Below are 56,532 nucleotides of genomic sequence, written 5' to 3' on the forward strand. Positions count from 1 at the left end.
TCCTGCTCCTGGCGGGGGCGCTGTACCTGCTGATCACCAGCGTGTCGAACTACGTACTGCGAGTACTCGAGCGGCGTTACAACCAAGGCGTACGGGGGATGGCGCGATGATCGAGTTGATTGCCGAATACTGGAAACCCTTTCTGTTCAGCGACGGTTACAGCCTCACCGGATTGGCGATGACCTTGTGGCTGCTGGTGGCGAGCATTGTGATGGGGTTCTTCCTGTCGCTGCCATTGGCGATCATGCGCACTTCGCGCTGGGGCCTGCTGCGTTGGCCGGTTCAGCTGTTTACCTATGTGTTTCGCGGCACGCCGCTGTATATCCAGTTGCTGATTTGCTACAGCGGGATCTACGGCATCGCCGTGGTCCGCTCGCAACCGCTGCTCGAAGCGTTCTTTCGCGATGCGATGAACTGCACCTTGCTGGCGTTCACGCTCAACACCTGCGCCTACACCGTGGAAATCTTCGCCGGGGCGATCCGCAGCATTCCCTACGGTGAGATCGAGGCGGCCCATGCCTATGGCTTGAGCGGCTGGCGCCTGTACCTGCGGCTGATCCTGCCTTCGGCATTGCGCCGGGCGCTGCCGTATTACAGCAACGAAGTGATCCTGATGTTGCATGCCACGTCGGTAGCGTTCACCGCGACCATTCCCGACATTCTCAAAGTCGCCCGGGACGCCAATGCCGCGACCTTCATGACCTTTCAGGCCTTCGGCATCGCCGGCCTGTTGTACCTCGCGCTGTCGTTCGGTTTGGTCGGCGGGTTTCGTCTGGCGGAGAAGCGCTGGTTGAGCTTCCTCGGGCCGGCGCACTAATTCCTCTTTTCATCCAGAGCAGCGCCGAAGCAGGCGCTGCTGGAGACTTACGCATGTACAAACTCACGGTTGAAAATCTGTACAAACGTTTTGGTGACAATGAAGTGCTTAAAGGCGTCTCGTTGAACGCACGGGCCGGCGATGTGGTGAGCATGATCGGTGCCAGCGGTTCGGGTAAAAGCACCATGTTGCGCTGCATCAACTTTTTGGAGCGGGCGGACGAGGGTGCCATTGTGCTGGACGGTGAGCGAGTCATCACTCGCCCGGGCGCGGGTGGCATGCGAGTCGCCAACCCGGCACAGTTGCAGCGTTTGCGCACACGCCTGGCGATGGTGTTCCAGCATTTCAATTTGTGGAGCCATCTGACCGTACTGGAAAACATCATACTGGCGCCGTGTCGGGTGCTGGGTGTCAGCCGCAAGGCCGCCGAAGAGAGCGCACGGGCGTATCTGGACAAGGTCGGTTTGCCGCAGCGGGTGGCCGATCAATACCCGGCGTTTCTGTCCGGCGGGCAACAACAGCGCGTCGCGATTGCCCGGGCGTTGGCCGTGGAACCTGAGATTCTGTTGTTCGACGAGCCGACCTCGGCCCTCGATCCGGAATTGGTGGGCGAGGTGTTGAAGGTGATCCAGGCGCTGGCTGAAGAAGGCCGGACCATGTTAATGGTGACCCACGAAATGGGCTTTGCCCGGCAAGTGTCCAGCCAGGTGTTGTTCTTGCATCAGGGGCGGGTCGAGGAGCAAGGTGATGCAACCATCCTCGACCAGCCAAAGAGTGAACGTTTGCAGCAATTCCTATCGGGTCGTTTGAAGTGAGGCAAGACGTACATGGCGGATATCCGCGATCTGTCGATTGTGCTTGATCGTATCGATCAGGCCATTATCGAAGTGCTGCGCCACGAAGGGCGCATCACTTATCAAAAGCTTTCCGAGCGTGTGCACCTGACGCCCAGGCCGTGCCTGGAGCGGGTGCGCAAGCTCGAACAGCTCGGGGTTATCCGTGGCTACGGGGCCATTCTCGATGAAAAAAAACTGACGCCGGGCCTGTCGCTGCTGGTGTTGGTCGCGCTGTCGAACCAAAGCGGGCGGGCGGCGCAAAAGGCCTTTGAGGCCAAGGTTCGTGGTTGTCCGCAGGTGCTGGAATGCCGCTTGATCAGCGGCGCATTCGACTACAGTTTGCGCATGCGTTGCCGGGACATGGAGCATTATCGGGTGTTGACTGAAGTCTGGTTCGACGACCCGGAATTGCACATCGACAAACTGGTCAGCCATCCGGAACTGGCGATGGTCAAGACCACGATGGAATAGGCGGCACCCGCAAGATCAAGGTAAAGGTCAAAGGATCGCAGCCTTCGGCAGCTCCTACGTGGACCGTGTTCACCGCAATTTCGGGTATGAACACCGATCCCGTAGGAGCCGCCGAAGGCTGCGATCTTTTGCTTTTCACCCCTCGCCGAATCGGCTGAACGATCCCGGATTTTCAGCCATTTCCATCACCCGCCAAGCCCTTATCAACCGGGTTTTTTCATCGCCGAAACAGACAATGAGCACCTCTCAACCCTCATTGAATCTGTGCCCATGCAAACCACCAATACCGTTTTGATGATTCGCCCGACACGTTTCTCGTTCAATCAGGACACGGCGGCGAATAACCGTTTCCAGCGCCCGGCCGATGTGTCCGAGGACGTGCAGCTCAAGGCCTTGCAAGAGTTCGATGGCTACGTCGCCGCGCTGCGCAGCCATGGCGTCGAGGTCCTGGTGCATAACGACCTCGAAGCCCCGCATACCCCGGATTCGATCTTCCCCAACAACTGGTGGAGCAGCCACCCTGACGGCACGTTGGTGCTGTACCCGATGCAGGGCCATAACCGCCGTCTGGAGCGCGATAAAGGTGTGCTCGACTGGCTGCGGGATGAATACCGCGTCGAGCAGTTGCTGGACCTGTCCAGCCTCGAACAGCAGGAAGTGTTCCTCGAGGGCACCGGCAGCATGGTGCTGGATCGACAGCAGCGGATTTGTTACGCCGGCTATTCCACCCGCACCCACGCTCGGGCGCTGGATCAACTGGTCGACCATTTGGGTTACGAGCTGTGTGCCTTCAATGCGGTGGACCGTCAGGGCGTGGCGATTTATCACACCAACGTGATGATGAGTGTCGGCACGCGGCTGGCGATTGCGTGCCTGGCCTCCGTCACTCACCCAGCCGAACGCCTGGCCCTGCGCACGCGCCTTGAAGACAGCGGCAAGAAGGTCATTGCCCTGGACTGGGCGCAGCTGGAATCGTTCGCCGGCAACATGCTGGAAGTCCACAACGCTGCGGGCGAACCCGTGCTGGTGATGTCGCGCACCGCCTGGCAATCGCTGGATGCCGATCAGCGCCGTTTGATCGAAGCCCACACCACGCCGCTGCCGGTGAACATCGACACCATCGAACGCATCGGCGGCGGCAGCGCCCGCTGCATGTTGGCCGAAGTCTATCTATCCAAACATCAGTCCAAACCTGCCCAGGAGCAAGTGCGATGATCGTCCGTCCTGCAACACCGGCAGATTTGCCGGCACTGTTAGCCCTGGCCCATAGCGCCGGAACCGGTTTGACCACCTTGCCGGCCGATGCGGCGCGTTTGACCCAGCGTCTGGAATGGGCGGCGAAAACCTTTGCAGGCGAGGCCGAGCGCGGCGATGCCGACTACCTGTTTGTGCTGGAGAACGACCAGCAAGAAGCAGTCGGTATTTGCGCGTTGGCAGGCGCCGTCGGTTTGCGTGAGCCTTGGTACAACTATCGACTGGGCCTGTTTGTCGCCGCGTCGAAAAACCTCGGGATCAATCAGCAACTGCCGACGTTGTTCCTGGGCAATGACATGACCGGCCACTCGGAGCTGTGTTCGCTGTTTTTGCATGCCGATCACCGCAGCGGTCTGAATGGCCGCTTGTTGTCGAAGGCACGCTTCCTGTTTCTGGCGGAGTTTCGTCAGCACTTCGGTGACAAGGTGATCGCGGAGATGCGCGGTTATTCGGATGAAGAGGGTGTATCACCGTTCTGGGAAGGTCTGGGGCGGCACTTCTTCAAGATGAATTTCGCTGACGCCGACTACCTCACGGGCCTTGGCAACAAAACCTTCATCGCCGAACTGATGCCCAAGTTTCCGCTGCCGACCTGCCTGTTGCCCGAGGCAGCGCGAGCGGTTATCGGTCGCGTGCACCCCAACACCGAGCCGGCACTGGGCATGCTCAAGGCGGAAGGGTTCGAGCATCGGGATTACATCGATATCTTTGATGGCGGGCCACTGATCGAATGCGCCACTGGTGACATCCGTGCGGTGCGCGACAGTCAGGTGTTGCAACTGAGCATCGGCACACCAGGAGAGCACGCGGCGACGTACCTGATTCACAACCGCCAGTTTGCCGAATGCCGGATTACCGCTGCTCCCGCACGCGTTGCCGCTGGTACGTTGATTGTCGATGCGCAGACGGCGAAAACCTTGGGCTTGAGTGCCGGGTCGTCGGTGCGCGCGGTTAGCCTGGCGGTGCCGGCACGGCAGCAGTCCGCGGCCTGAGCTGTTGTTGAGTCTGCGATGAATCTGTGGCGAGGGAGCTTGCTCCCGTTCGACTGCGCAGCAGTCGCAGGCTCTGTAGAGGGGCCGCTTCGCAGCCCAGCGGGAGCAAGCTCCCTCGCCACAAAAGCCGTTGCTGCCCTTGATGAACTCAGGTTCTGCCGCTCAGCACTTCACCGATGCTACGGCGCCTGGCATGCAACTCGCTGGCATGGATCAACTGCTCGAGGTCTTCGGGGGTGACATCGTAGAACGCCTCCATCTCGGCGAGGGCCAGTTTCAGATCCGCGGCAGTGATCGCCTGGCTGTCGGTCGCGGGCATGAGTGGTGCCTGTTCAGCGGGACGTTTTGGGTAACGAATGCGCGTCAGATTGTTGTACGCCAGTGCGCTGAGCAGCATCGTCGAAGCACTGAGCATCACCGGGCCGAGGGCTTTCCACTCCAGGGCGATGGTCGCCGGGTCTGCCACCACCATAAGCAACGCCAAGGCACCCGCCGGTGGGTGCAAGCAACGCAACCAACACATCAGAATCAGCGCCATGCCCGCCGCGAGGCAGGCGCTGCCGAGGGTGCGTCCGAGTACATGAGCGACCAGCAGCGAGACCACTCCCGCACAGAGGTAACCGCCAAGAATTGACCACGGCTGGGCAAGCGCGCCCGAGGACACGGCGAACAACAGCACCGCCGAGGCGCCCAGCGGCCCGATCAGATGCAGCGCCACGTCCATGCCGAACACTTGGCCGCAAAGCCAGACGCTCAACATCGTCCCCAGGGCCATGCCGATGGCAGCGCGGCTCCATTCTGAAGGACGGGTATTGATGGCGGCAGGTAACCAGCGAGCAAACATGAGGCAAACGGTCCGTATAAAAATCCAGGCAAAAAAAAGGCTTAGCTGGGATACCCAGAAAGCCCTTGAAGTAGTTCCAACTATTGGGGGAGGAACGCCGCACAGTGTGCCGATCAAACCTGATGCTGACAAATTCATATTAATGCAGTTTCAGTGCATTATTTTTGCAGTATTACCACCCGTCGACCGCTCATGAAGCAGAGAAAACCGCCCATCGCCGTCAATGCGCTCAGAGCGTAGAACATGGTGGGCGCGGGCGTGTGCAGCAGCAGATAGCCACAGATCACCGGGCTCAGTGCACCGCCGAGGGCCGCGAGGTTCTGCGCGCCGTAATAGCTGCCACGCAGTTCTTCCGGGGCCAAGGTGTCGACGAAGAGGAATTCGGCCGGGTAAATGATCATTTCGCCAAGTGTGAAGATGAACATCGCCACGCACCAGCTCACCAGGCTGTCAGCCAGGCTGAAACCGATCAGCCCGAGGATGAACAGGCTGGTGCCACCAGCAATCCAGTAACGCAGTTGTTCGCGTTTGAGGAACCGCCCGATCTGGTATTGCAGCAGGATCACGCTGATGGCGTTGCAGGCGAGCAGGGCAGCCATGGTTTCCAGGGCACGTTTGGTGTCTTGGGTGACTAGCAGGTATTGCGACAGATACAGGGTGAAACGACCGTGCACCACGGTGCTGAGCAGGCAGCCGCAAGTGAACATGATCAGCGTGCGGTCGTTCTTCAGGGTGATCAGGGTTTTGAGGAAGCTCTGGGGCTGGCCAATGGCGGGTGTCTGGGCCGGGTCTTTGGGAATCCCGCTCATCAGGAAAATACTGAAGAATGCGATGCCGCCAGCGATCAGGAATGGAGCTGTTGGCTGCACCCCGGCGATTACCACGCCGAGCATCGGGCCGGTGGCGTAGCCGATGTTGGTCAGTGTGTAGCGCAGCGAAAAGGCCTTGGCGCGCTGGCCCACAGCCAGGTTTTCGCTGAGGATCGCCTTGGACCCGATCAGGAACAGCGCCGAGGCGGTTTCGGTGATCACCAGGGTGGCGGTGGTCAGGTAGAGGTTTTCGGCGAAGGTCAGCAGCACGAAACCGATGGCGCTGGAGAGCATGGCGAGGATCAGCAACCGGCGTTTTTCGAGGCGGTCGATGATGTAGCCGCCATAAAGCGCGAGCAGGGTGGCGATAAACACCGCGATGCCGAGCAACAGGCCGACGTCCTGTTGGTTGAGGCCGAGTTTGTTGCTCAGAAACAGCGTGAGCAACGGGCTGGTAATGGCGCGGCTGACGACGATGGTCAGCGAAACGATCATCAAGCGGCGGATAACGAGGGAGTAAGTGGCCACGGTGGGGCAAATGTCCTTATTCAGATTCTGTGGAGTTCGACGCGATACCGAGTTGCGGCCAATCGCGGGCAAGCCTCGCTCCCACAGGATTCAGGTGATCCCTGTGGGAGCGGGCTTGCCCGCGATGAGGTCCGCACAGACAACGTCATACTCAAGCCAGCCACCGGTCAAGCGCCCGAACCGATTCCAGCTCATCCAGTCGCCACAACTGCTCAAGCAAGCCTTTCGCCTGCTCCTGCGGCATCACCCGCCCCGCCAGACTGAAGAACTTCTCCTCCAGCGCCTCATCACTCAGCGGATTCCCCGGCGCCCCCAACGGCACCTCAACGCACAAACTCGCGTGCCGACCGTCCACGGTCTGCAGGCTGACCACAGGCTCGCCATCCTCCGACAGTAGCGGGTCGACTTCAAGGCGAATACGCGACATCCAGTGAGCAATCCGAGGGTGGTGGCGCTGTTCGTCGTCGTAGGCTTCCAACCGGCAATGACCATGGCCCAGCCGGGCCGCGAGGGCATAGCGCAGGCTCATCTGCGCCGCCGGCAGGGTGTTGATGTCCTGACCGCCACACATGTCCTGAAGAAATCCGCACAGCGAAACCTGAACGCTCTCGACCTGATCCGCGCTGACCTGCAATTGATCCAGCAACAGGCCCAATGCATCGATCGCCGAATGCGTGCCTCGGCATGCCGCGTAGGGTTTGATCGAGCAGCGGGCAAGTTTCCACACGCGGCCCAGTTCGGCATCCAGCGCCTCGGGCACGGCGGTGTCCGCCGCGAGGGTCTTGAGAAAACCGCCCCAGACATCATCGAACAATTTTGTCGGCCCGGTGATGCCTTGTTGCGCAAATCGCGCCGCCAGCAATCCACCTTCGGCGGCCCGACCGCTGTGGAGCTTTTTGCTTTGCGAGCCGTCATGAATGAACGCCCAAAGACCGCCGCTGAAGCTGCCGGCAATGCCCAGCGCCGCCAGGGTTTGCTGTGCATCCAGACCCAGAATCCGTGCACTGGCCGCCGCCGCACCAAAGACCCCGCACGTCGCGGTGGAGTGCCAACCGGCGCCGTTGTGGGCCGAATAACTGCCGCAGGCTTCAAGCACTCGGCGGCCGATTTCGTAGCCGATCACCACAGCGGTGATCAATTCGCGGCCGTTTACTGACGCTTCAGAAACCGATAGCTCCGACATCGAGAGCGCAGCCATCACCGCCGGCAGCACCACCGCGCCGGAGTGATCGCAGCCGCCGGTGTCGTCCAGCTCCAGGGCATGCGCGGCGATGCCATTGAGCATGGCGGCCTGCGCTGCGCCGACGCGCTGACCGGTGCCCCAGACCAACGTGCTGCCGGTTTCACCCTCGAAAACCTGACGCGCCTGTTTCGCCACATCGCTGCCAGCCCCGGCCAGGGTCACGCCGAAGGTGTCGAGGATATGTCGCCTGGCTTGCGCGACCAACGCGGGAGGTAAATCTTCGAAGCGAGTATCGACGCAGAACTGCGCCAACCGCTTCATTCGCATCACCCCATCGTAGGCGCTGCCGAAAGCTGCGATCTCTTGATCTTTCATACGCCGTAATCCCGATAATGACGTTCGTACACCGCCGCCGGATGATCCTCGGCCACGGGCGCTGTCGATTCAGCCCACCATTGAGTGACCTCGGCACCAGTGGCGATCCATACGTCGTCGTGTTGTTGAATGCTCTGTAGCAATTCGCGCAACACGCCGATCCGCCCGGGCGTGGCGATGATTTCCGGGTGCAGCCGCAGCACGTAACACAGCCCGAACCGGTGAAACCCGGCGAAGTCCATTTGCAAGTTGCCCAGGGTATGGCTGTAGGAAGCGATCCGCGATTGTGCGGGCGGCACCGCCGGGCTGAGGTTGAAGGCGAAGTAGGGTTCGTCTTCCAGTTCGTAGTGCAACGGCAGTTCGATCACTTCGGGTGCCGTCGGGTGAGCGAAGGGCAAGTCATCGCCACGCCATGACGAGTCCCAGCGGATGCCATGCTCCCTTAACGCCTCGATGAAACCCGGCGCACCGTTGCCGGCCGGGATACGGAAGCCTGTCGGACGCTGACCGGTCAGAGCGCTCAAGGCCGCGCAACCCTTGGCGATCTCGGCGCTTTGCTCGGCCAGCGTCAGCTTGTCGTAGTTCTGATGGCGATACCCGGCGCAGGCAATCTCATGCCCGCCAGCCTGGATCGCTCGGATGTGCTGCGGGTTTTCCTCGGCGACGATGCCGGGAATGAACCAACTGCTGGAAACGCCCAGTTCTTCGAAAAGCTTGAGCAAACGCTCGACACCGCGTTGGGTGCCGTAGCGCCATACCGACAAGGTTTTGTCGCGCCCGGCGACTTCCGGCGCCTGGGTGAGGATGCCGTGGATGTCGTTGTAATCGACGGTCAGCACCACGGCGCAGCGGTAGCCGTTGGGCCAGACGATGGAATCAGCCATGGTGATGCTCCTTCAGCCACCAGTGGGCGACGTCGCGGCAGGTGGCGAACCAGACGTCGTCGCGTTGGCGCATGTGTTCGAAGAGTTTTTCCAGAAGCAGGATGCGCCCCGGTTTGCCGGTGATCTTGGGGTGGAACAGGGTGGTCAGGCACAAGCCCTCATCCATGGCACCGTCGAATTCGCGGCACCAGTTATCGAGGGTCAGCGCGTAGCTGGCGGTGCGGTCCAGTCCCGAAGGAAAGTCCGGCGCGCGGGTGTAGGCGAGGGAGGCGTAGTCGTCCATTTCCCAGCGGCCGGGGATTTCCACCAGCGGCGTATCGAAGCCCGGCACGTTGACTAGATATGGCCGATCATCGCCGCGCATGCTGCTGGAATAAGTCACGCCGGCTTCCACTAGCATGGCCGGCGTTTCGGCCCGCCAGTCGCCGGATGGTGTGCGGAAACCTTCGGCGCGGATGTTCAGATGCTTCCAGAACACCTCGCGGGATTTGTGCATCACGTCCTTTTGCTGGTCCAGCGTCAGGGCGTAAAAGGATTCGTGTTTGTAGCCGTGGTACGCCACCTCATGCCCGCGCTCGACGATGGCCTGGCACTGTTTCGGCCAGTTCTCCACGACCCAGGCCGGGACGAAGAATGTCGTCGGGATCTGGAACTCATCCAGCAAATCGAGAATCCGCGACAGCGCCCGATAGGGGCCATAACCACCGAAACCGAAATACTCGGGCTTGCGCCAGATCGAACCGTTGAGCATGGCATCGCCGGTCGGGCCATCGAGGTCGAAGGCCAGGGCGAGGCAGGCTGTGTGCTGGTCCGGCCAGGTGGGTTGGGGTGAGGAGGACATGTGGTGCTCCAACTATTAAAAGTAAACGCCGAACCCTGTGGGAGTCGATCACAAATCTGTGGTCAGTCTGCAAACCTGTAGGAGCGAAGCTTGCTCGCGAAGAGGCCAGTGCATTCAACATCTATGTCATCTGACAGACCGCCTTCGCGGGCAAGCCTCGCTCCTACGGGCAAGCATTACTTGCCGGCGTTAATGGTCACGGTCTTGATCGCACCCAATTCCAGGTCCCACTTCTTCAGGATCGCCTGGTAGCTGCCGTCATCGACCATGCTCTGCATCGCCACTTTCACCGCTTCACTCAGCTCAGGCTTTTTCTTGCTCACGCCCAGACCGGTGAACTGCTTGGAAATCGGCAGGCCCACGGTTTTGTACATGTCCTTTTCCTGGGTCTTGAGGTACGGCAGGGTTTCGCTGCCTTGCATGGCCGCGTCGATACGGCTCTGACGCAGTTGCGCACGGGCGTCGGCCGAGCCTTCGGTGCCGATCACGTTGATCGCAGGCTTGCCGGCGGCTTCGCAGTTGGCCTTGCTCCATTCGGCGATTTCCGCCGGGAACGTGGTACGTCGGCTAGTGCCGACTTTCTTGCCGCACAGGTCGATGATTTCGTTCGTGTCCTTGTTTTTCTGCAAGGTGTAGAACTGCGGGCCGCTGGTGAAGTAGTCGACGAAGGTCACACTGGCCTGACGCTCGGCGGTGTCGGTCATGCCTGACATCACCATGTCGACGCGGTCGGTGGTCAGCGCGTTGATCATTTGTTCGAAGCCGGTTTCCTGCCATTTGATCTTCACGCCCAGCCGTTCGGCAAGGGCATTGCCTAGGTCAACGTCGAGCCCTGTGAGGGTATTGGTGGCCGGGTCCTTGAAATCCATTGGCGGGTAGTTCGGCATGATCGCTACCACGACCTCGCCCTTGTCCTTGATGCTGGCCGGTAGTTCGGCGGCCCAGGTGAAGCTGGAAGCCATAACGCCTGCGAGTACTGCTGGGATAACTATGTTCTTCATGGTCGTTCTCTTATGAGTGTTATTACGCAGCTCTTGGTTTCCGAGGCTGGCGCTTAGGTTCGAACGGCAGAAATGAAGCTTTGGGTGCGTGGGTTTTGCGGACTTATTAGTATTTCTTCGGGGCTTCCAGCCTCCACGATCTGTCCTTCGTCCATGAACACCATGCGGTTGGAAACCTCGCGAGCGAAGCCCAGTTCATGGGTGACGACGATCATGGTCATGCCGGTCTGCGCCAGATCGCGCATCACCGACAGCACCTCACCGACCAGTTCCGGGTCGAGTGCCGAAGTGGGTTCATCGAACAGCATCAGCTTGGGGCGCATGGCCAACGCGCGGGCAATCGCCACCCGTTGTTGCTGACCACCCGACAGTTCGATCGGGTAGCTGTTGCGCTTGTCGGCCAGGCCGACGCGAGCGAGCAATTCCAAGGCTTCTTCGTGCGCTTCTTTGGGCGAACGCTTGAGCACCTGGCACGGCCCTTCGATGATGTTTTGCAGCACAGTCATGTGCGGGAACAGGTTGAAACGCTGGAACACCATGCCGGTGGCCAGGCGCTGACGGGCGATCTGCGACTCGTTGAGTTCGTGCAGCTTGTTGCCGACGATGCGGTAACCCACCAGTTCGCCGTCGACCCACAGGCCGCCCTTGTCGATTTTTTCCAACTGATTCACGCAGCGCAGCAGGGTGCTCTTGCCGGAGCCGGACGGGCCGATGATGCACAGCACTTCGCCTTGCTCGACCTCGATGTTGATGTCCTTGAGCGCGTGGAAATGGTCGTAGTACTTGTTCAGGCTCACGGCCTTGACGATGCTTCTCATGTGGGGCTCCTCAAGAACGCTTGCCGGCGCCGCGAGCGAAACGACGCTCCAGACGGCTTTGACCAAAGGACAGAACAGTGACGGTGGCCAGGTACCAGATACCGGCGACGATCAGCAGCTCCATCACGCGGGCGTTGGCGTAGTAGATGTTCTGGGCGTTGTAGAGCAGTTCCGAGTACTGGATGACGCTCGCCAGGGAGGTCATTTTCACCATGCCGATGAACTCGTTGCCCACCGGCGGAATGATGATCCGCATGGCCTGGGGCAGGATGATCCGGCGCAAGGCTTGCAGGCGTGGCATGCCGATCGACTTGGCGGCTTCGTACTGCCCGGTGTCGACCGAGAGCAGACCGGCGCGCACCACTTCGGCGGTGTAGGCGCCCTGGTTGATGCTCAAGCCGAGGAGGGCGGCGGCGAAGGGCGTCATCAGGCTCACGGTGTCCATTTCGAACAGGCCGGGGATACCGATGGTGGGGAAGATCAGCGCCAGGTTGAACCACAGCAGCAGTTGCAGAATCAGCGGCGTACCGCGAAACAGCCAGGTGTAGGTCAGCGCCACATAGCGCAGGATCGGATTGGCCGACATGCGCATGATCGCCGTGATCACCCCGAACACGATGCCCAGCGCCATCGCCAGCACCGCCATGACGATGGTGTTGAGCAAGCCCCACATAATGGCCTGAGAGGTGAGGAACTGGCCGATGTACGACCATTCGATCTTGCCTTCGGCGAAGGCCCGTACCAGACCGACAATCGCAATCACGATCACCGTGGCGAAGAAAATCCGCCCGTAGTAACGCCGTGGTACATGCTGGTACTGGGTGATATCGAACTGGTTTTCCGCCAGTTTGCGCTCCGACTGGAGTCGTTCTGCCTGAGTCTGGCTCATGTTGGTTCTCCGTACGCTGGTATTAATCCCTGTAGGAGCGAAGCTTGCTCGCGAAGGCGGTGGATCAGTTGTAATCAGTGTTTACTGACCCACCGCCTTCGCGAGCAAGCTTCGCTCCTACAGGGTTTCGCCGTGAATCAGAGGCGGAAACCCTGATAGTTCTCGGTCCATTGCTGCTGGGCGGCGAGGGCGGTTTTCAGTCGGCCGATCTGCTCGCGCACCTGTTGTGGCGCGGTGCCGCCCCAGCCGCTGCGGGCGGCGATGGCGGCTTCGAGGGTCAGGCTGTCGCGCACCTCAGGCTTGAGGCGTGGATCGATCTCGGCCAGCAGCGCAGGCGAGGCTTCCCACAATTCGATCTCTTGTTTCTCGCAGGCCTGGACCAGCGCGCCGGTGATTTCGTGAGCTTCCTTGAACGGCACGCCGCGCACCGCCAGCCAGTCGGCCACTTCGGTGGCCAGGGTGAAGCCCAGCGGTGCCTGACGACGCAACTCTTCGACGTTGACCTTCATGGTCGCGACCATTCCGGCCATGGCCGGCAACACCAGCAGCAGGGTGTCGACGCTGTCGAGCACGCCGTTCTTGTCTTCACTCAAGTCGCGGTTGTAGGACAGCGGCAGTGATTTGAGGGTCGACAGCAAACCGGTCAGGTTACCGATCAGGCGACCGGCCTTGCCCCGGGCCAGTTCAGCGATGTCCGGGTTTTTCTTCTGCGGCATGATCGAACTTCCGGTGGCGTAGGCATCGTCCAGTGCGACCCAGCGAAATTGCCGCGACGACCAAAGGCAGAATTCTTCGGCGAGGCGGGAAATGTTGATCCCCAGCATGCTGGCGATAAACAGGAACTCGGCAACGTGATCGCGGCTGGCCACGGCGTCGATGGAGTTTTCGCACACGCCGCTATAGCCCATTTCCTTGGCCGACTGCTGCGGCAGGCGAGCGATGGCGGAACCGGCCATGGCCGCCGCACCGAGTGGCGACAGCGAGGTGCGCACATCCCAATCCACTAGGCGCTGCACGTCACGCAGCATCGATTGGGCGTGGGCCAGCAAGTGGTGAGCAAAGACGATTGGCTGGGCCTGTTGCAGATGAGTGAAACCGGGGCAGATGCTCTCGATGTGTTGTTCGGCCTGATCCACCAGCGCTTGTTGCAAGGCCAACACTTCAACGGCCAGGGTGCGCACGTGATCACGCAGGAACAGTCGAAGGTCGTTGGCGGTCTGGTCGTTGCGCGAACGGCCGGCGCGCAGCTTGCCGCCCAGTGCGCCGAGGCGTTCGGTCAGCAGGCGCTCGATGAAGGTGTGGACGTCTTCATCGTCCAGCGTCGGCGCGATGCTGCCGGCACGGAAGTCATCACCGATACGCTCCAGAGCGTCGAGCATGGTCTGGGTTTCCTGCTCGCTCAACAGCCCTGCGCGCTGCAATTCCCGGGCATGCGCCTTGGAGCCGGCGAGATCGTACGGGGTGAGGCGAAAGTAGCGCTCGGGGCAACGGGACAGGGCCGCCAGGGCTTCGGACGGGCCGCTCTTGAAGCGGGCACCCCAGAGACGGTCGGTGGTTTGAGACATTGTTGTTTTTCCTCGTCGTTGCTCGGAAGTTAAAAATTAATCCGGTGTGAGACCGAAGAGCTTCGCGGGCAAGCCTCGCTCCTACAGATCACCAGTGTGCAGAACCTGAAACACCCGCCGAAAATCATTCGGGCGTGGTTCGGCTCAATCAATATTCAAGGGCAGGGGAAAGCGCAGTTGCTAAATGGCGAGAGCTGATCGAAGTGTCAGCTTTTAATAGTTCGAAATCAGTGAGTTGGCACTGATTGGCGGGATTTATTAACGGTTGCCAAGCCTTGTTTTCTGTGTTCATTATTATTAGCCAGCACTGTTTTTGTTGTTGGACACAGATTGTTGAATAGGGCGCCAGAGGTAAATAAGCATTATGGAAACCCCACTTTCCAATTCCGGAAACCCGCCGCCAAAATCGGTACATCGGGCACCGCTGGCCCTCAGCGGTCTGGACTTCAAACTGCTCAAAGTATTCAAGGCTGTGGTCGAGGCTGGCGGCTTCAGCGCAGCGCAGAATGAGTTAAATGTGGGCCTGGCGGCCATCAGCAAACAGATCTCCGACCTCGAGATTCGCATCGGCATGCGCCTGTGTACCCGAGGGCGGGAAGGTTTTCACCTGACCGAAGAAGGCCGTCTGGTGTACCAGGCGTCAATCGATTTGTTTGCCTCCGTCGATAACTTTCGTGACCGGCTTAGTTCAGCTCAGAACGAACTTATTGGCGACCTTGGAGTGGGTGTTATTGACAATACGATCACGGATGCTAATTCGCCGTTAGTTGCAGCGCTTAGAAAAATAAATGAAGAGTCGCCAAAAGTAAGATTTCAACTTCAAGCGTCGCAGTTAGATGAGGTAGAAAGAGGCGTAGTCGAAGGGCGGCTAGTGGCCGGGATCGTGCCGGTTTATCAGAAAAGAGAAGAGTTCGATTACTTCCCGCTTTATGAAGAACGCTCGTACGTGTATTGCGCCGTTGGCCATCCACTGTTCGCGATGCCGGAGGCGGACATGGGCAGTAACGTGTTGCTGGATTACGAGTGCATCAACCACCGCTACGCGATCCATCGGGACAAACTGAATTTTGCCCGCTACGACAGCTTTTCCGCCTCGGCGACTCAAGTGGAAGCCGTGGCGCTGCTGGTCAAGACCGGCCGTTTTGTGGGTTTTCTGCCCGAGCATTACGCAGCAACACTGGTGGCTCAGGGACAGTTTCGGGCGGTGCGGCCGGACCTGATCAACATCGTCACGCCGTTCAATCTGATCCTGCGCCACAACACCGTGCGCAGTCCGTTGGTGAAGGCGTTTGCCCAGGCGCTGGGTGTGGATTTGAAGGCGACGGTTTGACATCAATGTGGCTAACAGTAACTAGCGGACAATACATGCCTATGTAGGAGCTGCCGCAGGCTGCGATCTTTTGATCTTGATCTTCGGCAACATCGAAACCGCCAAAAGATCGCAGCCTTCGGCAGCTCCTACAGTCGCCAACAGGTCCGGCCCAAACTACGGTTTCAAATGCAGCAACACGAAATCGTTTTTATCGAAACGTCCGCTCAACACCGGTTGCAGGGCCCCGAGCGAAGTCCCTTGCAAGGCCTTATAGTCGCTTCGATCCATCATCAACCAAGCCGGCGCAGAGAGGGCTTCCAGTTCCTGAATCGATTCGGTGAACACCGGTTGCAAATCCTGCTCGATATTGACCATGAACTTGATCGCCTTGGCATCCTTGCCCATACCGTGCAGCACCAGCGGCGCCGGGTCTTTCTGAACCTCTGCAAACGCGGCTCGGCTGAAGGTTTGCGTGTCGTAAAGCTGACGCTCAACCGGTTCAAACACCAGGATATAAACCGACCACAGCGCCAGGACTGCGCAACCGGCCAATACTTCGGCCCGCCAACGAGATCGGAACCACACCACCAGCGCGATGATCTGCAACGCGACAAGCACGATCAGTACCGGCACAAAGGCAGCCGGTTGCGTTGGCAGGCGCCGCTGCGCGATCAGCAATCCAATGATCAACAGCCCCGGAATCAGCAACCACAGCCCTTGAATTAATGTCCGCAACCCACCGAACACCCGACCCTGCGCCACCTGAAACGGGTACGCCGCAATGATCGCCGCCATGGGCAGCATCGGCAGCAGGTAACGGGCCTTTTTCGCTTGGGGGATCGACAGGCCAATCATCACGATCAACCCGGCCGCCGTGCAGTACTGCAACAGCCGCAATGCGGGACCGGCCTGCCGTGGATTCGTCAGCCAGACCGCGGCCAATACCAGCAACGCCAGCGGATAAGCGAGCGCATAGTTACCCAGCGAACGGGTGAAGTAATACAGCGAACCGCTAACCCCCTCGCTGCCGTCCATGCGCCCCAGGAACTGCATGCGCACCACGTTTTGCATAAAGGCCGGTCCGCCAATGGTTTCGGCCAACCACAGCAGCACGCCGACACATACCGCCAGCAACACGGCCGCCAGCAAGCCGAAACCGAACAACCGCGACCATTGGCGATTGAGCACGTAATAACTGCATAGCATACCGGTAGGAATCACCAGCCCGATCGGCCCGCGAACCCCGAAGCCCAGCAGCAACAAGGCAAGAAGTAATGGCAGCCGACGAGGCATCGCGAAATGATCGGTGGCGTACCCCAGGTAGAACACCGAAAACGCGACGGCCGCCAGCATCAGGTCCTGGGACACGGCACGGGTTTCAGTGACAAAGGTACTGGTCAGCAACATCAGGGCGATGCTCAGCAGCGCCCAGCGTCTGGAGTACGGCGCGAGCAACCGGTACATCAACGTGACAATCACAGCAGCAGCGATGGCGCTCGGCAACCAGGCGCTGAGGCTGTTGACCTGCCCGAACGGCAGGGACAACAACCAGATGAACAGCGTCGAAACCGCTGAGTAATCGGCATAGGGCTGACCATAAGTAGTCGGAAAAACCGATGGCCCGTGACGCAGCATCTCCTGGGCGAACAGCACGAACCGCGAGTCAAAACCGATCGCCGCTTGCTGATAAACCCCGGCGATGAACAGCATTAGCGCCAGCAGCCCAATCCCCACGGACTGCCGACGAATGCCGGGCGAAACCGTGTTCACGCCACGACCGAGGCCGCTGGCCATTGCTGATGGGGAATCGGCAGGTTGCGCGATTCACCGCGGCCCATCGGGAAGTACAGGAAACCGCTGCGGGCCAGGCGCTCGGTGTCGTACAGGTTGCGCCCGTCAAAGATCACCGGTGCGTTAAGCCGCTGCTGGATCAGGTTGAAGTCCGGCGCTTTGAACTGCTGCCACTCGGTGCAGATGATCAAGGCGTCGGCCCCGGTAAGAACCGATTCTGGTGTGCCCATGAGCATCAGCTTAGATTCGTCCGGGTAAAGGTGCTGGGTTTCCTGCATGGCTTCCGGGTCGAACGCCCGCACACGAGCCCCGGCGGCCCACAGCGATTCCAGCAGCACCCGGCTCGGCGCATCGCGCATATCGTCGGTATTCGGCTTGAAGGCCAGGCCCCACACGGCGAAGGTCTTGCCGCGCAAATCGCCCTTGTAGAAGGCGTTGATGCGTTCGAACAGTTTGTGTTTCTGCCGCTGGTTGATGGCTTCCACCGCTTGCAGCAGGTCGCTGGAGCAGTGGGCCTCTTCGGCACTGTGAATCAGCGCACGCATGTCCTTGGGGAAACACGAGCCACCGTAACCGCAGCCCGGATAGATGAAGTGGTAACCGATGCGCGAATCGGCACCGATGCCCAGCCGCACCGATTCGATGTCGGCGCCCAGGTGTTCGGCCAGTTCGGCAATCTGGTTGATGAAACTGATCTTGGTCGCCAGCATGCAGTTGGCGGCGTATTTGGTCAGCTCGGCGCTGCGCAGGTCCATGAACATGATGCGGTCATGGTTGCGGTTGAACGGGGCGTAGAGGTCACGCATCACGTCGCGCACGTCATCGCGTTCACAGCCGATGACGATGCGGTCCGGGCGCCGGCAATCGGCCACGGCCGAACCTTCCTTGAGAAACTCGGGGTTGGAGACGATATCGAACTGCAGCAGCCGACCGACCTTGAGCAGGCACTTTTCAATATGCGCGCGCAGCGTATCGCCCGTGCCCACTGGCACCGTGGATTTCTCCACCAGAATCACCGATTGTTCGCGATGACGCGCCACCGCTTCACCCACCGACAGCACGTAGCGCAGGTCCGCCGAACCATCCTCCCGGGACGGCGTGCCGACGGCGATGAACAGCACCTGGCCATGTTGCACCGCGAATTGTTCGTCCGTGGTGAACTGCAGCCGTTTGGCTTCCAGGTTTTCGCGCACCAGGCTGGCCAGCCCCGGTTCGAAGATGCTGACGTGGCCTTGTTGCAGCAACGCAACCTTCTTCTCGTCAATGTCCATGCACACCACGTCGTGGCCGACTTCAGCCAGGACGGCGGCCTGCACCAGACCAACATAACCGCTACCAAATACACTGATTTTCATGAAGCACTCCTGATAGTGGGCGCGTGAGCAGGTCGAGAGTTGATGGTGATGACACCGAGGATGACCAGCGCCACCCCGAGGGTTTTCGAAAGGCTGAAGGATTCGTTGAACAACGGCAGGCTGGCGGCCAGCACGTACACCAGCGCGTAGCTGATGCTCAGCAGCGAATAGGCCCGGCCCAGGGGCAGATCCCGCAGGGCGGCGAGCCAGGTAATCATCGACACGGCGTAGGCGAGGATGGCGGCCAGCACGACAAATACAGCGGACACATCGACGCTGCCGTTGCTCAAGGAGGCCTGCCATTGTTCGGGATGCGGCAAGCGGGTCATGCTCCAGCGCATGCCCAACTGCGCGGCGCTGCCCAGCAGCACGCTGCTCAGGGCGAAGGCGAGTCCGCGACGCAGGCTCATGCGTGTTGCCCCAGTAGCGCCACGCCAGCGATCACCAGCGCCACGCCCAGCCAGTGACGACGGTCGATGGTTTCATGAAAGACGAAACGGGCGACCAGTGTGATCAACACGAAATTCAGGCTGAGCATGGGATAGGCAACGCCGACTTCGAGGCGCTGCAACACCAGCAGCCAGACCAGCAAGCCCAATCCCAGAGAGGCGAGCGCCAGCCACAGCCACGGCGAGCGTAGTTTCTCGCCCAAGCCCGACGTTTTGCCGCGCCAACTTTCCACGGTGTACTTCTGGGCGATTTGGCCCAGGCAGGTCAGCAGGCAGGCAGCCAATACGAGCAGCAGGCTCATGACGCCCCCTGAGGAAAGATCAGAATCACCAGGTTGCCTTGTTCATAACGTTTGCCATCCTTGGGCAGTCGTTCGATTTCTTGCAGCTCGCCATCGCCCTTGACCCGCATCACCACGCCGACCGAACCACTCTGGCGGGCTGCGCGCATCCACTGTTGCACCTTGTCCGGGTCGACTCGCTGCCTCACTGAATCAGGATAGGCGAGGCCATATTTCAATTCGCCTATCGTGTTGTATAACGCCACGTCGGGGCGTTTCAGACGCCAAGCCAGGGCTGAAGCGGCGCCCAGATCGTTGCTCAACAGCTTGCCGGTCTGCGCTAGTTCTTCGGCGTGCTCAAGGATGAACTGGTCAGGCATCTTGTTCGCCACCACCGAGTCGGGCATCCCGGCCGGCAGCACACCGATCAGCAGCAAACTGCCGAAGGCCGGTGCCGCCCAGCATTGCAACGGGCGGAACGCTTGCAGCAGGTTGGCCATGATCCAGCCGATCAACCCGATGAACACCAGTACCAGGTTGTGCAGTTCATGGTCGTACAGCGGTTTTTTAAGTTGCAGATAGATCAGCGCAATCAGGGTGATCAGGCCCAGCGTCAGGTTCAGCAGGCCATTGATCCCCAGTACCCGGCCCCGTTCCAGCTTCAGACGGTCGGCCAGTGCATGGCCCAGCAACAGCGCCAGGGGCAGCAGGCAGGGCAAGATGTAGGTCGGCAATTTGCCGTTGCTCAGGCTGAAAAACGCCAATGGCATCAACAGCCACAGCAACAGGAAAGCGATGCCTGCCTGATGCCGGGTCTGCCACGCCTGTTTCAGCGCCGACGGCAGCAACGCTGCCCACGGCAGACTGAACGCCACCAGCAACGGGAAATAGAACCACCAGGGTGCGTCATGCTGGGCGTCATCCCCGGCGAAACGGCGAATGTGTTCGTGCCAGAAGAAGAACCGCCAGTAATCGGGTTCCTGCGCGTGCACCGCCAAGGCCCACGGCAGGCTCACCGCGATGGCCACGACAATCGCCACCGGGCCGTAAGTCAGCAGCTCCCGCCAGCGTTTTTGCCAGAGCATCCAGGGCAGGGCGATCAGCACCGGCAGCAGCCAGGCGAGGAACCCCTTGGTCATGAAGCCCATGCCGCAGGCCAGCCCCAGCACCGCCCAACCGAGCAGGCGCCGGCCACGGCTGACGCTGTCCAGCGCAAACCACAAAGCCACCAGGCTCAAATTGACCCAGAAGGTGAATTGCGGATCGAGATTGGCGTAGCCGGCTTGCCCGGCGACGATAGTAAAACTCATGTACAGCAGCGCGCAGGCGAAGCTCTTGCGCGGCTCGTTCCACAACCGTCGGGCGATCAGGTAACACAGCAACACGCTCAGCCCGGTGCTCAGCACCGAGGCGATGCGCACACCAAACAGGTTGTCGCCAAACAGCGCCTGGCCGATGGCGATCATCCAATAGCCGGCCACTGGCTTTTCGAAGTAACGCAGGCCCATGAAGTGCGGCGACACCCAGTTACCGCTCAGGAGCATGTCCTGGCTGATCTGGGCGTAACGGGTTTCGTCGGGAATCCATAAACCATGGGTGCCCAGCGGCAGCAAGTACGCCAGCGCCAAGACGACCAGCAAAAACGGCAGTGCCCAGCGCTTGCTCATGCGCCTTGTACCCCCAGCCAGCCTTCTCGGCCCTCGAGGGTGCCGCGCGCGACATGACCCAAGGGTAAAGTGGCGGGCGCCTCGGGCAGCAGATCGCCCAAGGGTTGGAAATGAATGTCCTGCCGGCGCGCATCGGCCAGCAGTTGACGGAAATCGTTGGCCATTAGAATCCCTTCTACTTCGGCATGGATCGTGTAGACGTTGAGTGCTTGCGGGGCGAACCGCTCAAGAATGAAGGCATTGAAGTCTTTGGCCGCGACGTTCGGGCCGACCACCTCATCGAAGGTCGGCAAGTCCACCGGAATCTGCGGTGTCCCCGGACTGCCATCGGCCAACGTCGGCCGGAACAGGCGCTGGCCCCGACAATCGCTGTTGTAGCGAAAGCCGAAACCCTGCTTGGCCTCGATCACACGCTCGTCCGCCCGCCAGCCGGCAGACGCCGAGCACTCGACTTTTTGCCCGAGGATGTCACTGAGGCTGTCGACGCCACGGCGAATCTGTTCGATCAGTTGCGCCTGGCTCCAGCGCCCGGCATTGGCCTGCCAGCCGTGGTGATCCCAAGCGTGCAGGCCGACTTCATGCCCGGCCGCCAGGGTCTGACGCATCAGGTGCCCGAGGTCGCGGCCGATCGGTTTGCCCGGCCACGCGGTGCCGGCCAGCAAAATGTCCCAGCCATACAGGCCGGCAGCGTTGGAACGGAGCATTTTCCAGAGAAACTGCGGGCGGATCAGGCGCCACAAGTGGCGGCCCATGTTGTCCGGCCCGACACTGAAGAAAAACGTCGCCTTGACCTGAGCCTCATCGAGCATGTCCAGCAGATGCGGCACCCCCTCACGGGTGCCTCGGTAAGTGTCGACATCGATTCGTAGGCCTGCCTGCATCAGCATGATTCTTCTGTAGATTCTCGCTCCGCGACTTCGAGCATGGCTTCACGCAAGAAGAAGTCCAGCGTGTTGCCGATGGTCTCGCTCATCTCGACCGTTGGTATCCAGTCAAGCAGACGTTTGGCATTGGCGATGCTCGGTTTGCGATGAGACACGTCCTGATAGCCAGTGCCGTAAAAGGCTTTGCTTTCGATGTCGCGGAATCCGGCGAACGGCGGGAAGTTGTTGCGCAGCGGGTGAGCCTCGAACTGACGCAGCAGCTCTTCGCCCAACTGACGAATGCTGGCCTCGTTATCCGGGTTGCCGATGTTGATGATCTGGCCGTTGCAGGCATCGTTCTCGTTGTCGATGATCCGCGCCAAGGCTTCGACGCCATCGGCGATGTCGGTGAAGCAACGTTTTTGCTCACCGCCATCGAACAGGCGAATCGGTGTGCCTTCCACCAGGTTCAGGATCAGTTGGGTGATGGCACGGGAACTGCCGATGCGTGCCGAATCCAGACGGTCCAGGCGCGGGCCCATCCAGTTGAAAGGGCGGAACAGGGTGAAATTCAGGCCTTTCTGGCCGTAAGCCCAGATCACCCGGTCGAGCAACTGCTTGGAGGTCGAGTAGATCCAGCGTTGCTTGTTGATCGGACCGACCACGAGGTTGGAGCTGTCTTCGTCGAAGTTGCCATCCTGGCACATGCCATAGACTTCGGAGGTCGACGGGAAGATCACGCGCTTGTTGTACTTGACGCAGTAGCGAACCAGTTTCAGGTTCTCTTCGAAATCCAGTTCGAACACCCGCAGCGGATTGCGCGTGTATTCGATCGGCGTGGCAATCGCCACCAGCGGCAGAACCACGTCGCACTTCTTGATGTGGTACTCGATCCACTCCGAATGGATGCTGATGTCGCCTTCGACGAAGTGGAAGTTCGGATGGCTGCGCAGCCGCTCGATGGCGTCCGAGCCGATGTCCAGGCCGTACACTTCATAGCGGTCGTCACGCAGCAAGCGTTCGGACAGGTGATTGCCGATGAAACCGTTGACGCCGAGGATCAGCACCCGGGTGCGACGCGGTGCACCGCCCGATTCGGCGCCACGCAGCACCGAGCCATCGACCAGCCCCAGTTCGTTGGCCAGTTGCGGGCCGCTCAGGTACAGGCCGTTGTCGTTACGCTGGCCGGCGTTGATCACCAGCGAGTCTTCGCCGCAAGCAATGCGCAGCGGATCGACACTGATGACCCGGCCCGGTGCCTGGCCTTCATTGCCCTTGACGACGTCCGCGCTCCAGACAATCAGCTTGTGCTCGCCCACGGCGCAGAAGGCGCCCGGGTAAGGCTGGGTCACGGCGCGGACCAGATTGAACAGCTCTTGAGCCGGTTTGTTCCAGAGCAGTTTACCGTCCGCCGGGGTGCGACGGCCGAACACCGTGGCGTTGGATTCGTCCTGTGGGGTTTCGCTGACTTTGCCCTCAAGCAGCGCGGGCAGTGTGTCGCGCAGCAGATCGGTGGCCGCCAGGCGCAATTTACCGTGCAAGGTCAGCGCGGTGTCGGTGCGCGCAATCGCCACCCGTTGCTGGGCGATGATCGCGCCGGCGTCGGCACGTTTGACCATGCGGTGCAGGGTCACGCCGGTTTCCGTTTCACCGTTGACCAGCACCCAGTTGGCCGGTGCCCGGCCACGGTAGCGAGGCAGCAATGAGCCATGCAGGTTGAACGCACCTTTACTGGCCGTGGCCAACAGCGGTTCGCTCAACAGATTGCGGTAGTAGAACGAGAACAGGTAATCGGGGTTGAGTTTGCTGATGCGCTCGATCCACAGCGGGTGGTTGGCGTCTTCCGGGGCGTGCACCGGGATGCCTTTGCGCGCGCACAACTGCGCAACCGAGGCATAGAACGCGTTTTCATTCGGATCGTCGGGATGGGTGAACACGGCGGCAATCTCGTAACCCGAGTTGAGCAGGGTTTCGATGCCGGCACAGCCAATATCGTGATAAGCGAAGACAACAGCTTTTGCGCTCATGAGAGAACCTGATCTGAAGAAGTGGAAGTGAGGCCGTCGACGATGACAACGGGAGCAGAGACAGAAGGGGTGCTACGCAGAACCTTTTCGATGAAGAACCGTGGACGCGCCCGGACGTCGCTGTACATGCGGCCCAGGTACTCACCCAACAGGCCCATGCCGATGAATTGCCCGCCGGTAAAAACGAACAGCACGGCGAACAGCACAAACAGACCGTCGCCGGCCCACTCCGCGCCGAAGACCAGGCGCAGGACAATCAGCATGACGGCGAACAGCAGGCCGATGCCGGCCATGCCGAAGCCGACGATGCTCAGTAATCGCAACGGTGTGGTGGTCATGCAGGTGATCAGGTCGAACATCAGGCTGATCAAGCGCATCGGGCTGTATTTGGATTCGCCGTGTTCGCGCTCGGCGTGGGTCACCAGAATTTCCGTGGTGTGGCGGGCGAAGCTGTTGGCCAGGATCGGGATGAAGGTGCTGCGTTCACGGCAAGCGAGCATGGCGTCGACGATGGTCCGGCGATAGGCGCGCAGCATGCAGCCGTAGTCACTCATGGCAACGCCGGTGGAGCGTTGCACGGCGAGGTTGATCAGCTTCGACGGCCAGCGGCGCAAGGCCGAGTCCTGACGGTTACTGCGCACCGTGGCAACCACGTCGTAGCCCAGTTCTGCCTGAGCCACCAGCCGCGGGATTTCTTCCGGCGGGTTTTGCAGGTCGGCGTCGAGGGTGATGACCACATCACCCTTGCACTGTTCGAAACCGGCCATGATCGCCGCGTGCTGGCCGTAGTTACGGTTGAGAATGACCGCCACCACCGGGCTGCACTCGCGATTGGCAGCGTCCTCGAGGATTTGCGCCGAGTTGTCGCGACTGCCGTCATCGACCAACACGATTTCGTAATCCTGGTGCAGTTGCTGGCACGCCGCTTCGGTGCGCCGGAGCAACTCGGGCAGGCTGTCTTGCTCGTTGTAGATCGGAATGACGATTGATACGCAACGGATCGGATAAGGTTTCACAGGTTTCTGTCCAGTGTTTTTTCAATGGCGCCGACGACACGATCGACATCATCGGTGGTCATGTCGGGGAACAACGGGATCGAACACAGCCGCGCCGAATTCCATTCGGTGTTGGGCAGGTAGATGTTGGGGAAACGCTGGCGGTAGTACGTGTGCAGGTGCGTGGCGATGAAGTGAATGCCGGTACCGATGTTCTGTTCTTGCAGGGCTTTCATGAACGCCTCGCGGTCCAGCCCGCAACGTTCGGTGTCGATACGCAGAATGAACAGGTGCCAGGCGTGCTGCTGCGCATACGCCGGAATGGCCAGTGGTTGCACTGGCAAGCCTTCCAGGCATCGCAAATAGGTTTGGGCCAGCGCCGTGCGCTTGGCGTTGATCGCGTCCAGACGCTCCAGTTGCACCAGGGCGATGGCCGCGTTGATGTCGGCCAGGTTGTACTTGAATCCGGGTTCGATCACCTGGGCCTGGGGCTTGCGGCCGTGGGTGAGGCGATCGTAGGCATCGACGCCCAGGCCATGAAACTTGAGCATGCGCACCCGAGTCGCCAGGGCTTCATCGTCACTGACAAACATCGCGCCCTCGGCGCAGGTCATGTTCTTGATCGCGTGGAACGAGAAGATCGCCGTGCCTTGGGCACCGACGTGCCGACCTCTGTAGAAAGTGCCCGCCGCATGCGCTGCGTCTTCGATGACGGCGATGCCATGTTTGTCGGCCAGCGCGTAGAGCGGATCGAGGTCGAACGCCGCGCCGGCGTAATGCACCGGAATGATTGCCTTGGTGCGCGGTGTGATTGCTGCTTCGATGCTCGCCAGTTCGCTCATCAACGTGTCGCGGTCAACGTCGACGAAAACCGGCGTCGCGCCGAGCAGGCAGATCATGTTGGCGGTCGATACCCAAGTCTGGGACGGGGTAATGACTTCGTCGCCGGGACCGATTCCCAATGCCAGTAATGTGATGTGCATGCCGCCGGTGGCTGAAGACAATGCGACGGCATGGCGACAACCGACATAGTTGGCGAAGTGTTCTTCCAGTTGCTGGTTTTTCGGCCCGGTGGTAATCCAGCCAGAGCGCAGTACTTGCTCTACGGCAGCAATTTCTTCATCGCCGATACTGGGGCGCGAGAAGGGGAGAAACGCCTGATTCATAGTAATCTCCGGGCGAACGAAGCCCTTCAGCGAAATCGCTGAAAGAAGCGTATTTTCAAAGGCTTAGCCGGTAAGCCAAGAAGCCATCAATTGACTTTCCGGGCCATGACCGGCAGCGTGACGGCCCCTCGGGCTCGTCGAATGAAGGGAAGGTTAGACCCGATTTTGTCAAAGGAACATGAAAAACCGGTAGGCGAATCGTTTATCTGAAGCTCATACAGCCACTGTTCAGACTTCTGCCGCTTATCGTGCTTTTTATAGGAAAAGACTTACAGAAGTGTCCGCGTTAAAGAACTTGTGTTGCATTCCTTAGTTGTTTTGTTGAACTTTATTCATTTCAAGGCCGTTTCATTGATTGACTTACCTGCTACTGAATCCATCGCTTCAAAAGCCAACCCGTTAACCCTGTATCTGGCGCGCCTGGCACCGTCCAGCCAGTTGACCATGCGTTATGTATTGCAGGACGCCGCCGACCGTCTGGACTTCGAAGACGTAAACATCGACGAGATTCCCTGGCATCAACTGCAACCCGAGGATGTCGTTGCACTGGTGGCGACCTTGCGCGAAGACGGCTACGCACCCAACACCTCGTCGCTGTACGTTAACGCGGTGCGCGGGGTGATGAACGAAGCGTGGCGCATGAGCCTGATCAGTCAGGAGCACTTGCTGAAAATGCGTTCGGTCAAAGGCATTGCCGGCACACGACTGTCCCAGGGGCGCAACCTCAAGCGCACCTTGATTCGCGACTTGATGGAGGTTTGCGCCGCCGATCCACGGCCACAAGGGCTGCGGGATGCGGCAATCATCGGGATTCTGTACGGTTCGGGGATGCGCAAATCGGAATCGGTGAATCTGGACCTGGCCCAGGTGGATTTCACCGAACGCAGCCTGTGCGTCACCGCCAAGGGCAACAAACAGCTGATCAAGTACGCGCCAGCCTGGGCCTTCGCCAAACTGGATGCGTGGCTGCAGTTGCGGCGTTCGCAGTTAAAGGAGGGCGAGACGGACGATCCGTTCCTGTTCAACCGCATCCGTCGTGGCAGCCACATTACCCGCGAGCGCATCACCAAACATGCGATCTATTACATTGCCCGGCAACGCGGTGCACAAGTCGGGGTGAAAATCATGCCGCACGATTTCCGGCGGTCGTTCATCACCCGAGTGATTGAAGAGCACGACCTGTCGATCGCGCAGAAACTGGCCCACCACAGCAACATCCAGACCACCGCCAATTACGATGTGCGCGACGACAACGAACGCCGTCGGGCGGTTGATCGCTTCGATTTGTAATGCCGGTAAGTCAAGACGCAGCACCTGTGGGAGCGTGGCTTGCCCGCGAAGAATGCACCGCGGTTTTTCAGGTACTACGCGTCATCGTTCTTCGCGGGCAAGCCACGCTCCCACAGGATTTTCGTCGCTCAAATTTCTTGACTACCGGCATTACGCCGAAGGGCAGCCTTTTTGCGAGCCGATCGCCTGACTGATCAGCGCAGCTAACCGTTTCACATTGTTCTGATGGGCGAGCACCAGCTCATCAATGCTCGGGCCGGCGGGGGTCTGCAACGTGCTGCGACAGGTGATCAGCGCAGCATCGCCGGGGCTTAGACTACGCAGGCGCCATTTGACGTCGATCAGTGCGTATTGACCGGGGATCGAATCAAAGCGCTGCACGTCCAGTCGCAACGACACTCTGCGTTGCAGATTGCTGGTGACCAGTTGATCGACCAAGGCGCTGCGCAACTCGTCCACCAGGCTCGCCGCCCACCATTCGGTTTCGAGGATCGCCAGGCCACTATTGCCCTGGCGAATGACAATCTGCGGGCGATCGACCTGGGGCGGCACCGTGATGCCTTCGATCTGAATCTCCGCGCCGCCGCTTGCGCCACTCAGTTGGGTCGGGGTCAGGGTATGGAACTGAATCGGATCGCTGCGGCAAGCGGTGAGCAGTAACAGTGCAGTGACCAGCGAGATCTTCAGCGGGAAAGCCATGGGTATTGCTCCTGTGGTCAGTTGCGCGGTGGCGCCTTCATATCCATCGGTGCGGCGTTGTCGGGACGACCGCGAATCAGCGATTCCGGATGCCGGCCCAGGTAATCCGAGAGTTCACGCAAGGAGCGTGACATGCGCCCGAGTTCGTCCAGGGTCTGGGTCAACTGCTCCCGTTGCGGCGAATCCTCGGCCAAGGTCGAACTGGCCGATTGCAAGGCTTTGCTGACGTCCCCCAAGGTGGTCTGCACGCCGGGCAGGGTCCTGGCGTTGAACTGTACGAGGCCCTTGCGCAGTTCGACGAGGTTGCTGTCGAGATTGCCGGCAATGCGATCGATCGGTAGCTGGTTGATCTTGTTGACCATGTTTTCCAGTTTTTCCTGCAACTGCTCGAGGCTGCCAGGAATGGTGGGGATGGTGACGGGGCGGGCGGTTGGATCGAACACGACTTTCTCTGCATCGGGATAGAAGTCGAGCGCGATGTAGAGCTGGCCGGTCAACAGGTTGCCGCTACGGGCCTGGGCTCGCAGGCCGTTTTCGATGAAGCTGCCCATCAGCCGCACGCCAGCGGCTTCGTCATTCGGGTCATGCTTCAAGGCCTCGAGCATTTTGGTATGCGCCTGACCGAGGCGTTGCGGGTAGATCACGATGCCGACATTGACCGGGAAGCTGCGCTTTTTCGCGTCGAAATCCAGATTGACCGAGACGACTCTGCCAAATTCGATGCCAAGGAACTCCACCGGCGCGTCGATCTTCAGCCCGCGCAAGGCCTGATCGAAGCGCAAACTCAGGAACTGCCCCTTGCCAAAGGGGGGCGCGAGGGCGGTTTGCTGGTCTTCGAACAGGTCGAAGGCTTTATTCTCGCTGGCAGGCTGATCATTGGGGCTGTATTCCGGCGCGCGAAACGCGATGCCACCCACCAACAACGAAGACAGGGATTCGGTACTCACCGCAAAACCATTGGCACCCACGCTCACATCGATACCACTGGCATTCCAGAACCGGGTGTTCTGCGTGACGAAGACGTCATGGGGCGAATGCACGAAAATTTCGATGTTCACCCCTTTGCCGTCGGCATTCAGCGCATACGCCACCACTTGCCCGACTGGAATCTTGCGGTAATAGACCGGGGAGCCGATGTCCAGCGAGCCAAGGTCCTGGGTGTGCAGCATGAAGCGCTTGCCCGGCTCGCCATAGGTAATGGGCGGTGGGTTTTCCAGACCAATGAAGTGTTTGGAACGGACATTGGCCACGCCGATGTCGGCACCAATGTAATCGCCTGACAGCAGGGTATCGATGCCCGAGACGCCGCCGGCACCAATGCGCGGTCGCACGACCCAGAATTGCGAATCTTCGCGGGTGAAGTTTTCAGCCTGTTTGTCGAGTTTGATCGTGGCGTTAACGCTTTTCTGATCGTTGCTCAGCTTCACTTCCGAGACATGGCCGATGACCACGCTGCGGTATTTGACCTCGGTCTTGTTGGCCGTAAGACCGCTACCGGTCTTGAACGTGACGGTGATGGTCGGGCCTTCCTGCATCATGCTGTGTATCACCAGGGAGATCCCCACCAGCACCGCAACGATCGGCACAATCCACACCAGCGAAACGCTGAAGCGACGGGTCTTGATACTGGCCTGGCCGGGGTCTTGCGGCCCATCAGTGGCTTGCGACTTCATCCATGACCTCCTCGTTTGGTGGGTTGTTTCGCTTGTTATCCCGCTTGTTATCCCGCTCGTTATCCCGCTCGTTATCCCGCTCGTTATCCCAGATCAGCCGCGGGTCGAAACTCATGGCAGACAGCATGGTGAATACCACCACCAGACCAAAAAACAGAATGCCCAGACGCGGTTGGATATCGCCCAGGGCCTGGAATTTCACCAGTGCGGCGACCAGCGCGACAACAATCACATCGAGCATCGACCAGTAGCCGATCAGCTCGACGAAACGGTAAAGCTTGGAACGCTCCTTGCGCGCCCAAAGGCTGCCGCGTTGCACGGTGATCAGCAGCAGGGAGAGGGCAACGAACTTGATGCCTGGCACCGCGATGCTGGCGATGAAAATAATCAGGGCAATGTCCCACGCACCGTGTGCCCAGAACTCCAGCACCCCGCTCATGATGGTGCTGTCGGAGCCGCTGCCGAACAGACTGGTGTTCATCACCGGCAGCAGATTGGCCGGGATATAAAACACCAGCGAGGTCAGCAAGTAGGCCCATGTGCGGGTCAATGAGTTGGTTTTACGGGCATGCAGTGGCGCGCCGCAGCGGGGGCATTCGTGAGGATTATCCGTTATGTCGCAGGCCAGGCCGCAGCTATGGCACAGGCACAGGTTGAGTTCACTGGCGAACGGTGGCCGGTTCATAGGATGTCCCACAGTTCACGGACATCGCGCCCGGCGATGCGAATCAACAGCAGGCTGAGAACGGCCAGGGCAAACAGGCCGATGCCGGGTATGACGTCCAGCAACCCGGCGAGCTTGAACACTGCGACCATTGCGCCCAGCAGACAGACCTCGAGCATGCTCCAGGGCCTGAGGGTTTCCAGCCAGCGCATGCACAGCTTGAAGCCGGGCGAGCGCCGATGCCCGAGGGCGAAGCTCAGGACCCAGATCAGCAATACCAGTTGGAACAGCGGCGCGATGATGATGGATATCGCTGCCACCAGCGCAATAAAGGTGATCGGCCCCTGGCTCAACGCCAATACCGAATCCCACAGCGTCGCACTGTTTTTCAGACCCTTCAGGCTGATGCTCATGACGGGATAGAAATTGGCGAAAATCCACAACACCGTTGCCGTGAAGGCCAAGGCCAGACGCTGCTCCACAGACAGCGCGTTATAACGCTGGAGCACGCCGCCGCAGCAGGTGCACAGGGCTTTTTGATGTTTGGCGAGCGTGACTTTTTCATACACGCAGTCGCAGTGCTCGCAAATGATCAGTTGGTCAGTCGTAGCCATAGGCCGCACTCGCCAGGAGGCAGGAAAGTCAGAGCACTCCCTCAATATAGAAGTGACTTGCGATTGAGCAAATAAAAGACTGATCAAGGATGCCCTGGCCCCATCAAGATCAGATGGGCATTTGTGGCGAGGGGGCTTGCCCCCGTTGGGTCGCGAAGCGGCCCCAGAATTTGCCACGCATTCCGTCAGGCATACCGCATATAGAATATTGACGACTGCTGCGCAGCCGAACGGGGGCAAGCCCCCTCGCCACAGGTTTGTGTAAGGTTCTTGTCCCGAACTTCAGCCAAGCAATTCGCGCAGGCGATACCAGAACATGCCGAGGGCCAGCAGTGGCGAACGCAGGACTTTTCCACCAGGAAAGGTCATGTGTGGCACGGCGCTGAAAACGTCCAGCCCCTGGCTGTGCCCGGCATGAATCGCTTCGGCCAGCAACCGTGCGCACCAATGGGTCACGTTCAGGCCATGACCGGAGTAACCCTGGGCGTAGAACACGTTCGGGTACTGGCTCAAGCGTCCGGCCTGGGGAAAGCGGTTGGCGGTGATGCCGATCATGCCGCCCCATTGATAGTCGATGCGCACATCCGCCAATTGCGGGAAGACCTTGAGCATTTTTGGCCGCATATAAGCGCCGATATCCTCCGGATCGCGCCCGGAATAATGACAGGCACCGCCGAACAACAAGCGTCGATCCGCCGAGAGCCGATAGTAATCGAGGCCGACTTTCTGGTCGCACAGCGCCAGGTTCTGCGGGATCAATTGCGCGGCAACCTCAGGTGCCAAAGGCTCGGTGGCGATGATGTAACTGCCTGCCGGTAAAACCTTGCCGCTCAGGTGTGGTTCGAGTTCTTCCAGGTGCGCGTTGCAGGCCAGCACCAGACTACCGGCGCGCACCGTGCCGCCCGCGCAACGAACCTGAACGGTGCTGCCATGGATCAACTCCAGCACCGGGCTTTGTTCGAATATTCGCACCCCGAGGGATTCGGCAACGCGCGCTTCGCCAAGCACCAGATTCAGCGGATGCAGATGACCGGAGCCCATGTCGATCAGGCCTCCGGCATAAACATCGGAGCCCACCACTTGTTGGCGGATCTGCTCGGGGCCGACAAGTCGGGTTTCATGGCGGTAACCCAGTTCGGCGAGGCTTTGCAGTTCAGCCTTGAACGCCTCGAACTGCGCCGGGGTGTTGGCCAACTCGCAGAAGCCCCAGCGCAGGTCGCAATCGATCCCATGCTCGCGGATGCGGTTGCCCACCAGTTCCACCGATTCGATGCCTGCACGCTCCAAATAGCGCACGCCGTCCTGACCGACATATCGGGCGAAACCGCTGACGTCATGGCCGATGCCGCGGATCAGCTGCCCGCCGTTACGCCCGCTGGCGCCCCAGCCGATTCGCCGGCCTTCCAGCAGAATCACCGAGAGCCCACGCTGCGCCAGCTCGATCGCGGTGTTGACGCCGGTAAAACCGCCGCCCACCACGCAGACATCGGCCGTGAGATCGGAAGCCAGCACGGGGTAGGGCGCCAAGCTGTTGGCCGACGCGGCGTAATAGGAATGAGCGTGTTCGTTGTCGTACTGATTCATTGGTTGGACTTCACTTTGCTCCAGGAACGGGTCATCAGACGCATGATCGGCTGGGGCGGGGTGGTGGAGATGTAGAGCTTGTCGAGGACTTCCTGAGGAGGATAGACCTCTGGATTATTGACCAGCTCCGGGTCCATGTATTGCTTGGCCGCCGGGTTTGGATTGGCGTAACCGACCGAGGCGCTGACCTTGGCGATTACCTGCGGATCCAGCAGGTTGTTGATGAACGAGTGGGCTTCTTTCGGGTTGCTGGCGTCGGCGGGAATCGCTAGCAGGTCGAACCACAGGTTGCTGCCTTCCTTGGGGATCGAGTAGGCGATGTTCACGCCATTCTTCGCTTCCTTGGCACGGTTCGCCGCCTGGAACACATCGCCCGAATAGCCGAACGCAACGCAAATGTCGCCATTGGCCAGGTCCGACACGTACTTGGACGAATGGAAATAGGTGATGTAAGGCCGGATGGTCATCAGTTTGGCTTCGGCCTTTTTAAAGTCCTCGGGGTTTTCGCTGCGGGGGTCCATGCCCATGTAGTTCAGGACCGCCGGGAACACTTCATCGGCCGAATCCATCATCGACACGCCGCACTGACTGAGCTTCTTCAGGTTCTGCGGCTCGAAAAACACCGCCCAGGAATCGATGCGATCGATGCCCAGCACTTGCTTGACCTTGTCGACGTTGTAGCCAATGCCGTTGGTGCCCCACAGGTACGGCACCGAATGCTCATTGCCCGGATCGTTTTTTTCCAGCAAGGCCAATAGCTTCGGGTCGAGGTTCTTCCAGTTGGGCAACTGTGAGCGATCCAGTTTGAGGAACGCGCCGGCCTTCACCTGGCGCGCGAGGAAATGGTTGGAGGGCACTACCACGTCATAACCTGTGCGGCCGGCGAGCAGTTTGCCCTCAAGGGTTTCGTTGGAATCGAATACGTCGTAGATCACTTTGGTCCCGGTTTTCGCCTGGAAGTCGGCGAGGGTGGTCTCGCCGATGTAATCGGTCCAGTTGTAGACGCTCACACTTGATTGAGCGTGTGCAGTTACGCTGAAGAGCAAGGCCAGCGAGGCCGGAACCACGGATTTCAATAGACGCATATCGACACCTCTTAGAGTTATTGGATTTGTTCAGGCGTTTCTTGATCGTTCCCACGCTCTGCGTGGGAATGCCTCGACGGACGCTCCGCGTCCGCTTCTGGGACGCAGAGCGTCCCGGGCTGCGTTCCCACGCGGAGCATGGGAACGATCAGGATCAGACGCTGAGCAGCAGGAACTCGCGCTCCCAGGAGCTGATCACGCGCTTGAAGTTTTCGTGTTCGGCACGCTTGACCGCGACGTAACCCCGGACGAATTTGCTGCCCAGATAGCGCTCGATGGTTTCGCACTCTTCCATGCGTGTCAGTGCGTCCTCGATGGTGATCGGCAGGCGCAGATTGCGTCGCTCGTAGGCACGGCCCTGCACGGCAGCACTCGGCTCGACCTTTTCGACCATGCCCAGATAACCGCACAAAAGGCTCGCGGCAATCGCCAGGTAAGGGTTGGCATCGGCGCCCGGCAAGCGGTTTTCCACGCGCATGGCGTCGGGGCTGGAGGTCGGTACGCGCAGGCCGACGGTGCGGTTTTCTTCGCCCCATTCAACATTGACCGGCGCCGAGGTGTCGGGCAGGAAGCGGCGGAACGAATTGACGTTGGGCGCAAACATCGGCAGCACTTTGGGAATGTATTTTTGCAAGCCGCCGATATGGTGCAGGAACAGCTCGCTCATCTGCCCGTCGGCATCGGCGAAAATCGGCTGGCCGGTGGCAATGTCCACCACGCTCTGGTGCAGGTGCATGGCGCTGCCGGGCTCGTCGCCGATCGGTTTGGCCATGAAGGTCGCGGTGACGTTGTGCTTGAGTGCCGCTTCGCGCAGGGTGCGTTTGAACACGGTAATCTGGTCCGCCAGATCCAGTGCGTCGCCGTGACGGAAATTGATTTCCATCTGCGCCGGGCCGTCTTCGTGGATCAGCGTGTCGAGGTCCAGGCCCTGGAGTTCACACCAGTCATAAACGTCTTCAAACAGTGGATCGAACTCGTTGGCGGCGTCGATGGAAAACGACTGACGACCGCTTTCCGCTCGGCCGGAGCGTCCCAGTGGCGCCTTGAGCGGCAAGTCCGGGTCTTCGCAGCGCTGGGTCAGGTAAAACTCCATTTCTGGCGCGACAATCGGCTTCCAGCCTTTGTCGGTGTAGAGCTGCAGCACTTTCTTCAGCACGTTGCGCGGCGACAGTTCGATGGGATTGCCGAACTTGTCGAACGTGTCATGGATCACGATGGCGGTGGGTTCGATAGCCCATGGAATGACGTAAACCGCGTCGGCAACGGGCTTGCAGACCATGTCGATGTCGGCCGGGTCGAGCAGGTCGTAGTAGATGTCGTCGTCGACAAAATCCCCGGTTACCGTTTGCAACAGCACACTTTCCGGCAGGCGCATGCCTCGCTCATGCAGGAACTTGTTGGTGGGTGCAATCTTGCCGCGAGCAATGCCGGTCAAGTCGCTGACCACACACTCGACCTCGGTAATCTTGTGATCTTTCAGCCACGTGAACAGCTGATCGAAAGGGGCATTCATAAAAACCTCATTGTTGGTTTGATTGACGCCGGGGAGGCGGCTTCATCCACCGAACACTTCCCCTGTGGCGCGTTGACGACTATCTTGGGTGAGCCTTGCCGTTCCATCTATCCACTTTAAACCGCACAAAGCGCACCAAAAGAGTGCGTGAGGCACCCCCATGACAGCGTGCAATCCGTTGCAGGTTCAAGCGTTCAACACCGCCGACGTGGCCGAGCAAATCCGCGCCACACCGGGTTGGGTGCAGCACTATCAGCAAATGTCCCCGGGGCATTTCGCCGGAAGGGTGCGCTATCTGGATTTGCAAGGCGTCGAGATTTACGAGGAACAGATGAACACCCGGGTCGAGCAGAATTTCAGCGCCCCGCAAGGCTCGCTGGCGTTCTGTTTCGATCGCAGCGACAACTCGCTGTACGTGCTGAACGGTGAAAGCCGCAACATCTGGATCACCCCGGAGAACTACCAGGAAATCGCCGTGGTGTTCGGTCCGGCATTCGTTCAGCGGCATGGTCTGGACGTGGCGCGGCTCGAAGGCTTGTTCATGTCGCCGCTCAATTCAGGGCAGAACGCGCTGTTCAGCCGCTGGCTGAGCGGGACCTTGACGCGGCTGACGCAGACGCTGGATCCTCCGAGCAAAGAGGCGTTGACCCAGCAACTGTTGGAGGACTGTTTGTACATCCTCGATAACGCCTGTGTGTGCCTTGATCGCGCAGGTTTGCAGCGTCGGGCGGACGAGCGAACGATCATGAAGCGCGTCGCCGAATGGGCCGCCGATACGCCAGAAGAAACCCTCAATTTGCTGGAGCTGTCCCAGGTGGCCGGGGTTTCGCTGCGTCAGTTGCAGCATGCGTTCAAGGCGTATACCGGGATGACACCCACGCATTGGTTGCGCTTGCGTCGGCTCAACAGCGCGCGCCGCGAATTACTCAGGCGAACGGCCGGGGAAACGACGGTCGCGCAAGTGGCGATGAATTGGTCGTTCTGGCATTTGGGACGGTTTTCCAGCAGTTATCGAGCGTTGTTCCAGGAACTTCCCAGCGAAACGCTGGCCCGCAAACACAGTGGACCGTGTCGGAGAACATCATGAGTCGGTTAACGTCGTTCAGCCTGTTTGCCGTCATGTCGATGGTCTATACGCCGGTTCAGGCAGAAGCGGTCGTGCCCTTGAACGGGCAGAGTTCGCAACAAATCCAGCTGGACATCAACGATTGCAGCAACGTCACGGTCAGCCAGAGCACCTCTAGCCCGCCACCCTCGGAGGATGCTGCGGTGGATGCTACGCAGGTACGAGGACGTCAACACGACGAGTTTTATGAGCAGGTCGAGGTCGATGTGAAACAGCACTATCACGGCTGCCTGCAAGGGCGGGGTTATCAGGTCACTCCGTGAGCTGAGTGACACGTGGATTGCGCTGCCGCCGATCAAGTAGGTGGACCATCAGCAAGGCATAGAGCGTGAGGGCGATAAACAATCCCATGCGCACGGCGAAGGCGGTATAGACGTCTTTCCCTGCGAGGCTGTCCTGAACCGACTGACCCAGCAGGATGATCAGCGTGACCAGGCTGTTGAGCCAGAACCCCGGGGTTTGTCGGGTCGGGCTCAGGGCATAGAGCTTGCGCGCCAACAGCAAGCCGAACAGCAGCATCCACAGAAAGAACATCCACAAGTGCACGAACAGGCTGAGCGCGCACCAGAAGCCAACAGCCAACAGCCCGCCCATGAAGGTCGAACCGAGCAATTCATGGGCAGCGTTGCGCGTCGTTGTCGTCGAACTCTGTTGGCCAAGACTGACCGCTTTCAAAATGATCGGCAGATAGCTCGCCGGGTCGATCAGGGCCAACAGGAATGCCGGTATGACAATCAGGGTTGCACGCAGTGCAACTCTGCCCACTTCTTGCTCCGGAAAAGCGCTGGCGGCGGGTGGGGACGGCGCATTGGCGGGGTCGGGAAACAGCCAGTGACTAATCCCCACAACGAGAACGGCGAGGATCAACCCCTTGACCAGGGCACCGATGACCATCATCGCCAGATCGAACTCGGCGACGCCGGCCGAAGAAATCATCGTCAGACCAATGATCATGAAGGTCATGATCAAGGCGTTGCCGCCGCGCAGGCCAAAACCAAACGCCAGGAACATACTGACGCCAATCAGCAGCACGCCGGTAATCGGGTAATAACGCAGGATCGGTATCAACAACAGGCCGACGCCGGTGGTTAACATCGCAGCCAGAGCGAGAATCAATCCAGCCTTGAATGGCAGCGGCCGATTGAGGGAAGCCAACAGCAACACAGCCAGCACCGGCGCGAGAAAAGGGATCGGCAAGCCCAGGCCGAAGCTGGCCGCCAGGCACAATGCGGTGCCTGTGCCCATACGCAACGCACGCTGAACCCGGGGCGTGCGCTTGGCAGGCAAGCGTTTAATAGGCATAGCTCAGCCAGCTCATGAGTCCCACGAACAAACGACCGAGCAGGTTCAACGGGTTGTCTTGAGTCGGGAATGCCATCACTTCAGCCTGCCCACCGGCACGGATGGCGCGGCTGGCGAACAGCGTTTTCCTTGAGTCCTCGGAAAACTCGATAATCACCGGAAAACGCTGGGCCGGACGCAGCCAGTCGCGGCTGTTCTGCACACTGGGAAGGCTGCCGGGCGCAGTGCTCTGCCCGACGCTGACACCGTAGCCGACACTGCGCACACGACCCTCGAAAACCCTCCCCGGCAAGGCATCCAGCACGATCGAAACAGGGGTGCCGACCTCGACCAGGCCAAGGTTGTTTTCGGTCATGTCTGCGCTGATCCACACATCGTGGATGGCAATCAGGGTCATGACCGGGCTGCCGGCAGTGGCGAACTGTCCAACATCGGTGCGCAGATCGGTGATCAGTCCCGCCGACCGTGCACGTATCTGCGTGTTGGACAAGTCCAGTTCGGCTTTTGACAACGCCGTGGCGGCGCTGCGCAACAGCGCGTTGTCTTCCTCGCTGCCGCCTTCCTGTTCCCGTGCTCGCTGGACTTCGGCATGGGCTGCGGCGACCTGGCTTACAGCCTGTTCACGGTTGGCCCGAGAGACTTCAAGCAAGCGCACGGAAATAGTGCCAGGATCTTCGCGATACAAACCTTCAAGACGCTGATTGTCCTGCCGCGCCTTGAGTTCATTGGCCTGGGCGGCGCGCAAATTGGCTTGAGCCGAAGCAATGCCGGCGGTGCTCGCACCGATCTGGCGGCGTGTGGACTCAAGGTCTGCACGTGCGCGGTCGACGGCTATTTGATAGGGCTGCTGGTCCACTTCAAACAGCACATCGCCCGCCTTGACGTCCTGGTTGTTGCGCACATTTACACGGATCACCTGGCCAGCCACTTCGGAGGCCACCGGAATCACAAAAGCGCCCACCCGAGCCTGTTGCGTATACGGTGTGAAACGGTCAGCCAACAGGTACCAGACCAGGCTCAGGACGATCAGCAGCAATACCCATTTGATGCCCTTTTTTGCAGGCTCGGCGGCAGGCTCGGATGCCTTGGGGGAGGGCGCCTCAGTGACGGGCGGCGAGGGTTCAGTCATCGGCTTTAACCTTCTGGCTCGGGATAGGAGGCTTGCGAAGGGGCCGGCTCATTCAGCAGGTTGCCCCAGTCGGTACGTTGTTCCATTTGTTGGCGAGTGTTTTGATCGACTGTCGGCTGGGCGCTGTACCACCCACCGCCAAGGGCTTTGTACAGCGCGATCAGGTTGCTCACGGCATTACTGCGGCTGAGCAGGTAATTGTCCTGCTGTTCGAGCAATGCGCGTTGAGCGTCCAGCACGCGCTGGAAGTCGGAGTAACCTTCCCGGTATTGGGTGTTGGCCAGGCTCAACGAACGCGCGGCGGCGACCTGCGCCTCACCCAGAATGCGCTCGCGTTCCAGCGATTTGATCAAGCTGCTGGCAGCATCATCGGCCTCTCGTGCGGCCTGGCGGACTTTCTCGCGATAGACCTCAATCAGCTGCTGCAACCGCGCATCCTGTATACGCACGTTGTTGCTGATCTGGCCGTGGTCAAACAGGTTCCAGCGCAAACTGGGTCCGCCGATCAGGTCCAGGCTATTGGAGGTGCCGCTCAACGTATCGGTGGTCCAGACAATGCTGCCCAACAAGGTCAGCGACGGATAGAAGTCGGTTTGCGCGACACCGATCAGAGCCGACTGGGCCGCGACATTGAGTTCGGCAGCGCGCACGTCCGGTCGACGCAACAACAGGTTGGCCGGCACGTCTTGCAGCACGGCTTGGTCCACCAGCGGGATCAGTCCCTCGTGTTCAAGCAATTGGGGCAGGGCGCTGGGGGGCTGTCCGATCAGCACAGCCAGCGCGTTACGGGTGCGCACTACTTGCGCCTCAAAATCCGGAATGCTGCTCAAGGTGCCCAGGTATTGGGTCTTGGCTTGTTGCACGTCGAGTTCGGCGCTCTGGCCACTGTTGAACAGTTTTTCGGTGATCTCAAAGTTGCGCTTTTGCTGCTCGGCGTTTTCTCGGGCGACGCGCAATCGCGCCTCGGTGGTGCGCAACGAAAAGTAGGTATCGGCCACCTGAGCACGCAGCAGTACCAGGACGTCTTCATAGTTGGCCTGAGCCGCAAAGTAACTGGCATCGGAGGACTCGATGGCGCGACTGAAACGCCCCCAGAAGTCCAGCTCCCAACCGACGTCAAAGCCCGCGCTGTGTTGCCAGAAGTGGCTGTCTTGCGGGTTGTTGCCGCCAGACTGCTTGCGGTTGAAGTACAGACTGTCGGCGCTGGCCTGTTGCAGTTGCGGATAGCGCCCGCTTTGCGCAATACCCAACCGGGCACGGGCTTCCATGACGCGAAGGCCGGCAATTTTCAGGTTGGAATTGTGCGCATCCGATTCGGCGATCAGGGCGTCGAGGACCGGGTCGGCGAACACCTGCCACCACTGGCGAATGTCGGGGTTCAGGCTTCGTTGGCTGGCTTGCTCCAGCGCGGGGCTGCTCCAGAGTTTTGTCCAGGCTTCGCCGGGGGGCTGAAAATCCGGCCCCAGACGGACACAGCCGCCAAGACCGAGGGTGCATAGAATAAGCAGCCGAGCCGAGCGCGTCAGCATCGTTGCACTGATAGTAGATCTTGGGAAAACGTCATCCGAACATCCCCAATATTGAATGCCTGGGCAAGATTCTGTAGGAGCGAGCGGTGCGGCGATCCGACTTGCCCGCGAAGAATGCACCGCGGTTTTTAAGGTATTACGCGTCATCGTTCTTCGCGGGCAAGCCTCGCTCCTACAGGATTTGGTTTCGCTTAGGTTAGTACAGCTGTGACAAATACAAGGTCATGTTGAATGATCCGGGATCGACTAACTGCTACGCTTCTGAAGATCTATTAATCCCGGCCAAAAAAGAAGGTTAAGAAGACCATGAGCAACCCTCAGGATGACAATGCATCTAGTTCCGCTGGTTGGCGCTTCAAACTGGGCATCGCGATTATCTGTTTGATGCTGGGATCCTGGCTGATGGTGCCTCTCGCTGCCGCAGTAGATGTGCCCGGCTCAAAGATCGCGGCACTGACAGGCGTTTTGTTTATCAGCAACAAGGTTCTGTTGATTCTGGTCATTGCCATTATGGGCAAATCCGGCTTTCAGCAACTCAAGCGCAGCATGTTCGGTTACGTCTCCACACTTGCACCGGCAGACGTGGAAGTAGGCCCGGCTCGCCATAGAATCGGTCTTGTGATGTTTTGCCTGCCGCTGATCTCGGCATTTCTCGAACCTTACATAGATACTATCTGGCCGGGGTTGAGACCCAATATCTGGCAGCTCCAGGCGCTGGGCGATGCCATGTTGATCGGCAGCATTTTCGTGCTGGGGGGGAATTTCTGGGACAAGGTACGCGCCTTGTTCATTCGCACGGCACGTGTCGTTAACACAAATGCGGTGTGAATCGCCTCTAGCGCGAAATGATCCCGTGATCGATCGCGTATTTTACGAGGGCGGCGGGTTTGTCGATGTTGAGCTTGCGACGGATGCTCAGGCGATGGGTTTCTACAGTCCGGACACTGATATCCAGTTCGCGAGCCATTTCCTTGTTGTTCAGCCCCTGAGCCATCTTGTACAGCACCTGGCTTTCGCGCGGAGTCAGCTCGTTGTCGGTACTTTTATCGGCAATGAGCCGCTGTGCGATTTCGGCACTGTAGAACGTCCCGCCACTGACAATAGCTTCGATTGCCGCAATGATTTCCCGTGAAGGCGCATTCTTCAGCACATAGCCGCTGGCGCCCGAACGAACGGATTCACTCACGTATTCATAGTTGTCGTACATGCTCAGCACCAGCACTTTGAGCGACGGGTACTGGCTGCGTAACAACCGCGTCAGCTCAAGGCCATTGATGTCCTTCAGGCTGATGTCGACCAGCAACAGATCCGGCTGGCAGCGCCCGACCATTTCAATGGCATCGGCGCCATTCTCGGCTTCTCCCACCACTTCCAGCTGCGTCATGACCGCCAGCAGCGATTTGATTCCGTCGCGGACCAGGGAGTGATCGTCGACCAGAGCGACGCGGATCGGGTAGGGCAGGTTCATCGCAGGCATTCACTCTAATTGTTATGGGGTGAGTCAGCGTTCTGTACCGGGCAGTTTCATCGGCAGCAGCACGTCCAGCTCACTTCTTCCCGGCATCGAGGTCAGGTCGAATCGACCGCCAAAATGCTCGACACGTTCACGGATGTTGCGCAGGCCAATGCCAGCGTGACGACGTTCGACCTGAGTGACGTTGAAACCGATACCGTCATCGACCACCGTCAACTGTACGGACTTTTCAGAGCCGTGCAGGGTAATGATGACGTTTTTTGCCTGTGCGTGGCGTTCGATATTGGTCAGGGCTTCTTGCACGATGCGAAACAACGAGACGGCAGCGCCATCGACCAGGTGACAGTCGAATTCGTTATCGTTGAAGGTCACGACAAGACCGCTGCGCTGCTCGAACTCGGCGGCGAGCTGACCGATCGCCGCCGGCAGGCCGAGGGTGTCGAGCAGCGACGAGCGCAGGTCGTGAGACAGGCTGCGAACTTCGCCAATCGCGTCTCCGAGGCGCTGCGTGGCGTCTCTTAAAATGCCCAATCCCTTGTCTTGTCCGTTCTCCAGCACATGGCTGGCCAGTTCGAACTGAAACTTGATCGACACCAGTAGCTGGCTGATGCCGTCGTGCAGCTCTCGGGAAACCCGTGACCGTTCTTCCTCTTGAAGGCTGACAATGCGTTGGGTCAGACGCTGGAGTTTTTTGTCGGCCAGGCGATGCTCGCTGACGTTTAGCGTCATGCCGCTGGCGAAGACAAACAGCACCGCCACAAGGGCCACCACGGCAATCGCCAGCATGGTTTTGCGGATGCCCTGAGCCACCTCGGCACGTGCTTGTTGGGTGGCGCGTTCGACGTCTTCAAGGTAGATGCCGGTGCCGAGCATCCAGCCCCAATGGTCGAGCATCACCACGTAGGCGAGCTTGTCGGTCACCTGGCCGGAAGAGGGTTTGTTCCAGGCGTAACGTTGAAAACCTTCGCCCGATTGCGCACTTTTGAGCAACGCCTGGATCACCGGCAGGCCATGAGGGTCCGTCATGTTCCACAGGTATTTGCCCACCAGCTCAGACTGGCGCGCGTGCATCAGACTGCGACCTTCGCGGTCGTAGACGAAGAAGTAGCCGTTGATGCCAAAGCTGAGCTTGCGCAGTTCTTCGAGCACTTGTTGCTGTGCGCGCTCATCACCCCGACCGTTGTCGTACAGCGGCGCGATCAGGCTCTGTGCCATTTCGACATAGTTTTTCAGTTCTGCGCGCTTGCTGGCCAGAATGCTGTCTTCGATCAGTTGCGCCTGTTGATCACCCAGTTGGCGGTTCAGGGAAATCACCAGCGCGCAGATGACCGCGATCGCCAACACCAGCGGCAGAATCCCGAGCGCGACGATTTTGTGTTTGAGCTGCATCTCTACTCCTGGCCAGACCGAGGGAAGGCGAAGGCCCGGCATCATATGCCAAAGATACGCGCCTCCAGTAGCAGTGCTGGACAGAATGACCTGCGAAATGCAAAACCTTGTGGGAGCGAGCCTGCTCGCGATGGCGGTGGCACAGTCAACATCGACGCTGAATGTCAGCCCGCTATCGCGAGCAGGCTCGCTCCCACAGGTTTTGCGTTATCTACGTAGAACTACGTAGACACCGCGTACGTAGTAACGCGGATTTATTTGTCGACAGCATGGGCGGATATTGGGCCCGCTCCGCACTGCGGACACAATTATAATAATTACCGCCGCAGCTACTGGCTGTCGGCAGGAGACACGCTATGCCCCGTCTGGCTAAACACCTCGCCTGGTTTGCCGTGGCTGTCCTGGGAGCGTTTGCGCTAAGTGTCGTGGCCCTGCGCCGCGGCGAAGCCATCAACGCCCTCTGGATCGTAGTCGCAGCAGTCGCTATTTATCTCGTCGCATACCGCTATTACAGCCTGTTCATCGCCACCAAGGTGATGCAGCTCGACCCCAATCGAGCCACTCCCGCCGTACTCAACAACGATGGTCTGGACTACGTACCGACCAACAAACACGTACTCTTCGGACACCACTTCGCAGCCATCGCCGGCGCGGGGCCGCTGGTCGGTCCAGTATTGGCGGCGCAGATGGGCTACCTGCCCGGTACGCTGTGGCTGATTGCCGGCGTGGTGCTGGCCGGTGCGGTTCAGGACTTCATGGTCCTGTTCATGTCCACCCGTCGCAACGGTCGCTCTTTGGGCGACATGGTCCGTGAAGAAATGGGCCGCATCCCCGGGACCATCGCGCTGTTTGGCTGCTTCCTGATCATGATCATCATCCTCGCGGTGCTGGCGCTGATCGTGGTCAAGGCTTTGGCCGAAAGCCCGTGGGGCATGTTCACAGTGATGGCGACCATCCCGATCGCGATGTTCATGGGCATCTACATGCGTTACATCCGCCCGGGTCGCATCGGTGAAATCTCGGTGATCGGCGTGGCGTTGCTGCTGGGTTCGATCTGGCTGGGCGGGCAGATTGCCGCTGACCCGGTGTGGGCCAAAGCCTTTACCTTCACCGGCATCCAGATTACCTGGATGCTGATTGGCTACGGTTTCGTCGCGGCAGTATTACCGGTGTGGCTGATTCTCGCCCCTCGCGATTACCTGTCCACCTTCCTCAAGATCGGCACCATCGTTGCGCTGGCGATCGGCATTCTGATCACTATGCCTGAGCTGAAAATGCCGGCATTGACGCAGTTCATCGACGGCACCGGGCCGGTGTGGAAGGGCGGTCTGTTCCCGTTCCTGTTCATCACCATTGCCTGTGGCGCGGTGTCGGGTTTTCATTCACTGATCGCTTCCGGCACCACGCCGAAGCTGCTCGCCAGTGAAGGCCATGCCCGTTACATCGGTTACGGCGGCATGCTGATGGAGTCCTTCGTGGCGATCATGGCGATGGTGGCCGCTTCGGTGATCGAGCCAGGTGTCTACTTCGCCATGAACAGCCCGGCAGCCATTGTCGGCACTGATGCTGTTACGGTTGCTCAGACGGTCAGCAGTTGGGGTTTCGCGATTACCCCGGAAGCCCTGCAAGCAGTGGCCAAGGACATCGGTGAAACCACCATCCTGGCCCGTGCCGGCGGTGCGCCGACCCTGGCGGTCGGTATTGCGCAGATCCTGCACCACGTTCTGCCGGGTGAAAACACCATGGCGTTCTGGTACCACTTCGCGATCCTGTTCGAAGCACTGTTCATCCTGACCGCGGTGGACGCCGGTACCCGTGCTGGACGCTTCATGCTGCAGGACTTGCTCGGCTCCTTCGTGCCTGCGCTCAAACGCACCGAGTCCTGGACCGCTAACCTGATTGCCACCGCCGGTTGCGTAGCGATGTGGGGTTACCTGCTGTACCAAGGCGTGATCGATCCACTGGGCGGGATCAATACCTTGTGGCCGCTGTTCGGTATCTCCAACCAGATGCTGGCCGGGATCGCCCTGATGCTCGCGACTGTTGTGCTGATCAAAATGAAACGCCAGCGCTATGTGTGGGTGACCATGCTGCCCGCCGTTTGGCTGCTGATCTGCACCACCACCGCAGGCTTCATCAAACTGTTCGACGCCAACCCGGCGATCGGCTTCCTCGCGCTGGCGAAGAAATACAGCGATGCCCTGGCCAACGGTCAAGTACTCGCGCCGGCCAAGAGCATCGAGCAGATGCAGCACGTGATCTACAACGCCTACACCAATGCAACGCTGACCGTGCTGTTTTTGCTCGTGGTGTTCAGCATCCTGTTCTTTGCACTCAAGGTCGGTATCGCCGCCTGGGGCACCAAAGAACGTACGGATAAAGAAGCACCATTCCAGGCGCTGCCGGATGCTTGATGGAGGAGGGTGCCCATGTTCAATGACCTGAGTCGCCTCGGTAAATACTTGGGTCAGGCTGCACGCTTGATGGTTGGCATGCCTGACTACGACACTTACGTTGAGCATATGCAAACCAAACATCCGGACAAACCGGTGATGAGCTACGAGGTGTTCTTTCGCGAACGTCAGGAGGCTCGTTACGGCAGCAAGGCGGGACCGAAGTGCTGTTGATGCGAAACATCTAAGCGGCATTTTGCTTTAGGAGCCCGGCCCGCCGGCGATAGCGATCTTCGAGACGCTACCGTTGGCAGGCCGGGCTTTTTTGTTTTTCAGGCTTGTCTCTACGGTATCGCATAGACCTTGAACAGCTTTTTGTCCGTGTCGGTAAGGCCTTGCAGGTGGGTGTCGTATGCCTGCTCGATCTCGCCCGATCGATACATTTCACTCAGCGCGGTGTCGACCAGCAAACGGAAATCTTCATCATCTCGATCCACCGCCATTGCAGTCGGCGAGTACTCAAAAACTCGATCCAGCAGGACCAGATTTCCTGCGGAATGGTTATTGGCGAGGAGATTCTTCAGCATCATGCGTTCGGCAAAAAAGGCATCGGCTTTGCCTTCGGCGACCATTTTGAGGCCAGCTTCAGTGTTCTCGACTGTGACCAGGGTAGCCACCACGCCGAGTAATCGCATTTTCTGACGGATCCATGCCTCGGTGACTCCGCCAGCGGTGGCGGCATAGGTTTGGTTGGACAGCCCATGGTTGACGGTCGCACGCCAGGTCGGTCCGGTATGGGCTACTTTGCCGTTTAGTACATTGAGCAACGCCTCAGGTGCTTCCTGGCGCACCACTGCCGAAAGGCCGGCCGTGTAGATCGGAACCGAGAAACTCACATGCTTGCGTCGCGCCAATGTGGGTGGCGTCGGCGTACAGAGGATGTCGATCTCGCCCGCGCTCACGGCACTCATCTCGTCGTTGATGGAGACGGGGCGGTAACGTACCTGCAACGCGGGCAAACCCAGTTCGGTCTTGATTTTGTCGGCGACCTTCAGACAAAGCTCGATCGCATAACCGCTGGCTTTGTCGCCTTCCTGGACGCTAAAAGGTGCGAAGTCCGGCAGGTAACCGAGGGTGAAGGTATTGTTCGCCCGCACGCGTTCAAGGGTATTGGCACCAGCCAGTACCGGCACCATTGTGAACAGGCAGACGAACAGCAAGTTAGTGGCTTTGGTCAGTTGTACGTTCATATCCTTGGCGCCCCACATTCGGATGTCTGCTGTCTTGAAGATTACAGCTAAGGATTGCCAGCCCTGGTCTGAGCGGTTGGAGACAAATCGACAAAACGCTTGGAGAGGAAGCCATAGAGCAAGTAGCCGAATGCAAGGACAATGAGGCCACCGAAAACGGCATCTTTGCCGCAGGCATAAAGGGCGTACAACGAATAGGCCACGGCGATCAGTAATAGCATCGTGTTGCGGGTGTAGATCCCTGTACTGACTTTGGCTTTGTACATCATGACCAACAGGCCGGTGGCGGCTGTCACGTATGGGATCAGGTTGGTCACCGCTGCCAGGCTGACGAGCTTTCCGAACTGGGCGCTGGCATTGGGCGAGATGGTCGACAGTGCCATCAAGGTCTGAAAGACGCCGCAGACGAGCATGCCGACGATGGGCGCATCCTGTGCGCTGACCTTGCTGAACAATTTCGGAAACATGCCTCTGTCAGCGGTCATCTTGGCCGTTTGCGCCAAGGTGAACTGCCAGCCCAGCAGCGAACCAACACAGGCCATCACTGCCAGCGCCATGACGATGTTGCCAACCACGGGGTTGAACATATATGCATAGACGAGCGCGAAGGGGGCCGAAGAGTTGGCCAGTTCGGCATTGGGTACGATGCCCTGGATAACCGTAGTCGACAGCACATACACCACTGCCGCACCCAGCGTGCCGAATAGACAGGCCAACGGTACGGTACGCTTGGGATCTTCCACAGCATCGGAGGCCTGTGCCGCCGACTCCATGCCAAGAAAAGCCCACAAGGTCAGGGGAATCGCCTTACTGATGGCGTCGGAAATCGGCAGGTTGTTCGGATTCCACGCGGCAATCAGCACATCGGGCTTGAACCAGAACCAACCGATGATGCTCAAGCCGGCCACCGGGATGATCACCCCCCACACGGTAATCGCGCCGATCTTGCCGGTGATACCGGGGCCACCGAAGTTGGCCACGGTGGTCAACCAGAGCAAGCCAACCGTACCGATGAACAGAGGAATGGCGCCACTGCCCAGCCAGGGCAAGAACGATGTCATGTAACCCACCGCGGAGATGGCGACGGCCACGTTGGCGATGCCCAGCGAGAGAAAGTACAGATACGAACAGAGGAAGAAGCCTGATTTGGCGTGCGCCTCTTCAGTGTAGGCAGACAACCCGCCTGAGCGCAGGCAGTAAATGCCGCACTGGGAAAAGCAGTAAGCGATAGCCATCGAACCGACGGCAGTGACGATCCATGACAGCAACGAAACGGCCCCGAGTTGGGCCATGCTCGTCGGCAACATGATGATACCCGACCCCATCATGTTCACCGTCACCAGAGTGGTGAGCCCCATGAGGCTCATTTTCTTGCTTGAGTCGGCCATCGCAAACTCCTTGATCTGCTCAACACATTGACCATAGCCCTGATTGCCATGCTCAACGTCGGGAAATAGCCCATCGAACAGATTTATCGCCAGTTAGTCTCATCGAAGATGGCTTTTGTCGCCGCCCCAACTCCGCCAACGTTGCGCGAAGACTGTTCGCGACACATTTCAAGCGATGCTCGCCGCGGCAAGAGGCTCCCGCGATGCTGCGCGTACAGCCAGGAAGGCAAGAACGGCCGCCACGCCCAGCACAGTGGCGCTCAACTCGAAGGTCGCCCGATAGCCGCTCAAGTCAAAGACCAGCCCGCCAACGGTTGCGCCAGACGTGATTGCCAGTTGGATGATCGCTACCATTAAGCCGCCTCCCGCTTCAGCAGCGTCTGGCAACGTTTTCGCCAGCCATGTCCACCACCCCACGGGCGCAGCAGTCGCAACCAGTCCCCAGAGGCCAAGCAAAACAGTCGTGATGGCCGCCGAGCTACCGAATGAAACAAGCGCCAGAGCAATCACCGCCATCAAGATCGGGATGACGATGAGGGTTCGATGCAAACCATTTTTCAAGAACGCTTCAATCAGGAAGGTTCCTGCGAGGCCCGCAATACCCAGGACGAGCAACATCAACGACAGCATGGAAACACTGACGTGGGTGACCGTTTCAAGAAACGGGCGCAAATAGGTAAACAGCATGAACTGGCCCATGAAAAACACGCTGACCGCCACCATGCCTAACGCGACCGGCGTGCGTTTTATCAACTTGAAGACGTTGCCAGTGCCTGAACCGCTTTGCGATTTCATCGGTGGAAGGCTTAACAACAGCCATATACAAGCGACTATCGCGACTGGAATGACACACAAGAATGCACCGCGCCAGCCAATCAGGGCACCGAGAAAACTGCCCAGTGGCGCTGCAATAACCGTCGCCAAAGCATTGCCGCCGTTGACGGTTGCCATTGCGCGAGTGATCTGGTCATCAGGCACCAGGCGCATGGCGGTTGCCGCCGACAATGACCAGAAGCCACCTATCGCAACACCGATCAGCGCGTGGCCGATCATGAACACCCAGTAGTTCGGGGCGAACGCGACTACTGTTCCAGAAAGAATCATAAGCAGTGCCAGTGAAAGGAGCAGCGGTTTGCGGTCAATCCGTGCAGCCACCGATGCGATCAGAAGACTGGTGAACAAGGCAAACAGCCCCGAAACGGAGATTCCCTGGCCGGCATGTCCCTCGGTGACGTGTAGATCTGTGGCAATCGGTGTCAGGAGGCTGACGGGCATGAACTCCGATGCCACCAGCACGAAGGCGGCGAGGGACATGGCGAATACGGCGCCCCATGATTTATGGGGCACAGGGAGGAGGTGATCAGTCATTGGTTGAATCCTGTATTACGCGAAGCGTCGTAGCCCCGAGGACGAGGCTACGAGAGAGGTGATGCCCGGCCAGGGCACCGATCAGGCTACTTGAGGTTGCTTTTGAAGAACGTGGTCAACTTGGCGAATGGAATGAGGTTGACCCGGTCGTAAAGATCCACGTGTCCGGCATCTGGAATAATGAGCAACTCTTTAGGCTCGACGGCCCGCTTGTAGGCGTCCTCACTGAACTCGCGTGAGTGTGCCTGGGCGCCGGCAATGAACAGCAGCGGGCGAGGGGAGATAGTCTCGATGTCATTGAACGGATAGAAGTTCATGAACTTCACATTGCTGGTCAGCGTCGGCATGGTGGTTGTCTGCGGCGATGCGCCGGCCGGAGTGACTTCGCCTCGGTGGGTGCGATAAAAATCGTAGAACTCGTCACCCACGGCATTGCCGGTCAGTTTGAGCGGCGTGCCGCCGGTGTAGCGGATTTCGCCACCCTGGAATTCGGCATAGCGCTGCTCGGTGGCGTCGCGAATGATCTGCTGGCGTTGTTCCGCAGTCACTGCGTGTTTGAGACCGTTACGGTTGGCCGCACCCATGTCGTACATGCTGACGGTGGCGATGGCCTTCATACGCGGATCAATCTTGGCCGCACTGATAGCGAAACTGCCACTGCCGCAGATGCCGAGGACGCCGATTCGCTCAGGATCGACAATTGGGTGAGTGCCGAGAAAGTCCACGGCGGCACTGAAGTCTTCTGCGTAAATATCGGGCGAGACGGCCTGGCGAGGCACGCCCTCGCTCTCGCCCCAGAAGGACAAATCCAGGGACAGGGTGACAAACCCTTGTTCGGCCATTTTGGTGGCGTACAAGTTCGCACTCTGCTCTTTCACCGCCCCCATTGGATGGCCGACGATGATGGCGGCGTTCCTGGATTTGCGGGCGAGGTCTTTCGGGGTGAACAGGTTGCCCGCCACCTTCATACCGTATTGATTCTTGAAGGTGACCTTTTCAACGGTCACTTTCTCGCTTTTGTAGAAGTTGTCCGCGCCGTTTGACATATCGGCTCCCATTGAAGAAAAAGAGGCAACGAGAAGCCCCAGGGCAAGAAAAATTCCTTTCACCGGATAGTCCTTTCGATTGAGTTGTAGTTTGCTGGAGTGCTTTGACCCAGTGCTTAATCAGCCAACATGGCGTTGTCGATCACGAAGCAATACTTGACGACATGGGAGATTCCTCAATGGGTTTGTCGGATGAACATTCTCCGGTTCTGCCCATACTCCCTGTAGTGCATTTCGCTGGATTACTTGCCTGATTCTATGAGTCTCTGTTTTTTTGCAGGACGGTCGTGAACTGGCGAGTTAGAGTTCAGCGAAGAGGTACTAGATGAACATGACGATCAAACACGGCACCGCACCGCAACAGACATCGCCGCAAGAAACGCTTGCGCAGATCATCGGCGCGCAGATCCCGAAACCAGGTGATTGCGGAACGCCCATTACGGGCCTCGGCTTCTTCAGACGCGAACATCCATCGCCGCCCGTCGTCTGCATGGTCGAGCCAAGCATCATCCTCGTTGCCCGGGGTGAGAAACAGCTCTGGGTAGGCGGCGAAGGCTATCCGTATGACACGTCGCGATTTCTGATCACCTCATTGGACTTGCCTGCCAATTCGGAGGTGCTGGCAGCAAGCCCGGAACAGCCATGCCTGGGACTCACTTTGAAGCTCGATCTGCGCATGCTGGCTGAGCTGATAGCACAAAGTGACCTACCGCCAACCCGTGATCGATCCGTTGCGAAGGGGGTAGGAATTGGTTCAGTGACCCCTGCAATGCTGGCGTCATTCGAGCGCTTATTGGCACTGCTCGATGAGCCGGAATCCATTCCTGTTCTGGCCCCCTTGATTCAACGCGAGATTCACTACCGTCTCTTGCAGAGTGATCAGGCGAGCCGGCTACGACAAATAACTTCTGTCGACGGCCAAGGTTATCGGATCGCCAAAGCCATCGATTGGCTGAAGTTGAATTACACCTCAGCGCTTCGCGTCGATGAACTTGCGGCCCGAGTGCAGATGAGCACTCCGACCTTTCACCACCACTTCCGTCAACTCACCACAATGAGCCCCTTGCAGTACCAGAAATGGCTGCGACTGAACGAGGCGAGGCGATTGATGCTCAATGAACACCAGGACGTATCCAGTGCGGCTTACAAGGTTGGATATGAAAGCCCGTCCCAGTTCAGCCGCGAATACAGCCGTCTGTTTGGCGTACCCCCAAAGCGGGATATTGCGGTGTTGCGAGGGCAGGGGGAGCTATAGAGTCAAGCTGAACGAATTGCGTTTGCTCACGCTTTTAAACGCTATCGAGATAAAACGACTAAACAACCATTTAGCATAGTTAAAATCTATCAAATAGATTTATACAATAGCTAAAGTGTTTTAAGGAGGGCAATCCACATGACCAACAGTGAGCTCAACATTCAAATTCCCAACGCTGAAGCAGTCATTGCCGCATTGGCTCTGGAGCCTCACATAGAAGGTGGTTTTTACCGAAGAACCTTTCAATCTGATCACCACGCTATGGTCGAGATCAATGGAGGTCAACGTCACTTGATGACTTCAATTTATTACCTGCTGACCAAGGATTCGCCTATAGGTCATTTTCACTTGAATCAATCGGACATCGTTCATTACTACCATTTGGGAAACCCGATTCAGTACAGCCTGATTTTTCCAGACGGCACGTTGAATACTGTGGTGATGGGCAGCGACGTTATCGCCGGGCAATGTCTGCAGCTGCATGTACCTGGTGGCGTCTGGAAAGCTTCGCAGCTGATGAATGGTTTAGCGGAATACGGTTTGATCAGTGAAGCGGTTTCACCAGGATTTGATTTTGCAGATATGGAGATGGGCAGTCGGCAGAAGCTCAGAGAGCAGTTTCCCGAGCATTCAGAGCTGATTGGAAAGCTGACGCAAGGATGAAGGGCTTGGATGGATTGAGGGCTTCCAAATCTGCGTGCAACCGGGCTAATCCTGAAACATATAGTTACGTGTAATGTATATTATGTTAAATGATGTGTCAGGACGGAACTTCTACCAAAGGTTCTTTCAAGCTACCAATCCCCGATCCCTGTTTGAGCCAACTCAATATTTGGCTCAGAGTTCGATGCCAGGCACCCAGATCAAAGCATCAGCCGGCTACCGCTGCGGCGACAAATTCCCCCTTACCGCATCAAGGCCGGCGCAGCGAAGTTCGCCTACGGGCATCGAAGGACTCTATAGACCTCAGAAATCACCTGCATCGTTGCGTCTTCGATCGTTCCTTCGTTACGGCATAAAACCCAGCCGTGATCTGCAGTCGCTCGCTCGAATGCCTTGGTACAAGCGACATGTTCTTCCAGCTTATGGATCACAGTACTGCTCAGCCCACGCCGTCGTGCCGCTGCCCTCGCCCATGAAATTTCAGGGGCGGTGACAACCCCGACATGCAGGTCTGGCACTCGCACGTTTCGATCAATGTTCAACTGTAGAATTTCTGCAAACGGGACGATCCGGCGAAACGCGGCATCAGACGGGTACCAGCGATCGATCAAAATGATGCTGCCTGGTGGCTGTTTAGCCAGCACGTGCTGTGAAATCCAGGTACGGCTATCAGCAAAGCGCTCACAAATCTCCAACTCCAAATCCCGGGTTGGGTTTCTGACGAGTTTGTTAACGAGGGTCATTGTTTCACCCCTATAGGGATCGCTTTTACTCTCGCAAAGTCGGATCACCTTTTTGTTGTCTGCCCTCAGTACTTTCGTAACGGCCTCCAACAGTGTGGTTTTGCCGGTTCCCTTGGGCCCATCTAGAGAAACAAACAGCGGACGATTCATTCTTCACATAACGATTGATACACGGTTTTTTTTGCCCGGTTCGTTCGCTGGAACCGCTTGGCGCGACTACGCGAATCGAGTGGAGGGCCCCTTATGAACAGACATTGATTAACACTCTAACCGGTTTCTGGCTGACGGGGCTCAAAACCCAGGGCCAGCGAAGCTCGACACCTGTTCTGCAACATGGGCCCATTAGCCGAGACTTTGACAGCAGCGGAACTTAATACGAACAGCTCCGTATGCTACCCGCAGGCAGACAGAGACGCATTTATTGCCACTCTCCCGTCCCAGAGCAGGCTGCCAATCAGCTGCTAGTGTTAAAAGTACGTACAAGGCTTCAATACCAGACTTACTTGTGCCCCTCCCTCGCGTCCACAGGCGGAATACCATGAGATACAACCTGTTTGAGAATCAGAGAAACGAGATCATCCTGCTCGCCCGCATCCTTCTAATGATCCTTTTCATCATTTCCGGCTGGAGCAAGCTGACCAGCTTTGACGGTACCGTTGCTTACATGAGTTCACTCGGCGCGCCCATGCCCATGGTCGCTGCAGGGATTGCGGTCGTCATGGAGGTCTTTGCCGCTATAGCGATCGTCGTTGGGTTCTACACCCGCCCACTCGCATTTCTCTACGTCTTGTTCGTACTCGGTACGGCTCTGATCGGGCATCACTTTTGGACTATGGTTGACCCGGAGCGCGCGGCCAACATGACCCAATATTTCAAGAACCTCAGCATCATGGGCGGCTTGCTGCTGCTGGGCATTACAGGCCCCGGCAAGTATTCGATTGATGGCAGGTAATAAGCGCGCATAAGGGCCCGGCAACTGAAGTAGCAGATGATCCTGGTCGGCACATTCTTGTTCCAGCCCGTGCATGCCGGGCAAGGTACCCATGAGGCTGATTGTTATTGGAGTAACTGAATCATCGCCATCTGAGCGCTATTGATAAATACCGTAACTCCCATACTCAACATTACGAATGTGAATATTGTTCGCCGGAAAAATGCTGCATGAGCGCAACGCCCTTCGCCTGGAACGGATCCAGGTGAAGGGCGTTGCGCTCATGGTTCAGCCAAGGTGGATCGTGCCGAATAATACATTTGGCAAATGGGTTTAACGGGATGCAAGAACACCATTCAACTTCGCCACTTGCGTAGCCAATGCGTCCATCAGATCTGGCGACAAGCAGTCATAAGGTTCCAAACCGAGCTCGCGCAATTTTTCGCGAATTGCCTTCATGTCCTCCGGCGGAGTGCCGGTTTCGATGAGCGACGAAACGAAGGCTGCAAAGCCCGGTGCAGCCCAACCTTTTTGCGGGGAAAGCTCGGTATGCACGAAGTCCAGGCCGTAGAACGCATGGTCTTTATTTTCGATGCGGCCGAACATATGCGCATGGCACTCTTTGCAAGCATGTCGTTGGATAGTGGCGCGCTCGTCAACGATGACCAGCTTCTCAGCGTTCGCGATGACGCTGACTTTATCGCGAGGAACAACAGCCACGACCGCGAATTTCGCACCTGCGGGCTTCCAGCACTTGCTGCAGCCACAGGCATGATTGTGCAGAGTCTGGGCGTCAATCCTGATTTCAACCTTATCGGTCGGACACAGGCATTGCAGGGTACCGCCAGAGAAATTTGCAGCGCTTGGCGCTATGCCGTTATCCAGTGAAGGATGAAGCTTCAAATTGCTCAAAATAAACCTCCAGTATCAGTGAATATTCGAACTGGATCTGGAGCCTGAGCTCCAGGGTGCGGATCGGTATTTGATAGTGCCTTCATGCATCAGATCGAAGGCCTCATTAATACGTTCAAGTAGTATGGTATGAGTGACGAAGGGTGCCAGATTGATTTCGCCTGCAGCGGATTCGCCACCCGTTGCGAACAACCCTTCGGACTCGCCGTTCTACCGCCGCCCCTGGATGTTCACCCTCCTTCCCGTAGACCCAACCTCTGCCTGAGCAAGCGTCAACAGAACGTTATTTTTTCGAAATACCTCAAAACCCCTCGCAACCGTTAATCAGTTAGTCCGGTTTTTTGACGCTCCCCCGATACGCGGTCACAACTTTTGCCCTCCGCTGGGTCATAACTCGGTAGCTGTCGATGGAATATTGGCATCTTTCGAGGTTTTCGCCTGATACGGAGATAAGCTCATGATTTTCAATGTACAAAATTTTGGCGCCAAAGGAGATGGCATCACTGACGACACAGCGGCGATACAAAGTGCAATTGATGCGGCGGCCGCTGCAGGCGGGGGGCAGGTGTACATGCCATCCGGAACTTACATCGTTTCGGGAGGTGAGGAACCCTCCGACGGTTGCCTGATGCTCAAGAGCAACGTCTACCTGTACGGCGACGGCATGGGAGCAACCACCGTCAAGGTGGCTGACGGCTCCGACACCAAGATCACGGGGGTCATCCGCTCCGCCTATGGCGAGGAAACCCACGACTTCGGCGTCAGCAACCTCACCATCGATGGCAACCGTGACAGCACCACGGGCAAGATCGACGGTTGGTTCAATGGCTACATTCCCGGCGAAGCGGGCTACGACTCCAACGTCACCCTCGACAGTGTCGAGATCAAGGATTGCTCCGGGTACGGTTTCGACCCCCACGAGCAGACCGTCAACATGGTCATCAAGAACAGCATTTCCCACGGCAACGGCCTGGACGGCTTCGTGGCTGACTTCCTCAGCAACAGCACCTTCGAAAACAACATCGCCTACGACAACGACCGCCACGGTTTCAACATCGTCACCAGCACCCACGATTTCACGCTCACCAATAACGTCGCCTACGACAACGGCGGCAATGGCATCGTGATCCAGCGCGGCAGCGAGGACATCCCCTCCCCCAGCAACATCACCATTACCGGTGGAGAGGTGTATGGCAACGGCGCCGAAGGGGTGCTGATCAAAATGTCCAGCGAGGTGACGGTCAGCGGCGTCGACATTCACGACAACGCCAGCGCCGGGATACGCATCTACGGCAGTAACCACGTCGAGATCATCGACAACACGCTCAACAACAACTCCCTGGGCGGCCCCGTACCGGAGATCATCATCCAGTCCTACAACGACACCTTGGGTGTGTCCGGCAAGTACTTCAACGGCAGCGATAACACCATCCAGGGCAACATCATCATCGGCAGCGACCTGTCGACCTACGGCGTTGCGGAGCGCAACGAAGACGGCA

At 58.8% G+C, this 56,532-nt stretch carries 53 protein-coding genes and 1 pseudogene (2 of these 54 only partly in view); 17 read left to right on the forward strand and 37 right to left on the reverse strand.

The features are described 5' to 3' along the window. From PMI18_RS16085 to astA, 6 genes are all read left to right on the forward strand, one after another. Positions 1-110 carry the end of an ABC transporter permease gene (locus PMI18_RS16085; RefSeq protein ID WP_007900191.1) on the forward strand. Its footprint begins 616 nt before the window's first position, so only the last 110 of its 726 coding nucleotides appear in the window; its start codon lies off the left edge, out of view; it ends in the stop codon at positions 108-110. After that, positions 107-817 (forward strand): ABC transporter permease, encoded by a 711-nt coding sequence (locus tag PMI18_RS16080; protein WP_007900192.1) that lies wholly within the window; start codon positions 107-109, stop codon positions 815-817. Before PMI18_RS16085 ends, PMI18_RS16080 begins: the two co-directional genes overlap by 4 nt. A 53-nt stretch (positions 818-870) precedes the next feature. Beyond that, the gene (locus PMI18_RS16075) at positions 871-1,632 is read left to right on the forward strand and encodes an ABC transporter ATP-binding protein (RefSeq protein WP_007900193.1); all 762 of its coding nucleotides are present in this window, start codon (positions 871-873) and stop codon (positions 1,630-1,632) included. A 12-nt stretch (positions 1,633-1,644) separates the two neighbouring features. Next, complete coding sequence (locus PMI18_RS16070; RefSeq protein ID WP_007900194.1) at positions 1,645-2,124, forward strand: Lrp/AsnC family transcriptional regulator; 480 nt, start codon at positions 1,645-1,647, stop codon at positions 2,122-2,124. Positions 2,125-2,394: 270 nt separating this feature from the next. Then, positions 2,395-3,339, forward strand: a complete 945-nt coding sequence (gene ctlX, locus PMI18_RS16065; RefSeq protein WP_007900195.1) for a citrulline utilization hydrolase CtlX — start codon at positions 2,395-2,397, stop codon at positions 3,337-3,339. Further along, a complete protein-coding gene (gene astA, locus PMI18_RS16060) occupies positions 3,336-4,370 on the forward strand; it encodes an arginine N-succinyltransferase (protein WP_007900196.1) in 1,035 nt (344 codons plus the stop codon). The genes ctlX and astA overlap by 4 nt, the downstream gene beginning before the upstream one ends. 148 nt (positions 4,371-4,518) lie before the next feature. Here the strand turns inward: astA and PMI18_RS16055 are convergent, their stop codons facing one another. The 9 genes from PMI18_RS16055 to argH form a co-directional block, all read right to left on the reverse strand. Beyond that, positions 4,519-5,214 carry an HPP family protein gene (locus tag PMI18_RS16055; RefSeq protein ID WP_007900197.1) on the reverse strand — a complete coding sequence of 232 codons (696 nt, stop codon included), beginning with the start codon at positions 5,212-5,214 and terminating at the stop codon, positions 4,519-4,521. Positions 5,215-5,372: 158 nt separating this feature from the next. Then, positions 5,373-6,551 (reverse strand): MFS transporter, encoded by a 1,179-nt coding sequence (locus PMI18_RS16050; protein WP_033036367.1) that lies wholly within the window; start codon positions 6,549-6,551, stop codon positions 5,373-5,375. A gap of 151 nt (positions 6,552-6,702) precedes the next feature. Then, complete coding sequence (locus tag PMI18_RS16045) at positions 6,703-8,109, reverse strand: MmgE/PrpD family protein (RefSeq protein ID WP_007900201.1); 1,407 nt, start codon at positions 8,107-8,109, stop codon at positions 6,703-6,705. Then, positions 8,106-8,993 (reverse strand): polysaccharide deacetylase family protein, encoded by an 888-nt coding sequence (locus PMI18_RS16040; RefSeq protein ID WP_007900202.1) that lies wholly within the window; start codon positions 8,991-8,993, stop codon positions 8,106-8,108. Before PMI18_RS16040 ends, PMI18_RS16045 begins: the two co-directional genes overlap by 4 nt. Next, positions 8,986-9,834, reverse strand: a complete 849-nt coding sequence (locus tag PMI18_RS16035; RefSeq protein ID WP_007900203.1) for a polysaccharide deacetylase family protein — start codon at positions 9,832-9,834, stop codon at positions 8,986-8,988. Before PMI18_RS16035 ends, PMI18_RS16040 begins: the two co-directional genes overlap by 8 nt. 176 nt (positions 9,835-10,010) lie before the next feature. After that, complete coding sequence (locus PMI18_RS16030; protein ID WP_007900204.1) at positions 10,011-10,835, reverse strand: ABC transporter substrate-binding protein; 825 nt, start codon at positions 10,833-10,835, stop codon at positions 10,011-10,013. 53 nt (positions 10,836-10,888) lie between these two features. After that, entirely contained in the window at positions 10,889-11,653 is a 765-nt protein-coding gene (locus PMI18_RS16025; RefSeq protein WP_007900205.1) for an amino acid ABC transporter ATP-binding protein, read from the reverse strand. A 10-nt stretch (positions 11,654-11,663) separates the two neighbouring features. After that, positions 11,664-12,542 (reverse strand): amino acid ABC transporter permease, encoded by an 879-nt coding sequence (locus PMI18_RS16020; RefSeq protein ID WP_007900206.1) that lies wholly within the window; start codon positions 12,540-12,542, stop codon positions 11,664-11,666. Between the two features lie 137 nt (positions 12,543-12,679). Further along, the gene (gene argH / locus PMI18_RS16015; protein ID WP_007900207.1) at positions 12,680-14,107 is read right to left on the reverse strand and encodes an argininosuccinate lyase; all 1,428 of its coding nucleotides are present in this window, start codon (positions 14,105-14,107) and stop codon (positions 12,680-12,682) included. A gap of 364 nt (positions 14,108-14,471) precedes the next feature. Here argH and PMI18_RS16010 point away from each other — a divergent pair, with 364 nt between their 5' ends. Next, complete coding sequence (locus PMI18_RS16010; protein WP_007900210.1) at positions 14,472-15,437, forward strand: LysR family transcriptional regulator; 966 nt, start codon at positions 14,472-14,474, stop codon at positions 15,435-15,437. Positions 15,438-15,593: 156 nt separating this feature from the next. Here PMI18_RS16010 and PMI18_RS16005 read toward each other — a convergent pair whose 3' ends face one another. Genes PMI18_RS16005 through arnB form a run of 9 tightly spaced genes read right to left on the reverse strand, consistent with a single transcriptional unit; the run spans position 15,594 to position 26,013 of the window. Continuing rightward, complete coding sequence (locus PMI18_RS16005; RefSeq protein WP_007900214.1) at positions 15,594-17,213, reverse strand: ArnT family glycosyltransferase; 1,620 nt, start codon at positions 17,211-17,213, stop codon at positions 15,594-15,596. Further along, positions 17,186-18,565, reverse strand: a complete 1,380-nt coding sequence (locus PMI18_RS16000; protein WP_007900217.1) for a UDP-glucose dehydrogenase family protein — start codon at positions 18,563-18,565, stop codon at positions 17,186-17,188. Before PMI18_RS16000 ends, PMI18_RS16005 begins: the two co-directional genes overlap by 28 nt. Then, positions 18,562-18,975 carry a 4-amino-4-deoxy-L-arabinose-phosphoundecaprenol flippase subunit ArnF gene (gene arnF / locus PMI18_RS15995; protein ID WP_007900219.1) on the reverse strand — a complete coding sequence of 138 codons (414 nt, stop codon included), beginning with the start codon at positions 18,973-18,975 and terminating at the stop codon, positions 18,562-18,564. Before arnF ends, PMI18_RS16000 begins: the two co-directional genes overlap by 4 nt. After that, positions 18,972-19,316 (reverse strand): 4-amino-4-deoxy-L-arabinose-phosphoundecaprenol flippase subunit ArnE, encoded by a 345-nt coding sequence (arnE, locus tag PMI18_RS15990; protein ID WP_007900223.1) that lies wholly within the window; start codon positions 19,314-19,316, stop codon positions 18,972-18,974. Before arnE ends, arnF begins: the two co-directional genes overlap by 4 nt. After that, complete coding sequence (gene arnT, locus PMI18_RS15985) at positions 19,313-20,962, reverse strand: lipid IV(A) 4-amino-4-deoxy-L-arabinosyltransferase (RefSeq protein WP_007900225.1); 1,650 nt, start codon at positions 20,960-20,962, stop codon at positions 19,313-19,315. The genes arnE and arnT overlap by 4 nt, the downstream gene beginning before the upstream one ends. After that, entirely contained in the window at positions 20,959-21,843 is an 885-nt protein-coding gene (gene arnD, locus PMI18_RS15980) for a 4-deoxy-4-formamido-L-arabinose-phosphoundecaprenol deformylase (protein ID WP_007900229.1), read from the reverse strand. Before arnD ends, arnT begins: the two co-directional genes overlap by 4 nt. Next, on the reverse strand, positions 21,843-23,852 hold the full coding sequence (gene arnA / locus PMI18_RS15975; RefSeq protein ID WP_007900232.1) for a bifunctional UDP-4-amino-4-deoxy-L-arabinose formyltransferase/UDP-glucuronic acid oxidase ArnA: 2,010 nt from the start codon (positions 23,850-23,852) through the stop codon (positions 21,843-21,845). The genes arnD and arnA overlap by 1 nt, the downstream gene beginning before the upstream one ends. After that, the gene (gene arnC / locus PMI18_RS15970) at positions 23,849-24,868 is read right to left on the reverse strand and encodes an undecaprenyl-phosphate 4-deoxy-4-formamido-L-arabinose transferase (protein WP_007900234.1); all 1,020 of its coding nucleotides are present in this window, start codon (positions 24,866-24,868) and stop codon (positions 23,849-23,851) included. Before arnC ends, arnA begins: the two co-directional genes overlap by 4 nt. Then, positions 24,865-26,013: a UDP-4-amino-4-deoxy-L-arabinose aminotransferase gene (arnB, locus tag PMI18_RS15965; RefSeq protein ID WP_007900236.1), complete on the reverse strand. Its 1,149-nt coding sequence runs from the start codon at positions 26,011-26,013 to the stop codon at positions 24,865-24,867. The genes arnC and arnB overlap by 4 nt, the downstream gene beginning before the upstream one ends. A gap of 351 nt (positions 26,014-26,364) precedes the next feature. On the opposite strand from arnB, the gene PMI18_RS15960 reads away from it, so the two are divergent. After that, entirely contained in the window at positions 26,365-27,303 is a 939-nt protein-coding gene (locus PMI18_RS15960) for a site-specific integrase (protein WP_007900238.1), read from the forward strand. 150 nt (positions 27,304-27,453) lie between these two features. Here the strand turns inward: PMI18_RS15960 and PMI18_RS15955 are convergent, their stop codons facing one another. From PMI18_RS15955 to PMI18_RS15925, 7 genes are all read right to left on the reverse strand, one after another. Beyond that, positions 27,454-28,002 carry a PqiC family protein gene (locus PMI18_RS15955; protein WP_007900241.1) on the reverse strand — a complete coding sequence of 183 codons (549 nt, stop codon included), beginning with the start codon at positions 28,000-28,002 and terminating at the stop codon, positions 27,454-27,456. A gap of 17 nt (positions 28,003-28,019) precedes the next feature. Continuing rightward, the gene (locus PMI18_RS15950; protein ID WP_007900266.1) at positions 28,020-29,675 is read right to left on the reverse strand and encodes a PqiB family protein; all 1,656 of its coding nucleotides are present in this window, start codon (positions 29,673-29,675) and stop codon (positions 28,020-28,022) included. After that, the gene (locus tag PMI18_RS15945; protein ID WP_007900268.1) at positions 29,656-30,360 is read right to left on the reverse strand and encodes a paraquat-inducible protein A; all 705 of its coding nucleotides are present in this window, start codon (positions 30,358-30,360) and stop codon (positions 29,656-29,658) included. The genes PMI18_RS15950 and PMI18_RS15945 overlap by 20 nt, the downstream gene beginning before the upstream one ends. Next, complete coding sequence (locus PMI18_RS15940; protein WP_007900269.1) at positions 30,357-30,953, reverse strand: paraquat-inducible protein A; 597 nt, start codon at positions 30,951-30,953, stop codon at positions 30,357-30,359. Before PMI18_RS15940 ends, PMI18_RS15945 begins: the two co-directional genes overlap by 4 nt. A gap of 282 nt (positions 30,954-31,235) precedes the next feature. Continuing rightward, complete coding sequence (locus PMI18_RS15935; protein ID WP_007900271.1) at positions 31,236-32,537, reverse strand: NAD(P)/FAD-dependent oxidoreductase; 1,302 nt, start codon at positions 32,535-32,537, stop codon at positions 31,236-31,238. Beyond that, positions 32,534-33,622, reverse strand: a complete 1,089-nt coding sequence (locus tag PMI18_RS15930) for a polyamine ABC transporter substrate-binding protein (protein ID WP_007900281.1) — start codon at positions 33,620-33,622, stop codon at positions 32,534-32,536. The genes PMI18_RS15935 and PMI18_RS15930 overlap by 4 nt, the downstream gene beginning before the upstream one ends. A gap of 154 nt (positions 33,623-33,776) precedes the next feature. Continuing rightward, positions 33,777-35,135, reverse strand: coding sequence for a glutamine synthetase family protein (locus PMI18_RS15925; protein WP_007900282.1), 1,359 nt, complete (start codon positions 35,133-35,135; stop codon positions 33,777-33,779). Between the two features lie 160 nt (positions 35,136-35,295). On the opposite strand from PMI18_RS15925, the gene PMI18_RS15920 reads away from it, so the two are divergent. Next, on the forward strand, positions 35,296-36,222 hold the full coding sequence (locus tag PMI18_RS15920) for a helix-turn-helix domain-containing protein (protein ID WP_007900283.1): 927 nt from the start codon (positions 35,296-35,298) through the stop codon (positions 36,220-36,222). Then, positions 36,219-36,524 carry a hypothetical protein gene (locus tag PMI18_RS15915; RefSeq protein ID WP_007900284.1) on the forward strand — a complete coding sequence of 102 codons (306 nt, stop codon included), beginning with the start codon at positions 36,219-36,221 and terminating at the stop codon, positions 36,522-36,524. Before PMI18_RS15920 ends, PMI18_RS15915 begins: the two co-directional genes overlap by 4 nt. Here PMI18_RS15915 and PMI18_RS15910 read toward each other — a convergent pair. From PMI18_RS15910 to PMI18_RS15900, 3 genes are read right to left on the reverse strand one after another with little or no spacing between them, the layout of a single operon-like run. Beyond that, positions 36,514-37,563, reverse strand: coding sequence for a DUF2955 domain-containing protein (locus PMI18_RS15910; protein WP_007900285.1), 1,050 nt, complete (start codon positions 37,561-37,563; stop codon positions 36,514-36,516). The two genes, PMI18_RS15915 and PMI18_RS15910, sit on opposite strands and share 11 nt — an antisense overlap. Continuing rightward, positions 37,553-38,692: an HlyD family secretion protein gene (locus PMI18_RS15905; RefSeq protein WP_007900286.1), complete on the reverse strand. Its 1,140-nt coding sequence runs from the start codon at positions 38,690-38,692 to the stop codon at positions 37,553-37,555. Before PMI18_RS15905 ends, PMI18_RS15910 begins: the two co-directional genes overlap by 11 nt. Positions 38,693-38,697: 5 nt before the next feature. Beyond that, the gene (locus PMI18_RS15900; RefSeq protein ID WP_007900287.1) at positions 38,698-40,221 is read right to left on the reverse strand and encodes an efflux transporter outer membrane subunit; all 1,524 of its coding nucleotides are present in this window, start codon (positions 40,219-40,221) and stop codon (positions 38,698-38,700) included. 306 nt (positions 40,222-40,527) lie between these two features. On the opposite strand from PMI18_RS15900, the gene PMI18_RS15895 reads away from it, so the two are divergent. Continuing rightward, on the forward strand, positions 40,528-41,049 hold the full coding sequence (locus PMI18_RS15895) for a transporter suffix domain-containing protein (protein WP_007900294.1): 522 nt from the start codon (positions 40,528-40,530) through the stop codon (positions 41,047-41,049). A gap of 7 nt (positions 41,050-41,056) precedes the next feature. Here the strand turns inward: PMI18_RS15895 and PMI18_RS15890 are convergent, their stop codons facing one another. Together PMI18_RS15890 and PMI18_RS15885 are read right to left on the reverse strand one after the other, a co-directional pair. Next, entirely contained in the window at positions 41,057-41,689 is a 633-nt protein-coding gene (locus PMI18_RS15890; protein WP_007900295.1) for a response regulator, read from the reverse strand. A 33-nt stretch (positions 41,690-41,722) separates the two neighbouring features. Continuing rightward, entirely contained in the window at positions 41,723-43,084 is a 1,362-nt protein-coding gene (locus PMI18_RS15885; RefSeq protein WP_007900296.1) for a cache domain-containing protein, read from the reverse strand. Between the two features lie 356 nt (positions 43,085-43,440). On the opposite strand from PMI18_RS15885, the gene PMI18_RS15880 reads away from it, so the two are divergent. Next, complete coding sequence (locus PMI18_RS15880; protein ID WP_007900297.1) at positions 43,441-45,498, forward strand: carbon starvation CstA family protein; 2,058 nt, start codon at positions 43,441-43,443, stop codon at positions 45,496-45,498. 15 nt (positions 45,499-45,513) lie between these two features. Then, a complete protein-coding gene (locus PMI18_RS15875; protein WP_007900300.1) occupies positions 45,514-45,711 on the forward strand; it encodes a YbdD/YjiX family protein in 198 nt (65 codons plus the stop codon). A 110-nt stretch (positions 45,712-45,821) separates the two neighbouring features. Here PMI18_RS15875 and PMI18_RS15870 read toward each other — a convergent pair whose 3' ends face one another. From PMI18_RS15870 to PMI18_RS15855, 4 genes are all read right to left on the reverse strand, one after another. Further along, on the reverse strand, positions 45,822-46,727 hold the full coding sequence (locus PMI18_RS15870) for an amino acid ABC transporter substrate-binding protein (protein WP_033036371.1): 906 nt from the start codon (positions 46,725-46,727) through the stop codon (positions 45,822-45,824). A 47-nt stretch (positions 46,728-46,774) separates the two neighbouring features. Further along, positions 46,775-48,115, reverse strand: coding sequence for a putrescine-ornithine antiporter (gene potE / locus PMI18_RS15865; protein WP_007900302.1), 1,341 nt, complete (start codon positions 48,113-48,115; stop codon positions 46,775-46,777). 168 nt (positions 48,116-48,283) lie between these two features. Further along, positions 48,284-49,483 carry an MFS transporter gene (locus tag PMI18_RS15860; protein WP_007900303.1) on the reverse strand — a complete coding sequence of 400 codons (1,200 nt, stop codon included), beginning with the start codon at positions 49,481-49,483 and terminating at the stop codon, positions 48,284-48,286. Between the two features lie 86 nt (positions 49,484-49,569). Further along, a complete protein-coding gene (locus tag PMI18_RS15855) occupies positions 49,570-50,529 on the reverse strand; it encodes an alpha/beta hydrolase (protein ID WP_007900304.1) in 960 nt (319 codons plus the stop codon). Positions 50,530-50,860: 331 nt separating this feature from the next. On the opposite strand from PMI18_RS15855, the gene PMI18_RS15850 reads away from it, so the two are divergent. Together PMI18_RS15850 and PMI18_RS15845 are read left to right on the forward strand one after the other, a co-directional pair. Next, positions 50,861-51,784, forward strand: a complete 924-nt coding sequence (locus tag PMI18_RS15850) for an AraC family transcriptional regulator (protein ID WP_033036382.1) — start codon at positions 50,861-50,863, stop codon at positions 51,782-51,784. 138 nt (positions 51,785-51,922) lie between these two features. Then, positions 51,923-52,447 carry a cupin domain-containing protein gene (locus PMI18_RS15845; RefSeq protein ID WP_007900312.1) on the forward strand — a complete coding sequence of 175 codons (525 nt, stop codon included), beginning with the start codon at positions 51,923-51,925 and terminating at the stop codon, positions 52,445-52,447. Between the two features lie 275 nt (positions 52,448-52,722). Here the strand turns inward: PMI18_RS15845 and PMI18_RS15840 are convergent, their stop codons facing one another. After that, entirely contained in the window at positions 52,723-53,340 is a 618-nt protein-coding gene (locus PMI18_RS15840; protein ID WP_007900313.1) for a dTMP kinase, read from the reverse strand. A 388-nt stretch (positions 53,341-53,728) separates the two neighbouring features. On the opposite strand from PMI18_RS15840, the gene PMI18_RS15835 reads away from it, so the two are divergent. Next, positions 53,729-54,142, forward strand: a complete 414-nt coding sequence (locus PMI18_RS15835) for a DoxX family protein (RefSeq protein ID WP_007900314.1) — start codon at positions 53,729-53,731, stop codon at positions 54,140-54,142. 312 nt (positions 54,143-54,454) lie between these two features. Here the strand turns inward: PMI18_RS15835 and gfa are convergent, their stop codons facing one another. Both gfa and PMI18_RS31895 read right to left on the reverse strand, forming a co-directional pair. Beyond that, entirely contained in the window at positions 54,455-55,033 is a 579-nt protein-coding gene (gfa, locus tag PMI18_RS15830; RefSeq protein ID WP_007900316.1) for an S-(hydroxymethyl)glutathione synthase, read from the reverse strand. Between the two features lie 15 nt (positions 55,034-55,048). After that, positions 55,049-55,195 (reverse strand): annotated as a pseudogene (locus PMI18_RS31895) (hypothetical protein); the annotation flags it as partial. Between the two features lie 295 nt (positions 55,196-55,490). Between PMI18_RS31895 and PMI18_RS15825 the strand changes: the two are divergent. After that, positions 55,491-56,532, forward strand: the beginning of a protein-coding gene (locus PMI18_RS15825; RefSeq protein ID WP_007900321.1) for a M10 family metallopeptidase C-terminal domain-containing protein. 3,791 nt of this gene lie beyond the right edge of the window; the window shows 1,042 of its 4,833 coding nt (coding positions 1-1,042); it begins with the start codon at positions 55,491-55,493; the stop codon falls past the right edge of the window.

The organism is Pseudomonas sp. GM102 (assembly GCF_000282555.1).
In the GTDB taxonomy this organism is placed as follows: Bacteria; Pseudomonadota; Gammaproteobacteria; order Pseudomonadales; family Pseudomonadaceae; genus Aquipseudomonas.

What these genes read in the sequence shown, in the direction of transcription:
- PMI18_RS16055 (WP_007900197.1), bottom strand. Translation starts at nt 5,214, where the DNA reads ATGTTTGCTCGCTGGTTACCTGCCGCCATCAATACCCGTCCTTCAGAA.
- PMI18_RS15940 (WP_007900269.1), bottom strand. Translation starts at nt 30,953, where the DNA reads ATGGCTACGACTGACCAACTGATCATTTGCGAGCACTGCGACTGCGTG.
- PMI18_RS16035 (WP_007900203.1), bottom strand. Translation starts at nt 9,834, where the DNA reads ATGTCCTCCTCACCCCAACCCACCTGGCCGGACCAGCACACAGCCTGC.
- PMI18_RS16080 (WP_007900192.1), top strand. Translation starts at nt 107, where the DNA reads ATGATCGAGTTGATTGCCGAATACTGGAAACCCTTTCTGTTCAGCGAC.
- PMI18_RS15845 (WP_007900312.1), top strand. Translation starts at nt 51,923, where the DNA reads ATGACCAACAGTGAGCTCAACATTCAAATTCCCAACGCTGAAGCAGTC.
- PMI18_RS15945 (WP_007900268.1), bottom strand. Translation starts at nt 30,360, where the DNA reads ATGAACCGGCCACCGTTCGCCAGTGAACTCAACCTGTGCCTGTGCCAT.
- PMI18_RS16030 (WP_007900204.1), bottom strand. Translation starts at nt 10,835, where the DNA reads ATGAAGAACATAGTTATCCCAGCAGTACTCGCAGGCGTTATGGCTTCC.
- PMI18_RS15910 (WP_007900285.1), bottom strand. Translation starts at nt 37,563, where the DNA reads ATGCCTATTAAACGCTTGCCTGCCAAGCGCACGCCCCGGGTTCAGCGT.
- arnD (WP_007900229.1), bottom strand. Translation starts at nt 21,843, where the DNA reads ATGCAGGCAGGCCTACGAATCGATGTCGACACTTACCGAGGCACCCGT.
- PMI18_RS15875 (WP_007900300.1), top strand. Translation starts at nt 45,514, where the DNA reads ATGTTCAATGACCTGAGTCGCCTCGGTAAATACTTGGGTCAGGCTGCA.
- PMI18_RS15925 (WP_007900282.1), bottom strand. Translation starts at nt 35,135, where the DNA reads ATGAATGCCCCTTTCGATCAGCTGTTCACGTGGCTGAAAGATCACAAG.
- arnF (WP_007900219.1), bottom strand. Translation starts at nt 18,975, where the DNA reads ATGAGCCTGCGTCGCGGACTCGCCTTCGCCCTGAGCAGCGTGCTGCTG.
- PMI18_RS16025 (WP_007900205.1), bottom strand. Translation starts at nt 11,653, where the DNA reads ATGAGAAGCATCGTCAAGGCCGTGAGCCTGAACAAGTACTACGACCAT.
- arnA (WP_007900232.1), bottom strand. Translation starts at nt 23,852, where the DNA reads ATGAGCGCAAAAGCTGTTGTCTTCGCTTATCACGATATTGGCTGTGCC.
- PMI18_RS15905 (WP_007900286.1), bottom strand. Translation starts at nt 38,692, where the DNA reads ATGACTGAACCCTCGCCGCCCGTCACTGAGGCGCCCTCCCCCAAGGCA.
- PMI18_RS16040 (WP_007900202.1), bottom strand. Translation starts at nt 8,993, where the DNA reads ATGGCTGATTCCATCGTCTGGCCCAACGGCTACCGCTGCGCCGTGGTG.
- PMI18_RS15935 (WP_007900271.1), bottom strand. Translation starts at nt 32,537, where the DNA reads ATGAATCAGTACGACAACGAACACGCTCATTCCTATTACGCCGCGTCG.
- PMI18_RS15860 (WP_007900303.1), bottom strand. Translation starts at nt 49,483, where the DNA reads ATGACTGATCACCTCCTCCCTGTGCCCCATAAATCATGGGGCGCCGTA.
- PMI18_RS15885 (WP_007900296.1), bottom strand. Translation starts at nt 43,084, where the DNA reads ATGCAGCTCAAACACAAAATCGTCGCGCTCGGGATTCTGCCGCTGGTG.
- PMI18_RS15840 (WP_007900313.1), bottom strand. Translation starts at nt 53,340, where the DNA reads ATGAATCGTCCGCTGTTTGTTTCTCTAGATGGGCCCAAGGGAACCGGC.
- astA (WP_007900196.1), top strand. Translation starts at nt 3,336, where the DNA reads ATGATCGTCCGTCCTGCAACACCGGCAGATTTGCCGGCACTGTTAGCC.
- PMI18_RS16005 (WP_007900214.1), bottom strand. Translation starts at nt 17,213, where the DNA reads ATGGCCAGCGGCCTCGGTCGTGGCGTGAACACGGTTTCGCCCGGCATT.
- PMI18_RS15880 (WP_007900297.1), top strand. Translation starts at nt 43,441, where the DNA reads ATGCCCCGTCTGGCTAAACACCTCGCCTGGTTTGCCGTGGCTGTCCTG.
- PMI18_RS15870 (WP_033036371.1), bottom strand. Translation starts at nt 46,727, where the DNA reads ATGAACGTACAACTGACCAAAGCCACTAACTTGCTGTTCGTCTGCCTG.
- PMI18_RS15890 (WP_007900295.1), bottom strand. Translation starts at nt 41,689, where the DNA reads ATGAACCTGCCCTACCCGATCCGCGTCGCTCTGGTCGACGATCACTCC.
- ctlX (WP_007900195.1), top strand. Translation starts at nt 2,395, where the DNA reads ATGCAAACCACCAATACCGTTTTGATGATTCGCCCGACACGTTTCTCG.
- PMI18_RS15895 (WP_007900294.1), top strand. Translation starts at nt 40,528, where the DNA reads ATGAGCAACCCTCAGGATGACAATGCATCTAGTTCCGCTGGTTGGCGC.
- potE (WP_007900302.1), bottom strand. Translation starts at nt 48,115, where the DNA reads ATGGCCGACTCAAGCAAGAAAATGAGCCTCATGGGGCTCACCACTCTG.
- PMI18_RS15950 (WP_007900266.1), bottom strand. Translation starts at nt 29,675, where the DNA reads ATGAAGTCGCAAGCCACTGATGGGCCGCAAGACCCCGGCCAGGCCAGT.
- PMI18_RS15850 (WP_033036382.1), top strand. Translation starts at nt 50,861, where the DNA reads ATGACGATCAAACACGGCACCGCACCGCAACAGACATCGCCGCAAGAA.
- PMI18_RS15835 (WP_007900314.1), top strand. Translation starts at nt 53,729, where the DNA reads ATGAGATACAACCTGTTTGAGAATCAGAGAAACGAGATCATCCTGCTC.
- arnT (WP_007900225.1), bottom strand. Translation starts at nt 20,962, where the DNA reads ATGAGCAAGCGCTGGGCACTGCCGTTTTTGCTGGTCGTCTTGGCGCTG.
- PMI18_RS16000 (WP_007900217.1), bottom strand. Translation starts at nt 18,565, where the DNA reads ATGAAAATCAGTGTATTTGGTAGCGGTTATGTTGGTCTGGTGCAGGCC.
- PMI18_RS16020 (WP_007900206.1), bottom strand. Translation starts at nt 12,542, where the DNA reads ATGAGCCAGACTCAGGCAGAACGACTCCAGTCGGAGCGCAAACTGGCG.
- PMI18_RS15855 (WP_007900304.1), bottom strand. Translation starts at nt 50,529, where the DNA reads ATGTCAAACGGCGCGGACAACTTCTACAAAAGCGAGAAAGTGACCGTT.
- arnE (WP_007900223.1), bottom strand. Translation starts at nt 19,316, where the DNA reads ATGAGCCTGCTGCTCGTATTGGCTGCCTGCCTGCTGACCTGCCTGGGC.
- PMI18_RS16070 (WP_007900194.1), top strand. Translation starts at nt 1,645, where the DNA reads ATGGCGGATATCCGCGATCTGTCGATTGTGCTTGATCGTATCGATCAG.
- PMI18_RS16045 (WP_007900201.1), bottom strand. Translation starts at nt 8,109, where the DNA reads ATGAAAGATCAAGAGATCGCAGCTTTCGGCAGCGCCTACGATGGGGTG.
- PMI18_RS15900 (WP_007900287.1), bottom strand. Translation starts at nt 40,221, where the DNA reads ATGCTGACGCGCTCGGCTCGGCTGCTTATTCTATGCACCCTCGGTCTT.
- arnB (WP_007900236.1), bottom strand. Translation starts at nt 26,013, where the DNA reads ATGAATCAGGCGTTTCTCCCCTTCTCGCGCCCCAGTATCGGCGATGAA.
- PMI18_RS15955 (WP_007900241.1), bottom strand. Translation starts at nt 28,002, where the DNA reads ATGGCTTTCCCGCTGAAGATCTCGCTGGTCACTGCACTGTTACTGCTC.
- PMI18_RS15920 (WP_007900283.1), top strand. Translation starts at nt 35,296, where the DNA reads ATGACAGCGTGCAATCCGTTGCAGGTTCAAGCGTTCAACACCGCCGAC.
- PMI18_RS15915 (WP_007900284.1), top strand. Translation starts at nt 36,219, where the DNA reads ATGAGTCGGTTAACGTCGTTCAGCCTGTTTGCCGTCATGTCGATGGTC.
- PMI18_RS16010 (WP_007900210.1), top strand. Translation starts at nt 14,472, where the DNA reads ATGGAAACCCCACTTTCCAATTCCGGAAACCCGCCGCCAAAATCGGTA.
- PMI18_RS15930 (WP_007900281.1), bottom strand. Translation starts at nt 33,622, where the DNA reads ATGCGTCTATTGAAATCCGTGGTTCCGGCCTCGCTGGCCTTGCTCTTC.
- argH (WP_007900207.1), bottom strand. Translation starts at nt 14,107, where the DNA reads ATGTCTCAAACCACCGACCGTCTCTGGGGTGCCCGCTTCAAGAGCGGC.
- PMI18_RS16075 (WP_007900193.1), top strand. Translation starts at nt 871, where the DNA reads ATGTACAAACTCACGGTTGAAAATCTGTACAAACGTTTTGGTGACAAT.